At 48.8% G+C, this 56,649-nt stretch carries 57 protein-coding genes and 4 tRNA genes (1 of these 61 running past the window's edge); 36 read left to right on the top strand and 25 right to left on the bottom strand.

Features of this window, described 5'->3' with window-relative positions; translation table 11 throughout:
* The 7 genes in view from nuoL to SFW65_04300 are tightly spaced (at most 21 nt apart) and all read left to right on the top strand, a layout consistent with a single transcriptional unit that may run on beyond the window.
* Positions 1-728 carry the end of an NADH-quinone oxidoreductase subunit L gene (gene nuoL / locus SFW65_04270; protein ID MDX1922327.1) on the top strand. 1,219 nt of this gene lie to the left of the window's left edge, so only the last 728 of its 1,947 coding nucleotides appear in the window; its start codon lies beyond the left edge, outside the window; the stop codon is at positions 726-728.
* 3 nt (positions 729-731) lie between these two features.
* A complete protein-coding gene (locus SFW65_04275; GenBank protein MDX1922328.1) occupies positions 732-2,318 on the top strand; it encodes an NADH-quinone oxidoreductase subunit M in 1,587 nt (528 codons plus the stop codon).
* A gap of 2 nt (positions 2,319-2,320) precedes the next feature.
* On the top strand, positions 2,321-3,757 hold the full coding sequence (nuoN, locus tag SFW65_04280) for an NADH-quinone oxidoreductase subunit NuoN (protein MDX1922329.1): 1,437 nt from the start codon (positions 2,321-2,323) through the stop codon (positions 3,755-3,757).
* Between the two features lie 21 nt (positions 3,758-3,778).
* Entirely contained in the window at positions 3,779-4,564 is a 786-nt protein-coding gene (locus tag SFW65_04285) for a biotin--[acetyl-CoA-carboxylase] ligase (protein MDX1922330.1), read from the top strand.
* Complete coding sequence (locus tag SFW65_04290; GenBank protein ID MDX1922331.1) at positions 4,565-5,344, top strand: type III pantothenate kinase; 780 nt, start codon at positions 4,565-4,567, stop codon at positions 5,342-5,344.
* Entirely contained in the window at positions 5,341-7,029 is a 1,689-nt protein-coding gene (locus SFW65_04295) for a ribonuclease J (GenBank protein ID MDX1922332.1), read from the top strand. The genes SFW65_04290 and SFW65_04295 overlap by 4 nt, the downstream gene beginning before the upstream one ends.
* Positions 7,030-7,031: 2 nt before the next feature.
* Positions 7,032-7,286: a DUF1467 family protein gene (locus SFW65_04300; protein MDX1922333.1), complete on the top strand. Its 255-nt coding sequence runs from the start codon at positions 7,032-7,034 to the stop codon at positions 7,284-7,286.
* Here the strand turns inward: SFW65_04300 and SFW65_04305 are convergent.
* On the bottom strand, positions 7,283-7,576 hold the full coding sequence (locus tag SFW65_04305; protein ID MDX1922334.1) for a hypothetical protein: 294 nt from the start codon (positions 7,574-7,576) through the stop codon (positions 7,283-7,285). The two genes, SFW65_04300 and SFW65_04305, sit on opposite strands and share 4 nt — an antisense overlap.
* 74 nt (positions 7,577-7,650) lie before the next feature.
* Here SFW65_04305 and SFW65_04310 point away from each other — a divergent pair, with 74 nt between their 5' ends.
* The 6 genes from SFW65_04310 to SFW65_04335 all read left to right on the top strand — a co-directional run bounded on the left by SFW65_04310 (position 7,651) and on the right by SFW65_04335 (position 13,194).
* A complete protein-coding gene (locus SFW65_04310) occupies positions 7,651-8,229 on the top strand; it encodes a DNA-3-methyladenine glycosylase I (protein ID MDX1922335.1) in 579 nt (192 codons plus the stop codon).
* 29 nt (positions 8,230-8,258) lie between these two features.
* The gene (locus SFW65_04315; protein MDX1922336.1) at positions 8,259-8,672 is read left to right on the top strand and encodes a hypothetical protein; all 414 of its coding nucleotides are present in this window, start codon (positions 8,259-8,261) and stop codon (positions 8,670-8,672) included.
* Positions 8,673-8,766: 94 nt separating this feature from the next.
* Positions 8,767-10,092, top strand: coding sequence for a proline--tRNA ligase (locus SFW65_04320; GenBank protein MDX1922337.1), 1,326 nt, complete (start codon positions 8,767-8,769; stop codon positions 10,090-10,092).
* Entirely contained in the window at positions 10,092-11,357 is a 1,266-nt protein-coding gene (locus tag SFW65_04325) for a lipoprotein-releasing ABC transporter permease subunit (GenBank protein ID MDX1922338.1), read from the top strand. Before SFW65_04320 ends, SFW65_04325 begins: the two co-directional genes overlap by 1 nt.
* 7 nt (positions 11,358-11,364) lie before the next feature.
* Positions 11,365-12,039, top strand: coding sequence for an ABC transporter ATP-binding protein (locus SFW65_04330; protein ID MDX1922339.1), 675 nt, complete (start codon positions 11,365-11,367; stop codon positions 12,037-12,039).
* A 24-nt stretch (positions 12,040-12,063) separates the two neighbouring features.
* The gene (locus SFW65_04335) at positions 12,064-13,194 is read left to right on the top strand and encodes an NERD domain-containing protein (protein ID MDX1922340.1); all 1,131 of its coding nucleotides are present in this window, start codon (positions 12,064-12,066) and stop codon (positions 13,192-13,194) included.
* Between the two features lie 10 nt (positions 13,195-13,204).
* Here the strand turns inward: SFW65_04335 and SFW65_04340 are convergent, their stop codons facing one another.
* The 4 genes from SFW65_04340 to SFW65_04355 all read right to left on the bottom strand — a co-directional run bounded on the left by SFW65_04340 (position 13,205) and on the right by SFW65_04355 (position 16,405).
* Complete coding sequence (locus SFW65_04340; GenBank protein ID MDX1922341.1) at positions 13,205-14,581, bottom strand: pilus assembly protein TadG-related protein; 1,377 nt, start codon at positions 14,579-14,581, stop codon at positions 13,205-13,207.
* Positions 14,582-14,595: 14 nt separating this feature from the next.
* Positions 14,596-15,165 (bottom strand): TadE/TadG family type IV pilus assembly protein, encoded by a 570-nt coding sequence (locus SFW65_04345; protein MDX1922342.1) that lies wholly within the window; start codon positions 15,163-15,165, stop codon positions 14,596-14,598.
* Between the two features lie 5 nt (positions 15,166-15,170).
* A complete protein-coding gene (locus SFW65_04350; protein MDX1922343.1) occupies positions 15,171-15,749 on the bottom strand; it encodes a TadE family protein in 579 nt (192 codons plus the stop codon).
* Positions 15,750-15,958: 209 nt separating this feature from the next.
* Positions 15,959-16,405, bottom strand: coding sequence for a winged helix DNA-binding protein (locus SFW65_04355; protein ID MDX1922344.1), 447 nt, complete (start codon positions 16,403-16,405; stop codon positions 15,959-15,961).
* A 253-nt stretch (positions 16,406-16,658) separates the two neighbouring features.
* Between SFW65_04355 and SFW65_04360 the strand changes: the two genes are divergently transcribed.
* The 3 genes from SFW65_04360 to SFW65_04370 all read left to right on the top strand — a co-directional run bounded on the left by SFW65_04360 (position 16,659) and on the right by SFW65_04370 (position 18,693).
* A tRNA-Thr gene (locus SFW65_04360) sits at positions 16,659-16,733 on the top strand.
* A 38-nt stretch (positions 16,734-16,771) separates the two neighbouring features.
* Complete coding sequence (gene pyk, locus SFW65_04365; protein ID MDX1922345.1) at positions 16,772-18,208, top strand: pyruvate kinase; 1,437 nt, start codon at positions 16,772-16,774, stop codon at positions 18,206-18,208.
* Between the two features lie 68 nt (positions 18,209-18,276).
* Positions 18,277-18,693, top strand: a complete 417-nt coding sequence (locus SFW65_04370; protein ID MDX1922346.1) for a hypothetical protein — start codon at positions 18,277-18,279, stop codon at positions 18,691-18,693.
* Here SFW65_04370 and SFW65_04375 read toward each other — a convergent pair.
* Positions 18,690-19,850 (bottom strand): ATP-grasp domain-containing protein, encoded by a 1,161-nt coding sequence (locus tag SFW65_04375; protein MDX1922347.1) that lies wholly within the window; start codon positions 19,848-19,850, stop codon positions 18,690-18,692. The genes SFW65_04370 and SFW65_04375 overlap by 4 nt on opposite strands.
* Before the next feature lie 68 nt (positions 19,851-19,918).
* Positions 19,919-21,043, bottom strand: a complete 1,125-nt coding sequence (locus tag SFW65_04380; protein ID MDX1922348.1) for a DUF2336 domain-containing protein — start codon at positions 21,041-21,043, stop codon at positions 19,919-19,921.
* A 396-nt stretch (positions 21,044-21,439) separates the two neighbouring features.
* On the opposite strand from SFW65_04380, the gene hemC reads away from it, so the two are divergent.
* Genes hemC through SFW65_04400 form a run of 4 tightly spaced genes read left to right on the top strand, consistent with a single transcriptional unit; the run spans position 21,440 to position 25,574 of the window.
* Positions 21,440-22,387: a hydroxymethylbilane synthase gene (gene hemC, locus SFW65_04385; protein MDX1922349.1), complete on the top strand. Its 948-nt coding sequence runs from the start codon at positions 21,440-21,442 to the stop codon at positions 22,385-22,387.
* Between the two features lie 14 nt (positions 22,388-22,401).
* Positions 22,402-23,130, top strand: a complete 729-nt coding sequence (locus SFW65_04390) for a uroporphyrinogen-III synthase (GenBank protein ID MDX1922350.1) — start codon at positions 22,402-22,404, stop codon at positions 23,128-23,130.
* Between the two features lie 42 nt (positions 23,131-23,172).
* Positions 23,173-24,285 carry a hypothetical protein gene (locus SFW65_04395; protein ID MDX1922351.1) on the top strand — a complete coding sequence of 371 codons (1,113 nt, stop codon included), beginning with the start codon at positions 23,173-23,175 and terminating at the stop codon, positions 24,283-24,285.
* Positions 24,282-25,574, top strand: coding sequence for a heme biosynthesis HemY N-terminal domain-containing protein (locus SFW65_04400; GenBank protein MDX1922352.1), 1,293 nt, complete (start codon positions 24,282-24,284; stop codon positions 25,572-25,574). Before SFW65_04395 ends, SFW65_04400 begins: the two co-directional genes overlap by 4 nt.
* Here SFW65_04400 and SFW65_04405 read toward each other — a convergent pair.
* The 3 genes from SFW65_04405 to SFW65_04415 form a co-directional block, all read right to left on the bottom strand.
* Positions 25,571-25,957, bottom strand: a complete 387-nt coding sequence (locus SFW65_04405) for a hypothetical protein (GenBank protein ID MDX1922353.1) — start codon at positions 25,955-25,957, stop codon at positions 25,571-25,573. The two genes, SFW65_04400 and SFW65_04405, sit on opposite strands and share 4 nt — an antisense overlap.
* A gap of 123 nt (positions 25,958-26,080) precedes the next feature.
* Complete coding sequence (locus tag SFW65_04410) at positions 26,081-26,818, bottom strand: Bax inhibitor-1/YccA family protein (GenBank protein MDX1922354.1); 738 nt, start codon at positions 26,816-26,818, stop codon at positions 26,081-26,083.
* A gap of 118 nt (positions 26,819-26,936) precedes the next feature.
* Positions 26,937-28,193, bottom strand: coding sequence for a UbiH/UbiF/VisC/COQ6 family ubiquinone biosynthesis hydroxylase (locus SFW65_04415; GenBank protein MDX1922355.1), 1,257 nt, complete (start codon positions 28,191-28,193; stop codon positions 26,937-26,939).
* Between the two features lie 97 nt (positions 28,194-28,290).
* Between SFW65_04415 and SFW65_04420 the strand changes: the two genes are divergently transcribed.
* A complete protein-coding gene (locus SFW65_04420; protein MDX1922356.1) occupies positions 28,291-28,629 on the top strand; it encodes a P-II family nitrogen regulator in 339 nt (112 codons plus the stop codon).
* 19 nt (positions 28,630-28,648) lie between these two features.
* Positions 28,649-30,892: a mechanosensitive ion channel gene (locus tag SFW65_04425; protein MDX1922357.1), complete on the top strand. Its 2,244-nt coding sequence runs from the start codon at positions 28,649-28,651 to the stop codon at positions 30,890-30,892.
* On the opposite strand, the gene SFW65_04430 is transcribed toward SFW65_04425, so the two are convergent.
* Positions 30,889-31,626: an arginyltransferase gene (locus SFW65_04430; protein MDX1922358.1), complete on the bottom strand. Its 738-nt coding sequence runs from the start codon at positions 31,624-31,626 to the stop codon at positions 30,889-30,891. The two genes, SFW65_04425 and SFW65_04430, sit on opposite strands and share 4 nt — an antisense overlap.
* 108 nt (positions 31,627-31,734) lie before the next feature.
* Here SFW65_04430 and SFW65_04435 point away from each other — a divergent pair, with 108 nt between their 5' ends.
* Entirely contained in the window at positions 31,735-32,301 is a 567-nt protein-coding gene (locus tag SFW65_04435; GenBank protein ID MDX1922359.1) for a hypothetical protein, read from the top strand.
* Here SFW65_04435 and SFW65_04440 read toward each other — a convergent pair.
* Entirely contained in the window at positions 32,298-33,473 is a 1,176-nt protein-coding gene (locus SFW65_04440; protein MDX1922360.1) for a flagellar motor protein MotB, read from the bottom strand. The two genes, SFW65_04435 and SFW65_04440, sit on opposite strands and share 4 nt — an antisense overlap.
* An 18-nt stretch (positions 33,474-33,491) precedes the next feature.
* Positions 33,492-34,355 (bottom strand): flagellar motor stator protein MotA, encoded by an 864-nt coding sequence (gene motA / locus SFW65_04445; GenBank protein ID MDX1922361.1) that lies wholly within the window; start codon positions 34,353-34,355, stop codon positions 33,492-33,494.
* A gap of 201 nt (positions 34,356-34,556) precedes the next feature.
* Between motA and SFW65_04450 the strand changes: the two genes are divergently transcribed.
* Positions 34,557-34,793, top strand: coding sequence for a hypothetical protein (locus tag SFW65_04450; protein MDX1922362.1), 237 nt, complete (start codon positions 34,557-34,559; stop codon positions 34,791-34,793).
* Here the strand turns inward: SFW65_04450 and SFW65_04455 are convergent.
* From SFW65_04455 to SFW65_04465, 3 genes are read right to left on the bottom strand one after another with little or no spacing between them, the layout of a single operon-like run.
* Complete coding sequence (locus SFW65_04455; GenBank protein ID MDX1922363.1) at positions 34,790-35,209, bottom strand: MAPEG family protein; 420 nt, start codon at positions 35,207-35,209, stop codon at positions 34,790-34,792. The genes SFW65_04450 and SFW65_04455 overlap by 4 nt on opposite strands.
* 35 nt (positions 35,210-35,244) lie before the next feature.
* Complete coding sequence (thiE, locus tag SFW65_04460; GenBank protein ID MDX1922364.1) at positions 35,245-35,913, bottom strand: thiamine phosphate synthase; 669 nt, start codon at positions 35,911-35,913, stop codon at positions 35,245-35,247.
* Positions 35,883-36,812, bottom strand: coding sequence for a class I fructose-bisphosphate aldolase (locus SFW65_04465; GenBank protein ID MDX1922365.1), 930 nt, complete (start codon positions 36,810-36,812; stop codon positions 35,883-35,885). Before SFW65_04465 ends, thiE begins: the two co-directional genes overlap by 31 nt.
* A 225-nt stretch (positions 36,813-37,037) precedes the next feature.
* Here SFW65_04465 and gyrA point away from each other — a divergent pair, with 225 nt between their 5' ends.
* Together gyrA and coaD are read left to right on the top strand one after the other, a co-directional pair.
* The gene (gene gyrA, locus SFW65_04470; protein MDX1922366.1) at positions 37,038-39,785 is read left to right on the top strand and encodes a DNA gyrase subunit A; all 2,748 of its coding nucleotides are present in this window, start codon (positions 37,038-37,040) and stop codon (positions 39,783-39,785) included.
* 51 nt (positions 39,786-39,836) lie between these two features.
* On the top strand, positions 39,837-40,349 hold the full coding sequence (gene coaD, locus SFW65_04475) for a pantetheine-phosphate adenylyltransferase (GenBank protein ID MDX1922367.1): 513 nt from the start codon (positions 39,837-39,839) through the stop codon (positions 40,347-40,349).
* A 1-nt stretch (position 40,350) separates the two neighbouring features.
* Here the strand turns inward: coaD and SFW65_04480 are convergent, their stop codons facing one another.
* The 3 genes from SFW65_04480 to SFW65_04490 all read right to left on the bottom strand — a co-directional run bounded on the left by SFW65_04480 (position 40,351) and on the right by SFW65_04490 (position 42,837).
* Positions 40,351-41,409: a hypothetical protein gene (locus tag SFW65_04480; GenBank protein ID MDX1922368.1), complete on the bottom strand. Its 1,059-nt coding sequence runs from the start codon at positions 41,407-41,409 to the stop codon at positions 40,351-40,353.
* A 149-nt stretch (positions 41,410-41,558) separates the two neighbouring features.
* Positions 41,559-42,185, bottom strand: coding sequence for a hypothetical protein (locus tag SFW65_04485; protein MDX1922369.1), 627 nt, complete (start codon positions 42,183-42,185; stop codon positions 41,559-41,561).
* Positions 42,186-42,192: 7 nt separating this feature from the next.
* Positions 42,193-42,837, bottom strand: a complete 645-nt coding sequence (locus SFW65_04490) for a hypothetical protein (GenBank protein MDX1922370.1) — start codon at positions 42,835-42,837, stop codon at positions 42,193-42,195.
* A 176-nt stretch (positions 42,838-43,013) separates the two neighbouring features.
* Here SFW65_04490 and SFW65_04495 point away from each other — a divergent pair.
* A tRNA-Lys gene (locus tag SFW65_04495) sits at positions 43,014-43,089 on the top strand.
* A gap of 145 nt (positions 43,090-43,234) precedes the next feature.
* Here SFW65_04495 and SFW65_04500 read toward each other — a convergent pair.
* On the bottom strand, positions 43,235-43,615 hold the full coding sequence (locus tag SFW65_04500; GenBank protein ID MDX1922371.1) for a hypothetical protein: 381 nt from the start codon (positions 43,613-43,615) through the stop codon (positions 43,235-43,237).
* A gap of 198 nt (positions 43,616-43,813) precedes the next feature.
* On the opposite strand from SFW65_04500, the gene SFW65_04505 reads away from it, so the two are divergent.
* Together SFW65_04505 and SFW65_04510 are read left to right on the top strand one after the other, a co-directional pair.
* Complete coding sequence (locus SFW65_04505; protein ID MDX1922372.1) at positions 43,814-44,797, top strand: magnesium transporter CorA family protein; 984 nt, start codon at positions 43,814-43,816, stop codon at positions 44,795-44,797.
* A 61-nt stretch (positions 44,798-44,858) separates the two neighbouring features.
* Positions 44,859-45,650 (top strand): hypothetical protein, encoded by a 792-nt coding sequence (locus SFW65_04510; GenBank protein ID MDX1922373.1) that lies wholly within the window; start codon positions 44,859-44,861, stop codon positions 45,648-45,650.
* Here SFW65_04510 and rssA read toward each other — a convergent pair.
* Complete coding sequence (rssA, locus tag SFW65_04515) at positions 45,647-46,651, bottom strand: patatin-like phospholipase RssA (GenBank protein ID MDX1922374.1); 1,005 nt, start codon at positions 46,649-46,651, stop codon at positions 45,647-45,649. The genes SFW65_04510 and rssA overlap by 4 nt on opposite strands.
* Before the next feature lie 185 nt (positions 46,652-46,836).
* On the opposite strand from rssA, the gene SFW65_04520 reads away from it, so the two are divergent.
* A complete protein-coding gene (locus tag SFW65_04520; GenBank protein ID MDX1922375.1) occupies positions 46,837-48,597 on the top strand; it encodes an ABC transporter ATP-binding protein in 1,761 nt (586 codons plus the stop codon).
* Between the two features lies 1 nt (position 48,598).
* On the opposite strand, the gene SFW65_04525 is transcribed toward SFW65_04520, so the two are convergent.
* A complete protein-coding gene (locus SFW65_04525) occupies positions 48,599-49,345 on the bottom strand; it encodes a tyrosine-protein phosphatase (protein MDX1922376.1) in 747 nt (248 codons plus the stop codon).
* Between the two features lie 102 nt (positions 49,346-49,447).
* On the opposite strand from SFW65_04525, the gene SFW65_04530 reads away from it, so the two are divergent.
* Positions 49,448-50,443, top strand: a complete 996-nt coding sequence (locus tag SFW65_04530; GenBank protein ID MDX1922377.1) for an alpha/beta hydrolase — start codon at positions 49,448-49,450, stop codon at positions 50,441-50,443.
* Positions 50,444-50,450: 7 nt separating this feature from the next.
* On the opposite strand, the gene SFW65_04535 is transcribed toward SFW65_04530, so the two are convergent.
* Positions 50,451-51,218, bottom strand: a complete 768-nt coding sequence (locus tag SFW65_04535) for a hypothetical protein (protein MDX1922378.1) — start codon at positions 51,216-51,218, stop codon at positions 50,451-50,453.
* Between the two features lie 116 nt (positions 51,219-51,334).
* Between SFW65_04535 and SFW65_04540 the strand changes: the two genes are divergently transcribed.
* The 4 genes from SFW65_04540 to SFW65_04555 all read left to right on the top strand — a co-directional run bounded on the left by SFW65_04540 (position 51,335) and on the right by SFW65_04555 (position 52,514).
* Positions 51,335-51,847, top strand: a complete 513-nt coding sequence (locus SFW65_04540) for a DUF192 domain-containing protein (GenBank protein ID MDX1922379.1) — start codon at positions 51,335-51,337, stop codon at positions 51,845-51,847.
* A gap of 54 nt (positions 51,848-51,901) precedes the next feature.
* Positions 51,902-51,979 (top strand) — tRNA-Pro (locus tag SFW65_04545).
* 21 nt (positions 51,980-52,000) lie between these two features.
* Entirely contained in the window at positions 52,001-52,312 is a 312-nt protein-coding gene (locus tag SFW65_04550; protein ID MDX1922380.1) for an ETC complex I subunit, read from the top strand.
* A gap of 125 nt (positions 52,313-52,437) precedes the next feature.
* A tRNA-Arg gene (locus tag SFW65_04555) sits at positions 52,438-52,514 on the top strand.
* A gap of 5 nt (positions 52,515-52,519) precedes the next feature.
* On the opposite strand, the gene putA is transcribed toward SFW65_04555, so the two are convergent.
* Positions 52,520-55,645, bottom strand: coding sequence for a bifunctional proline dehydrogenase/L-glutamate gamma-semialdehyde dehydrogenase PutA (gene putA, locus SFW65_04560; protein MDX1922381.1), 3,126 nt, complete (start codon positions 55,643-55,645; stop codon positions 52,520-52,522).
* 101 nt (positions 55,646-55,746) lie between these two features.
* Between putA and SFW65_04565 the strand changes: the two genes are divergently transcribed.
* Positions 55,747-56,430: a class I SAM-dependent methyltransferase gene (locus tag SFW65_04565; protein MDX1922382.1), complete on the top strand. Its 684-nt coding sequence runs from the start codon at positions 55,747-55,749 to the stop codon at positions 56,428-56,430.
* Between the two features lie 6 nt (positions 56,431-56,436).
* Here the strand turns inward: SFW65_04565 and SFW65_04570 are convergent, their stop codons facing one another.
* Positions 56,437-56,616, bottom strand: coding sequence for a hypothetical protein (locus SFW65_04570; protein ID MDX1922383.1), 180 nt, complete (start codon positions 56,614-56,616; stop codon positions 56,437-56,439).
* Positions 56,617-56,649: the final 33 nt, after the last annotated feature.

Here is a 56,649-nt window from a genome sequence, read left to right on the forward strand (position 1 = left end):
ATTCCAAAGACGCCATTTTGGAAGCAGCCTTTGCCGCGCATAGCGGAGTGGGCGAGTTCGCGTATTGGATGGGTATTCTGGCCGCGTTTATGACTGCATTCTATTCATGGCGTTTGATTATGATGACCTTCCACGGCAAGCATCAAGGTGATCACCATGTGCTTGATCATGCACATGAAAGCCCGCCAGTTATGCTTATCCCCTTATTCGTGTTGGCGACTGGCGCATTGGTTGCCGGTATATTGTTCTTTGATATGTTCACAGAAAAAGAAGCAATGGAACATTTCTGGGGCGAAGCATTGCTTGTTTTAAAAGAACATCCCGCAATGGAAAACATGCATCATGTGCCGGAATGGGTGAAGCTTGCGCCGCTGGGTGCTGCGGTTAGCGGAATTGTTCTGGCAATTCTGTTCTATGGCCCTTGGAAAGGTGTTCCGGCTGCCATTACACGGGTGTTTGGCCCGCTCTACACGCTGGTCTATAACAAATACTACTTCGATGAGATCTATAACTTTATCTTTGTCAAAGGCGCAAATGCACTTGGCCGTTTCTTCTTCCAGTTTGGTGATAACAAAGTGATTGATGGCCTTGGCCCAGATGGAGTTTCGGCCCTGTCTAAAACCGCCGCCGCGCAGGTCAGCAAATTACAGACAGGTTATATCTATCACTATGCATTTGCAGTGGTCATTGGGCTTGTCGCCTTTCTTATCTGGATGGGCAGGGGTTAAACCATGGAACAGCTTTTACAACTTCCATTACTGACTATTGTGAACTTCCTGCCGCTGGTTGGCGTTGCAGTGCTGATGATGTTGCCGGGACACGGTGCGGGCACCGATAATACGGCCAAGCACATTGCATTCTGGACCAGTATTGCAACCTTTGTTGTCAGTGCATTCATTCTGTTCCATTTCAATGGTAATTCAGCCGGTCTGCAATTCGTTGAGGAAGCAGATTGGATGACGCTGGGCACGGTAAAGGTCCTTTATAAAAAAGGTATAGACGGATTGTCGGTATGGTTTGTGGTCGCATCTGCATTCTTGATGCCGCTGTGTTTCCTTGCCGCATGGGATAGCGTGAAAGAACGTGTGCGCGAATTCCTGATCGCCCTTTTGGTTCTTGAAACGATGATGATCGGCATGTTCACTGCCCTCGACTTCATCTTATTCTACGTGTTCTTTGAAGGCGTATTGCTCCCTATGTTCCTCATTGTGGGCGTATGGGGCGGTTCTGGCCGCGTACATGCCGCATATAAGTTCTTTATCTATACGCTGCTGGGTTCGGTGCTGATGCTGGTTGCGGTGATGGCGATGTGCATCCATATGCACACAACCGACATGACCGCCATGTTCAATGCCCATTTTCCAAAAGAATGGCAGACATGGCTATGGTTCGCGTTCTTCGCATCCTTTGCGGTTAAAACACCAATGTGGCCGGTTCATACATGGTTGCCTTATGCCCACGTGGAAGCGCCAACAACAGGTTCGGTTATTCTGGCGGGTATTTTGTTGAAAATGGGTGGCTATGGCTTCATCCGTGTCTCGATGCAAATGCTGCCTGCGGCAAGTCATGAATTTACGAATTTCATGTTTATTCTGTCCGGTATGGCGATTGTTTATACATCACTCGTTGCGCTGGTGCAGGGTGATTTGAAAAAACTGATTGCCTATTCATCTGTCGCGCATATGGGGTATGTAACCATGGGTGCCTTCACCGGCACCCAGCAAGGCATGGAAGGCAGTGTAATGGTGATGCTATCCCACACCATTGTGTCGTCGGCATTATTCCTGTGCGTGGGTGTGCTCTATGACCGTTTGCATACGCGCGAAATCGCGCGCTATGGCGGCGTTGTAAATAACATGCCGCATTTTGCGTTGTTTGCCATGCTGTTCACCATGGCATCCATCGGTTTTCCGGCAACCAGCGGCTTTGTTGGCGAATTGCTGGCGATGCAGGGCGCTTTCCTTGTGAATACATGGATGGCGGCTGTGGCTGGCCTTGGCGTCATTCTTGGCGCGGCCTACATGCTGTGGTTATACCGCCGCGTGTTCTTTGGCCCATTGAACAAGCCTGATGTAGCAGAGATGAAGGATTTAACATGGAAAGAATATGCGGTGTTTACCCCGCTTGCCATTCTAACCTTGTGGATGGGAATTCAACCCGGCGTATTTAAAGATATCACCGCGCCGGCTTTGAAAGCGATTGTGGTCAGTTACCAGCAACACGCACCCGTAACATCGCAGGCTTTGCCAGTCGAGGAACCTTCGCCGCTGCCAACCAAAAAACCCGCCAAACGTCCCGCCACTCAGGATGAGCATTAATCATGGAATTGACCGATTTATATCCTGTTGCCGCTGAAATCTTTCTGGCCTGCGTTGGAATGCTATTGCTGTTATGGGGCGCGATGGCGGGGGATAAGTCAACTGGCGCGATAACCGTCGCAACAGGTATTGCATTCATCATCGCCATATTCACTTCGTTGCATCACGAAGCTGCCAAAGTAATCGTAATGGGCGGGCATGTGGGGTCGAATGCTTATGTGCTGTTTGTTAAAGTGCTGCTGTTACTTTCTGCGCTTGCATCGCTGGTTCTTAGCCAGCATTTCCTGAAATCATCGAAGCTCAGCCGTCCAGAATATCCGGTGCTGGTTCTGTTTGCCACGCTTGGCATGATGCTGATGGTTTCTGCCGAAAGCTTGCTTGGGCTTTACATGGGCCTCGAACTCCAAAGCTTGACACTCTATGTGCTCGCAGCATTCCGCCGTGATAATGCCAAATCATCTGAAAGTGGTTTGAAGTATTTCGTGCTGGGCGCACTGGCTTCCGGTTTGCTGCTCTATGGTATTTCACTGATTTATGGTGGTTCGGGTACAATTTTATTTGGCCAGTTGCGCGAAGTGATAACCGCAGACAAGCCGCCCGTTGAACTCGTGCTGGGTTTTGTATTTATTCTGGCGGCCATGGCGTTCAAAATCTCTGCTGTGCCATTCCATATGTGGACACCCGATGTGTATGAAGGCGCCCCGACACCGGTGACCGCTTTCTTTGCGGCAGCACCAAAACTTGCAGGCATCGCGCTGCTCATCAAACTGCTTTACGTGCCGTTCCACGGCCTGCTAGCCCAGAGCACGCCTATCATTCTGGTGCTCTCGGTTGCATCGATGGCGCTTGGCGCATTTGCCGCTATTGCCCAAAGCAATATCAAACGCATGATGGCGTATTCTTCGATCGGCCATGTGGGGTTTGCATTGGTTGGCCTTGTGGCTGGCGGTTTGGAAGGCGTGCAGGCAACACTGCTTTATTTGCTCATCTATTTGCCGATGACACTTGGCGCATTTGGCATCATCCTCTCCCTGCGCCGTGATGACGTGTATCTGGAGCAAATCAGTGATTTGGCGGGGTTGTCCAAAACGCGTCCTGCGCTGGCGGCCATCATGACCGTTTTCATGTTCTCCATGATGGGTATCCCACCGCTTGCTGGCTTCTTTAGTAAATTCTATGTATTCCTTGCCGCTGTGCAGTCGGGGTATGTCTGGCTTGCGGTATTGGGCGTGTGCCTAAGTGTGGTTGGCGCCTATTATTATCTCCGCATCATCAAAATCATGTATTTTGATAAGCAGATGGAAACTTTCCAGCGCGTTCCTGGTTGGGGTGTTGCAACCTTGCTTGGCGTAACGGTGCTGTTTATACTGGCGCTGGCTGTAAGGCCTGAATGGGCACTTACCCTTACGCATGATGCGGCACAGGCCCTGATAAACTAAACCGTTTGGCTAATTTGAATTATGGACCTGCCACCAGGTTACACCTATATCCCGCTTGAAAAAGTCGGAAGTACCAACCAAGAGGCTGCGCGCTTTTTAAATGAAGGTGCTGCCTTTGATCGCAGCGTAATTACCGCTAAAGAACAAGGTGCAGGGCGCGGGCGCGGCAGTCGCGTTTGGGATTCCCCGCTGGGTAATTTGTATGCCACGCTGGTATTGAAACCCGACCGCCCTCAAATCGAATGGGGGCAGTTGTGTTTTGTATTGTCGTTGGCGATTGCCGAAGCGCTTAAAAGCATTCTTTCCAACAAAAGCCAAGTGCAGGTCAAATGGCCTAATGATGTGCTGGTGAATGCCAAAAAGATTTCTGGAATTTTACTGGAAGCCCATCAAACCCCATCAGGTCAAAACGTGATGCTGGTGGGCTTTGGCGTGAATTGCCGCACCCACCCCGAAGGCGCACTTTTTCCGGCAACTGACCTCATTCTTGAAGGCGCCAAGCAGCAGGATGCAACCCCTGAAAGTGTTCTAGCCCTTATTTTGCAGCAATTTGAGCCGCTTTATCAAAATTGGCTGGCTTTGGGGCTTAAAAACATTCGCCCTGAATGGCTAAATCTTGCTAAAAACTTGGATGAAACCATTTCTATCCGTGTGTCGGAGTTTTTGCCGGATGGCGGTAAAATTACCGGCACATTTATAGGCGTGGATGAAGAAAGCGGCGCGTTGCTGCTGAAGGAAAATGATGGCCTTGTCCATCGCATCACCCATGGCGATGTGTTTTTTCCTGAAAAAAGTAAGAGTGAATAAATGCTACTGTGTATCGATGCTGGAAATACCAATGTTGTGTTTGCTGCCTTTGACGGGCAAACGCTTAAAGGCGCGTGGCGCAGCGCAACCGACGGGAAGCGCACCAAGGATGAATACAGCGCATTCTTATCCCATTGGCTAAAAGAAGCAGGCATTAAGCCATCTGATTTCAAAGCCGCCATTATCGCATCGGTTGTCCCGGATTTGGATTTCACACTCAAAACCCTGTGCCGCCAGTTCTTTAACTGCGAACCATTAATTATCGGCCAGAGTACGATGGATTTGGGGATTAAGGCATTGTTGCCGCGCCCACAGGAAGTTGGCGCTGACCGCTTGGTAAATGCGGTCGCGGCCTGCCATGTTTATGGCCCACCACTTATTATCATCGATTTTGGCACAGCGACGACGTTTGATGTGGTCGATAGCGAAGGGTACAGAGGCGGCGCAATCGCTCCCGGCATCAATTTATCGCTGCAAGCGTTGCATATGGCGGCTGCCAAGCTGCCGCGCGTGAATGTGGACAGGCCACAGCATGTCATCGGCACAACCACAATTGATGCGATGCAGTCCGGCGTTTACTGGGGGTATATCGGCCTCATAGAAGGCATGGTTGCGCGGCTACGCAGCGAATATGAAAAGATAAATAAAACCGCAATGACCGTGATTGCTACTGGCGGGCTTTCACCGTTGTTCCAGACAGGGACAGCCATCATCCAACACGTGGATATGGATTTAACGCTAACGGGCCTGCGCCTGATTTATGAAAAGAATAAGAAATGAGTAAACCGAATAAAGACCTTTATCGTCCAGGCGATGATGCCTTGTATTTTTTACCATTGGGCGGTGCTGGCGAAATTGGCATGAACCTTTCGCTGTATGGTACGCAAGGCAAATGGCTGATGGTCGATTTAGGTGTGACCTTTGCCGATGAAACCATGCCCGGCATAGACGTCATTATGCCTGACCCTACCTTTATTGCCGAGCGCAAGAATGATTTGGTGGGTTTGGTGCTTACCCATGGGCATGAAGACCATCTGGGTGCGATTGAATATCTTTGGCCGCAGCTGGAATGTCCCGTTTATGCAACGCCATTCACGGCGGCATTGCTGCGCGCAAAGCTGAAGGAACGCGACTTACAGCATAAAATCAGAATTATCGAAGTGCCGTTATCGGGCACGGTAAAGCTTGGCCCGTTTGAAATGCAATGGGTCAATATTACGCATTCCATTCCTGAATCCAACTGCATCATCATCAAAACCAAACATGGGAATGTGTTGCATACGGGTGATTGGAAGTTTGATCCAACACCGCTTGTCGGTAACCCAACTGATGTTGAAACGCTAAAAGGGCTTGGCAGCAAAAATACACTGGCGATTGTGATGGATTCAACCAACGCTATGGTGCCGGGGCATTCGGGTTCGGAAAAAGATGTGCGTGAAGAATTCCGCAAGATCTTTAAGAATTATCATAACCGTATCGTGGTGACGTGCTTTTCAAGTAATGTGGCGCGGCTGTTGTCGGTGTTTTATGCGGCGCGTGAAAATGGCCGTGAAACCGCGCTGGTTGGACGTTCCCTATGGCGCATGGAACAGGCCGCGCGCGATACCGGTTATATTCCAAATGAAGTGCGTTTCCTGAATGAAGAAGAAGCGGGCTATGTACCGCGTGATAAGGTTGTTTACATCTGTACCGGAAGCCAAGGTGAATTCCGCGCCGCGCTGACCAAGCTTGCGACCGATAGCCATCAGGAACTAACGCTGGAGGAGGGCGATGTGGTCATGTATTCCTCACGCGAAATTCCTGGTAATGAAAAAGCAATTGCCAAGGTGCAAAACGCATTGGCGCGCCAAGGCATACAGGTGGTCACAGATAAAGATTACCCCATCCATGTGTCGGGTCATCCGTGTCAGGATGAATTGACGCAAATGTACCAATGGGTACGCCCGCACATCGCATTGCCGGTGCATGGCGAAATGCGCCACCAGATGGAAAATGCGCGTATTGCCAAATTATGCCAGGTGCCGCATACGCTCATTCCTGCTAACGGCCAGATTATCCGGCTATCCGCAGCGGATGCGCCAGAAAAAGTGGGGGAGGTGCAATCGGGCCGCTGGGTGCTCGATGGTATCAAGGTTCGTCCACTATCCGACAGCGCGTTCAAAGATCGCACCAAGATGATGTGGAATGGCATGGCCGTTGTCACGCTGGTGGTCGATGAAAAAGGAAAATTGCTGGTTGATCCGCAGATTACCATTAAAGGATTTGGCGTGGATGATAGTGCGCGTAGCGAACAGGATAAAAATATTGCGCGAGCCAGCGTGATCGAAGCGTTCGAAACCATGCCCAAATCACAACGCATCGATGATGTTGCAGTTCAACATGCGGTTAAGCATGCCGTACGCCGCGCTATGAATGAACGCTATGGCAAAAAGCCGGTTACCGAAGTGCATGTGATGCGGGTGTAGATATGACCATAACCAGCGGTATTGTTCTGTTCGTGATTATCTGGTGGGTTGCTATTTTTGCGGTGCTGCCATGGGGTGTAAAGCATCCAACTGTTCAGGAAAAAGGGATGATGCCCGGCACGCCAGTGCAGCCGGATATGAAAAAGGTTGTGTTGCGCACCACCATACTGACCTGCATTTTATGGCTTTTCGTCTATGCGTTGGTGCAGTCGGATATCATTTCCTTCTCGCGCATGGCCAAAGAATGGGCCGATTAAACCGGCGATACTTCGAATTTGGTAACTTCAATCACTCTGCCGCTACTGGTGCGCGTGGGTTCGCTTGTTACCTTTAGCGTGCGCCCAATCATTTGGGTGACTTCACGAATAGCTGTTTCAAATTGTGATTGGCTGAGCTTTTTTCCTTCGCCCATATATTTAACCAGTTCCTCGCTGGCTGGGCCAATGCCTATTGCAATTCCTTTATCTACAATACGAACTTCGATTGGTGCTTTGGGATATTTTGCAAGGTAGTTTTTTGCGCGGGCTGTGATAGGATCTTGGCTCATGTGATATGTAAAAAATTATGCACTCGTGTTACGAGTATTATTTACATAAAATCGCTTGAGGCAAAAGGATAAAAATGAGCGGCTATTGCATCAAAGCGCCATACCACGAAGTTCATGCGCATTACCATAACGAGCAATACGGCTTCCCCTTAACCGCTGAGCATGAATTATTCGAACGTCTTTGTCTTGAAATTTTTCAGGCCGGGTTGTCGTGGGAAATCGTTCTTAAAAAGCGCCCACAGATGGTAAAGGCGTTTGACAAGTTCAATGTAAATAAGGTTGCAGCATATAAAGCGGCGGATATAAAGCGCCTGCTGGCGGATGAAGGCATTATCCGTAACCGTTTAAAAGTGGAAGCTATTATTGAAAACGCTAAACGTCTGATTGCCCTGCGCGATATATACAAAGATCCGCCGCTAAAGGGTTTTTCCGCGTTTTTAAGCTATCATCACCCACTGACCAAACCAGAATGGGTCAAGCTGTTTAAGAAGCATTTCAAATTTACGGGCGGTGAAATTACTGGCGAATTTTTAATGAGCATCGGGTATTTACCCGGTTCCCACGCAGAAAACTGCCCCGTTTATAAACGTCTTAAAAAAGATTATGATGTGCCATGGCTAAACGCGCAAAAGAAAGGCTTTAAATACAAATGATAAAATTGTTTGTTTTGCTTTTTTTGCTGATGCCTGCGCCAGTTTTTGCGCAAGAGAATACTCAAACCATTCGCGTCGATGCATCGGCATGCCGTTATGTAACCAAGCATGTGCCCGATGCCGATGTTGCGTATAAACCCGGTGTCAATGTGCATGGCAAAAAAGTTGTGCCAGCGGATGTTGCGCCGCCAACTGATTATCATGTTGAAGATAGTCTCTACCTTCGCCTTACGCTCGATGCGGCCAAGGCTTTTGGGTTGAAAGTACCAAAAATCCCAACCGTTACGCCTGGCAACAATCCGAATGTGCCAGCGGTAACGGGTGAAACGGTTGCCGGCTATATCACCTTTAAACACGGCAAGGCTTATCTGAACAACCAGCCGCTGGATCACGCGGGTGAGCGCCAGCTGGCGGTTTTGTGCAGTAATCAAAAGCCGCAATAACGCCCAAATCAGGTGATAACTGGGGTGACATTGCTCCGGTTTTTGATTAGCTTCATCTCCTCGCCCAGCCTTATCCAAAGAAGATTAAAATCCCATGCGTTTATCCCAGTATTTCCTGCCTACGCTTAAAGAAAACCCGACCGAAGCGCAGATTGTCTCGCACCGTTTGATGCTGCGCGCAGGACTTGTGCGCCAAACCAGTGCAGGCATTTATGCATGGCTTCCCATGGGCTACCGCGTTTTGCGTAAGATCGAACAGATTGTGCGCGAAGGCCAAGACGAAGCAGGCGCGCAAGAAGTATTGATGCCCACCATTCAACCCGCAGAACTCTGGCAGCAATCAGGTCGCTATGAAGCTTATGGCAAGGAAATGCTACGCATCAAAGACCGCCATGAACGCGAAATGCTGTATGGGCCAACCAACGAAGAAATGATTACCGATATTTTCCGCGCATCGGTTAAAACCTACCGCGATGTGCCGAAGAATTTGTACCACATGCAATGGAAGTTCCGCGATGAAGTGCGCCCGCGTTTTGGCGTGATGCGTGGCCGCGAATTCCTGATGAAAGATGCCTATTCATTTGATCTGGATAAGGCAGGCGCGCGTATTGCGTATCAAAAAATGTTCCTATCATACTTACGTATCTTTGCGCGCATGGGCTTGCAGGCCATTCCAATGCAGGCCGATACGGGCCCGATTGGCGGCGATATGAGCCATGAGTTTATTATTCTCGCTGAAACCGGCGAAAGCGGCGTCTTCTGCCATCCTGATTGGGTAAAGACCGACCCGCTCAAAGAAGCCGTAGGATATAATGATGACTTAAATCCATTCTTTGATAAATACACCAAGCTTTACGCCGCAACCGATGAAAAGCACAAACCTGGCGCAGCTGGCTTGCCAGACAGCGAATTATTGCAAGCACGCGGGATTGAAGTTGGGCACATCTTCTACTTCGGAACCAAATATTCCGAACCCATGGGCGCAAAGGTAACGGGGCCGAATGGCGACCTCATCACCTTGGAAATGGGTTCTTATGGTATTGGCGTATCACGCCTTGTGGGCGCGATTATCGAGGCATGCCACGATGATGCCGGTATCATCTGGCCCGAAGCGGTTGCACCGTACAAGGTTGGCCTTTTGAATTTGAAGGCGAATGACGCGGCGGCGACCAAGATTTGCGATGATATTTACGCCAAACTGCAGCAAGCAGGCGTAGAAGTGCTGTATGATGACCGCGACGAACGCGCAGGCACAAAATTCGCGGATTGCGATTTGATTGGTCTGCCATGGCAAATCATCGGTGGGCGCGGTTTAGATAAAGGTCTTGTGGAGCTTAAGAACCGTAAATCAGGTGAACGTGCCGAAGTAACCATTGAAGACGCGCTCAAGAAAGTGTGCGGCCAGAAAGACAATAAGTAATGTTCAGTACCTTCGAGCGCACAGTTGCATGGCGGTATTTGCGCGCAAAACGCCGCGAAGGCTTTATTTCCGTGATCAGCTGGTTCTCGCTGCTTGGTATTGCGCTGGGCGTTGCAACGCTGATTATTGTCATGGCGGTGATGAACGGCTTTCGCGCCGAACTCTTCTCCCGCATTCTTGGGCTGAATGGCCATTTGAATATTTATGCTCAACGTGGCTTTCTGTATCCTGAGCCAATGTTTACTGATGCGCTGGCAAAAATCCCCGGCGTAAAGGGCATCACCCCCTTGGTGGAGGGGCAAGTACTGACCTCCAGCAAGGAAGCTGCAACCGGCGCAGTTGTGCGCGGCATTAAGCCAGCAGACATCAAGGTGAAGCCCGTGCTTTCCAAAAAAGTGGTGCAGGGCAGTCTGGATGCGTTCCAAGGAGATGGTGTTGCCATCGGCGTTCGTATGGCCCAGCGCTTGGGAGTAAAGGTAGGCGGCAAAATCACGCTAGTCTCTCCGCGTGGTATGCAAACGGCATTTGGCACCGTTCCGCGTATTCAGGCATTCCCGATTGCCGCGATTTACGATGTAGGCATGTTTGAATTTGATAATAACTTTGTCTTCATGCCCATTGAAACCGCGCAGAATTTCTTTGGCATGGGCCAAGGTAATACAGCGGGGATTACCATGCTGGAAATGATGGTCGCTGACCCAAATAAAATGAATGATGTTTATGATGCCGTGATTAAAACTGCGGATGACACATCTAAACAGCCGCTGCGTTTGCTAAGTTGGCGCGATGTGCATGCCAGCTTCGTGAATGCATTACAGGTAGAGCGAAATGTGATGTTCCTAATTCTCACGCTCATCATTTTGGTCGCAGCCTTTAATATCATTTCCGGCATGATTATGCTGGTGAAGGATAAGGGGCGCGACATCGCCATTCTGCGCACCATGGGTGCAACACGCGGTTCAGTGATGCGTATATTCTTTCTTTCCGGCGCATCAATTGGCGTGGTTGGCACGTTGGCGGGCGTTGCGCTTGGTGTTGGGTTTAGCCTGAATATTGAAAACATCCGCCAAGCGCTGCAAAGCCTGACCGGAACGGAACTTTTCTCACCTGAAATCTACTTCCTTTCCCAGCTTCCTGCCAAATTGGATATGGGCGAGGTGGTGCAGGTGGTCATTATGGCGCTGGGACTTTCATTCCTTGCCACGCTATACCCCTCATGGCGCGCTGCGCGTCTCGATCCGGTGGAGGCGTTACGTTATGAGTAATGGGGTTATGAATAATGAAGTGCTTATCACCCGCGATTTGCGCAAAAGCTTCCGCAGCGGTGAAAACCGGCTGGATGTCTTGCGCGGTGTAAGCGTAACGCTCAAACCCGGTGAAATGGTTGCGCTGGTGGGGCCTTCGGGGTCTGGGAAATCAACTTTGTTGCAAATCATCGGTCTGCTGGATAAAGCAGATTCAGGAGAGCTGATTATTGCTAGTGAAAAGGTTATTGCGAATAGTGATGAGCAACGCACGGCGCTTCGTTCCAAACGCATAGGTTTTGTCTATCAATTCCACCATCTGTTGCCAGAATTCTCGGCGCTTGAAAATGTATCCTTGCCGCAGATGATTGCAGGCCGTTCCCCAACGGTTGCCGCCGAACGGTCAAAAGAATTATTAACAAAAGTAGGGCTGGAGCACCGACTCAGCCACCGCCCCGCAGAGCTATCCGGCGGCGAGCAGCAACGCGTTGCGATTGCGCGTGCACTTGCGAATAAGCCGCGATTGCTGATTGCCGATGAACCAACTGGCAATCTCGATGCCGCTAATGCGACTATGGTTTTTAACGTATTAAGGGAAGTATGCGTTAACGAACAGGTCGCGATTCTGATGGCGACACACAATCTTGAATTGGCGCAACTATTAAACCGTGTTATTGAAATGAAAGACGGCATAGCCGTTTAGATTCTCAACACGGCGTAGTAACATATGGTTTCAGGCGTACAGGCCCTTGCACCCAACCTATCCCGCGATGAGCAACTTCGCGGGCGGCAGAATGTTCGCACTGCGCTGCGCAATTTCACCAGCGAATTATTGGTCTTTTATAATCCCAAAGTAAATTTGGAGGAGATGGACGACTTATACGATCGTCCGCTCGACATCGTGCTGCTGCACCGTTCCAAAGGCTTGATGGGTATCAGCATCAAAAGCGGCGAAATTGTCGAGGAAAGCGGCGACCTTGTAAGTCAGTATCAGCCGAATAAAGAATATTACAAAATCATCGATCCGATTAAGCAGGCGCAAAAGGCCATGATGGCATTACTGGATGCGTGCGACCCGGCGTTAAAAGAATTTGTGCCAATTAGTGTGATCGTAATTTACCCTGATACGCATAAATCCGAATTTATGCATGCGAACCCCTTATTCCTTTTTGAAGAAGATTTGAAATCTGACCAGTTGCAGCAGCAGTTGCTGGATTTGTATCTGGAAAACTGGGATACAGAAAAAGCGCTGAAATATGCGGCGAATGCAACGCGTATCAAGGAATTCCTAAAGACCCATAGCGATAATAATATCGAACGGGTGGAGCGTAAGGAAACGCTCAGCAAGCTTGGTGTACGCGAAGAAAAGAAAGCCTATGTGCTGCCAAGTAAGACTGCGCCGGGTGCGATTGGTGCCCAAGCTGCCAAGGCAGCCAGCGTGCCGCCGCGCCTTGCACAACAACCTGCGCCGCGGGCTGTATCACTTCCGCCGCAAGCGGCTCAACAACAATCTGTACAGCAACGTACCCAACCTCAACGTAGCCAACAAAAATCTGCGCCAAACCAGCGCGTACAGCAAAAGCCATCTCCACAAAAAGTGGCCCCGCCCAACAGGGCGATGCGTGTGGCGGTTCCGCCGATTAAGACCGCCCCCCGAAAACGTGTTGATCTTTCGATTGAACCGCAAAAAAATCCACTCGTTAGCTTTTTTCAGGATATGGAAGAGCGCTGGCGTTATGAAGAGCGCGTCGCGCTTAGCGGCAAACAGTGGGGCATGGTTGTGGCCTGCGCTGCGATTTTCGTATGCGTTGCCTATTTCATTGGCCGCAACGCCGGTATCATCATGCGCATGCACTGAGCGTGTTTAGCTATTTGCTGATATGCAAGTTCGACAGTGAATCCCCAATCGTCTGGAATGCGCTATGCAACGTGTCATAGGTCGGCGAATTGAAGAAATAATCCGGCTTTGATGCGCAATTTGAATACAAATTAGCAATCGTCGAATTATTCAAATCATATAGCAGGGTATAGACAATGATGCCTTTGGCTTTCATCGCATTGCAAACCTCTAGCGTGCGTCTATCCAATTCGGCTACAGCATTGCTGCTATTGGTTGTGCCCAACTTGCCATCCGACAAATACCAATAGGATGTGCGGGTGCTGTTGCTCATTGTATTTTGGCCGTCGGTAAGAATGATGGCAACTTTGGTCATTTTTTCTGTACCGTAATCGAGTGGCAGGTTATTCGCATTCATCGTGCCACCCCATAAGCCGCGCCATTTGGGTGACAGCATGCGCCATCCCCACACCGCGCCAAGGTTCACATGCGTATTCCCATTTGCGGTCATGGCGTTAATGCCTTCCAGAATGGCAGCCTTCTGGTTGGTCATAGGCGTCACTTCTTTCGAGCAATACGCATTTGGCCCGCGTGTAGAAGTGATGGTTGAGTATGTAACCCTGCCTCTTCTGCTAACGGTGCGCCATGTGTTATTGCTATCGCTTGGCCAGTAATAGGCGCGCAATTTGTCGGCTGTAGTGGTTGGTGGATCATCGGATTGGTCTTTGCCGCCATCCTGCGCATCGACGCAGCCGCCCCATGATGTTGGCCCCCAATCAAACGTGGTACCATCCAGCCAGCTGGTATGGCTATTGCCGATATTCACGCTTTGCGCAAATGGCACAAGCCCGATCCATAAATCATCCTTGGTGGCATTATTACCAAATAGAATGTTCACAAGGTCGGTCGCTGATGCTTTCAGCTCAGTCAATTTCTGGCCAGCCATGGAGCCTGTGTTATCCATAACGAGCACCAGTTCAAGACCGCTTGATGCTCTCGCAATTTCGGTATGTGCATTAACCGTCATGGTGTTAATGCCGACGATACCCATGAAAATGGTGGGGATAGTTGCGCTAGCAGTAATAATAGGCGGATTGCCTTCGGTGTTATTGACGAATTGGAGTGGTGATATGGTCGCATCCATATAGCCTTGTGGAAAATTGACGTTGAAATAGTTATTAGCCATCGTTTCAACCTGTGTTGGTTGCGCATTAACAATCGAACCAGCGGCAAGGGCTGCTGCATCCAGCGTGTCGGATAATTTGGCCTGCGCCATCTGTGCGCGCGCATAGTCAATAGATGCACCAACGGATGAAATAATCGCTGTGAAAGCCAGCGCAATAATTGGTGCTGCCACGCCGCGCTGATCTTTTAGCCCGCGCAGGAAGCTTTGCATTAACGGTGCCATGATGGTCTCCTTCCTTACTGGGTAGAAATGACGTTAAGCGCGCCTAGGCGTGGCTTATAAAACGCATATTTATAAAGCTGAGGGTTGCTGCCGTTGAACATATTGGTCACCAGATTTTCGTGATTATAAAACACTTCAGCGATAATCACGGTTTCTCGTTCATTTAATACGAAGCCTTCCGGAAGTGGGCTGGCAAATCCAGCGCCGCCGAAATTACTATGGGTATTTGTCAAGGTGCCGCCACCTTCATATTGCCATGCAACTTTTGGCGTATCGTTTACTTCACGATGAACCGATGTGATGATGACATGTCCAAGGCTTGAGAACGGGAACGGTTTCATGATTTCGCTGCTAGCGGATAATATATTTTCCAGCTCTGCGGTTGTTATTGCCTCGCCTTGTGATACCACGTCGGCAATGGTATGAGCCATTTTTTCGGTACGTTCATTCACCAGAACGAAATTAGAAATTTCAACCACGCCCAAAAATAGTGTCATCAACATCGGCAACACAACCGCCAGTTCAATCGCTGCGACACCGCTATTGTCTCTTATCAACTGCATCAAGCGTGTTTGCTGTTTCATACTACTCAACCGTAGGGTTCGTTGCGCACCACAATGTGCGAGGTCAAATTAATAAGCCCGTTATTTGCCAATATCTGCGAAAGAAATGGCGTCATGACCTGCCATGGGTAGGATATTTCATAGACAACAATTTCTCCGGCAACGCCAAGGCCTGTTGTGCCCATATCGGCATCCCACTGGCCGTTGGAATTAACATCGGTATAGGTTTCTCCGGCATCATATACACCATTTGTATTGCGATCGACGAAGGGTTCGGGTCTGCCAATATCGCCAAACGCTTTATATACCCGTGTAACGATTGTAATTTTTGCTGGGTCTAAAAAGCCAGACAAGCGTTGGTTGATGCTATTGCGAATGGTTTGTTCGCGCGAAATGTTTTCTTCCTGATAGCCTGTTTTGCCGGTGCGTGTACCTGTATTGGCTGCATTTTCCAAGACGTTTGCAGCCATAAACACCATCGAGAATTCCAGAATACCGAAAATGAAAAATAGCAAAACAGGCAGCACAAATGCAAATTCAACAGCGGTAATACCACTGTTGTCGCGTGAAAAACGGGACAGGATGTTGCGTTTTCTAATGCTCATTTTACACATAACGGTGTTCGCGAATGAGGTTAGAATAGCGCTATCGCGCTTAAGGTTTGTTTAGGAAACCAGTGGATTTTTTGTAGATTTTACAGGGTTTTACTTCCAAAATCGAAGCAATAACGCCATCCATCAATGGGATAGCCGCAAGGATATGCTTAAAGCAAATTAAGGGTATTAAATATACATCAACAAAGGGACAAAACTTGCTAGTACTTCATCAAGGAAGTCCAGAAGCGCTCCAGTTTACGTAGCATATCGTTGAGTGGAGTAAGGTCGGCATCTGCCAGAGTCGCAGGGCTAAGCGATGCGATTTGACGGTCAAATTGTTCTTTCAGCATCTTGTGAAGCACAAGGCCTTTTTCCGAAAGCTTTACGCGAATAGAGCGTTTATCGTGCGGTGATTTTTCCTGAATGATGTAATTATTTTCGGTCATCTTCTTGACGTTGTAAGATACGTTTGAACCGAGGTAGTAGCCGCGCACGGTCAATTCACCTACGGTCATTTCATCTTCGCCAATATTGAACAAAATAAGCGCCTGCACGTTGTTAATGTCCTGAATATTGCGGCGATCAAGATCGATTTTCACTACTTCAAGATAGTAGCGGTGAAGGCGTTCGATAAGGAGAACGGTGTCGAGATATGCGTGGCGCAAGGCGATACTCCTGAAAAAGGCTTGGTCGGCAGAGGTTTGGGCGGGTTATTAAACAGGCGGATTGATAAAAGATGAACCTAATCAAGAGTATTAGAATCGTCCTTACCAATTCGTTAATAATATCAGGACAAAATAAACAAACAAGATGTCAGAAATGATGATTGCAAAGGCCAAATATCACCACTAAAAACGTGCGTTACGTAGGAACAATGAAATGCTCGATAGGCACAGTTTCGTTTATTCAGCATCAATTGCCGGTTTAGCTCAGCGGTAGAGCAGCGGTTTTGTAAACCGAAGGTCGGGAGTTCAATCCTCTCAACCGGCACCATTTCCTTCAAAGGCGCGCTCAACAGGAGCGAATACCCAATGCCCCCGATTAAACGTACGCGCCGCCCCAGTCATACTAAAATTGTTGCAACGCTTGGTCCCGCAAGTTCAAGCGCAGAAAAAATCAAAGCACTATTCGATGCTGGCGCTGATGTGTTCCGTTTGAATTTCAGTCATGGCACGCATGATGATCATCGTGCGCGCTATAATCTTATCCGCGCACTCGAAAAAGAATTTGCGCATCCCATTTCCATTCTGGCTGATTTGCAAGGCCCAAAGCTGCGCGTAGGCACATTTAAAAACGGCAAGATTGAATTGAAAGCAGGCCAGTCGTTCCGACTGGATATGTCGCCCGATGCCGGTGATGAAACGCGTGTGCAACTGCCGCATCCTGAAATTTTTGCAGCGATAGGTAATGATGCAGATGTGCTGCTCGATGACGGCAAGGTGCGCTTGCGCGTGACCAAATCAGGCAAGGATTTTGCAGAAACAACCGTGATTGCTGGGGCCACATTATCAGATCGTAAAGGCGTGAATGTCCCAAGTGTGATGTTGCCATTATCGGCGATGACTGAAAAGGACCGTAAGGATTTAGCAGTAGCATTAGAAATGGGGGTAGATTGGATTGCGCTTTCGTTTGTGCAACGTGCCGAAGATGTGGAAGAAGCGAAAAAGATTATTGCTGGGCGGGCGGGGTTGATCGCCAAGATTGAAAAACCATCTGCTGTACACCAGCTTAAAAAAATTATCGAAGCAGCAGATGGCCTTATGGTTGCGCGCGGCGATTTGGGCGTTGAGCTGCCGCTTGAAGACGTGCCAAGTATTCAAAAGCGTTTAATCGCCAAGGCCCGCAGTGCTGGCAAACCCGTCATTGTCGCAACACAGATGTTGGAATCCATGATTAACTCGCCAACGCCAACAAGGGCCGAAACATCGGATGTTGCCACGGCGGTTTATGATGGCGCAGACGCAGTGATGCTATCTGCTGAAACTGCCAGTGGTGCATATCCGGTTGAAGCAGTGGTGATGATGGACCGTATTATTTCGCGCGTAGAGGTAGATACGTATTATCGTACGCAAATTGCCGGTTATCATCCGCCCTTACAGCAAAACACATCCGATGCGATTACCGCAGCTGCGCGGCAGGTTGCAGAAACGGTGGGCGCGGTGGGTATTGTGACTTACACAACATCGGGTTCGACTACACTGCGCGCTGCGCGTGAGCGCCCGCAGGTGCCCATCATTTGCATTACCAAGGAAATCAGAACTGCACGTCGTTTGGTTTTATCGTACGGGGTATATCCTATCCCCGGTTTTGATCCGAAAACCTTCAACGAAATTGTGTTATTCGCGTGCCAGATTACGCAGGAACATAACCTGACAAGAAAGGGTGATAAACTGGTGATTACTGCTGGGGTACCGTTTGGCGTTCCTGGCAGTACCAACATTCTGCGGATCGCTGAAATTGCCGAATAATCGGTTGATGCCTGATTTTTGCCAAGATAATGTTATTTAATACTCGAACCAACCAAAAGGGGCCTTTGATGAACAAGCTATTAGGAACGATCGTGTTATCCATGCTGCTAATGAGCGGAACGGTTCATGCGGCGGAACCAGTGGCTGCGCCAGCAAGCGAAACACCAAAGGCAACGCCAAAAGCCCCAGAGGCGGGCCGCGAACAGCAAGCTGAACCAACCAAAACACAGCACCAAGAAAAAGAAAAAGCGGTCGATGCCTGTGGCGGTGCAGCCAATTACATTGGCCTTCGCATTCTTGCAAAAGGCGAAACCCTGGCCCCAGGTAGCCGTAAGGTGGATGTTTCCAAATTACCCCAAGGTACACGGGTATATGATGCCAAAGAGGCGCACCCACAACCAAATAGTTCAGATGCATCAAATCCCAAGCGTTTGAATTTGATTATTGATTATCGGAATGTGATTGCGGAAGCATTCTGCGGCTAGCGCTTAAAACCCAACAGTTTCCCAAGCTTGTTCAGCGCCCGTTGCGCTAGGTCTTTAATAACTAGCCAGAAGGTAAAAAACAACAAGCGTGGGTCGTGTAACGGCAGACAATCCCAACGATTATCCTCGTTAATAACCCATGCAAGCAGCGCCTTAATATTACCTTTGCGGATATTATAAAGAACATCGCGTTCAAAGTTGCGCGCAAGCTTGTTATTATCGGGCGAAAGAAAATTGTGGACATCAAAATCAGGTTGCTGATACGCCAGTATCGCTTGCGCAAAATCATTGTCGAACCGCTTAATCTGATTGGCATAGCCATTGGGCCTGCAATCCATTTCAAATATATGGAATTCTTTTCCATTGTCTTCGTGCAGCACGCCGATATTCATCATGCCGTGCAGGTTTAGTGTGGCCCCCAGTTTTTTTAAAAACTCCACATAGGGTAAGGCAGAGACAACGCCGCGCGCGGTTGAAACCCCTAAATCGCCATGCATCATCCCCAACATCAAGCTGGCATTACAGGCAACCAGTTGGCCGTTAAAGAATAGCGGGTCAATACGCACCTGTTTTCCGACGATGAATTTCTCAACGATATGAGCACCTTCGCGGCATTTCTTGACACAGGCTGCAACATCATCCTGCGTTCTGCAAATGGTTACGCCCTCGCTGCCAAGGCTATGGTCAGGTTTTACAATGGCAGGAAGCCCAATTTCGGCAATGGCCTGTTGAATATCGGCAACCCGTTCGCATACCCTAAAAGGGGCAACATTAAAACCCAGTGATGACAATGTCTGGCTGGCGCCACATTTGCCTTCCATCAGTTTAAAATAGTTGGAATTGCCTAGCGGGCCAATCCGCGCTTTCAATTCATCACTAATTGAACTGGTGGCAATAGCGCGCACAAGGTTGTCATCACCTAAAATGATCCAGTCAAAAGCCTTTGGATTATCGCTGACGAGTTTTGCAATCTGGATGATAACAAGATCGGGATTATCCGATGAATCAATCCAGTGCGAAACATCGCGCCCACCATAAGGTTTGTATTTGGGGTGGGCGATAACTGTCGTTGTCAGGTTGGCGCGCTTGAATAGAGCCGGATACTCCCCGCTCAAGCCACGGCTGTTATGCGTTGATGCAATAAGTACATTCTTCATGACTAATGCTAGAGCAAATTATGGTGGCGTGGAAAGCTAGATAAACGTGAGAATTAGGACGAAAAGGCTTAGTGAATGGCCTGTTTCAGGCGGCTGAGCAGATAGCTTGGATCTTTCTTCCAAGTATCAATAAGGGTCTTGGCAGTTGCGGTTTCCAGCTTATCGAAGGCGGCAAGTGCTGAAGACAATTCTTTTGGATTGACGATTTGTTCGCCGGGGCGTGCGCCGCGGCTTAACAAGAAAATGGATACAAAGCTTGGCTTATCGACGCCAATCGCTTTACATAAAACGGATACTGAACGTCCGCCGTCTTCTGAAACCATCATATCAATGATTGATACATCAAGGCCGGTTTTCATTGCCAGCATGATGTCGAATAACTTAAAGAAACCCATGCGCAGCGCTTGAATCATTGCGCGCGGTGTAACGGCTTCGCGTTCCGCAAACCATTCAGCCACTTTTTGCATGGCTAAATCATCGTTGCGGTCGGTTTCCATGCTGGTCAGCAAATCATTCACTGAATTTTCCAGTGCTTGGTCAACTTGGCCAGCGGTTATACCAAAACGGGAAACGATAGAACGGCGAAGTTCTGCGCCCACCCACCAATACAGCTGTTTGCCCATATCTGCGGTAAGTTCGGGACGGTTCGTCAGTGGTTCATGGAGCTTTTTGCCAAAGCGTGCAGCTTCAATCATTACATGGAGTGTGCGCTGTGAAAGTTTCGCGCCAAGATTGGAAGCAACTACGGCCATTACGTCCACATCGCCGGTCGCTACCATCGCATCGACAACGGCTTCGCTGATGGTTGTGCGTTCAGCAATTGAAAGTGCATGGTCAGTGCCGCGTGCTTCAATCACGAAAATCAAATCTTCGTCTTTCAGGCGTGCGCTATTGATAAGAATTGGTTTTGCAACTTCCGGATGTGAATCGCATGCAAGGTTCAGCAACACACGGTGTGGAACATTCGCCGAGAAGGACAGGCGCTGCGATAACATTTGTTTGACTTGCGGTGTTGTATTACCAACCAGCTCGTCAATAATTTCGTTGATCAGAATTTGTTCGCGATCACTTAATGCATTATCGGAAAGGAAGATATCGGCAAGTATGCCTGCCAGCTTGACGCGGCTTGGCTCGGAACGCTCTCTGGCGAGATTGAAAATCTCTGGTAATTTTTCGCCGATTGTTACGTTCATGTTATAATACTTTGTTTTCCTATTTCGTACGGAAGTGATTCAAAATTCCGCCTAAAATCTTAATAGCCATATCAGTAAACACTGTAATCGTTAAAAAACTCTTCATTTACATATCGGTTTCAATAATTTCAGGCGATTTTATGGTTAAATTCAATTAATTGCACGGCGAAAATCATGGAAAATTGTCTTAAATTTTATGGGATATTTGCTGAAAATTAGCAAATATTAACGTCATTTTGTCGCAGCGCAGCGCGACGCCAATAGAAACCAAGGAAATCAGCCATTTTGCAGATGAAGATTCAGGTGACGCTTTAACTAAACTATGTTTTATCTGCCCCACGAAAATTTTTTTCGTAAATTGGCTGTCGCCGTATTTTTTTCAAAAGTTTCCTTGAAATGCAGAATCGATTTTCAAAAGTTTTACGCCTCGGCACGCGCGGAAGTCCATTGGCATTGGCTCAAACGCAAACCGTATTGGCCCAGCTGCGCACGCATTATCCTGAATTGAATGATGCTACTGCGGTTGAAATTGTGGTTTTGAAGGCCTCTGGCGATCATATTCTGGGCAGCAAGGACGAGCGTCTGGTCGATGTAGGTGGCAAGGGGCTGTTCACAAAGGAACTGGAAGAAGCTCTTTTTGAAAACCGTATCGATATTGCGGTTCATTCAATGAAGGATGTACCGACATGGCTACCCCAAGGGCTTGAAATTGTTGCAAGCCTGACGCGTGAAGACCCGCGCGATGTGCTGATTACCAATGGCATTGATAGCCTTGATGGCTTGCCCAAAGGCGCGGTTGTGGGTACGTCCAGCCTTCGCCGTCAGGCGCAGCTTTTGAATAAACGCCCGGACTTAAAAGTGGTGCCTTTGCGCGGCAATATCGACACGCGCATAAAAAAGCTCGAAGCGGGGCAGGTAGATGCTACATTACTTGCTTATGCTGGCTTAAAACGGATTGGCCTAACATCACGTGCCAATGGAATTTTGGATACCAGCACTATATTACCTGCGGTGGCGCAGGGAATTATCGGTCTTGAAATTCGCGCGGGCGATGACGGTATTCGCAGTGCGCTCGGTGTAATTAACTGTGCCAAAACCATGTCATCCATGGTGGCAGAACGCGCCATGTTGGAAGTGTTGGATGGTTCATGCAATACACCTATTGCAGGACTTGCCGTACATAATTCCGGTGGATTATTCCTGCAAGGGCTTGTCGCGGATTCCCAAGGCAAAGGTATCTGGCAAGCGGAGCAAACTGCCGCTGCCAGTGATGCGGTAAGTCTGGGCCGCGAAGTGGGCCGCGCGTTACGCAAGCAAGTTCCTGCAGGTATCTTACCGGAATAATAGAAGTTCATGATATGAAACCAGTCATCCTCATCACCCGTGCAATTGAACACGCTACTGCGACGCAAAAGGATGTGGAGGCGCTTGGAGCGGATACGCTGCTAGCCCCGCTGATGGATATTCAGCCTGTAAAGGGTGTCGAGCCGATTTCCGCAACAACATCAGCGCTAATTATCACCAGCCGTAATGCGTTGGCGGGTATAAAAAACCTCGCCAATATTGAAACAATCCCGATGTTTATTGTGGGTAAAGAAACGGCAACCTTGTTCAAAGATGCAGGCTTTAAACATATAGTGGCTACTGCCGAGCAATCGGCCGATTTACCGCGCCTTATCAAGGCGTCGGTACAACCCCATGCTGGCGCGCTGCTGCATATTACTTCAGAACATGCGCATACCGAATTTTATGAACCATTGCTGGATGCGGGCTTTGGGATTGACCAGCGCCTTGTCTATACAGCTGACGCGATAAAGCAGTTTGACGAGGCAACGCAAGCGGCAATACAGCACAATAAACTGTCAGGGGTACTGTTTTATTCGGCCCGAACGGCGGATATTTTCAATGGCCTGATTACAGCCGCCGGGTTACAGGCAAGCACCAAACAGTTAAGCGCATTTTGCTTGAGCAATGCGGTTGCGGCCGCACTGGATAAAGCAGGATGGAAATCGCTTTTCGTTGCAAAATCACCCACTCATCAGGCGATGATGGATTGTTTAAGGGATTGTCTTGCAAAAGGCCTTTGAAAGCCACATTCTACTGATAGTTCAATTGATTGGTGGTTTAGCATGACTAATGAAAATTCCTCCAGCTCCTCGCTGATGAAATCCAATTCAACGATTAATCCAAAGTCGCCGCACATTCCCGGCACAACGCGCGCAACGATTGCATTTATTTTCTCGCTGCTTGCACTGGGCATTTCGGGTTATCAGTTATGGTCAACTGCCGATGTGCGTGAAGGCAAGGTGGTATCGCCGTTAATGACCGAAAAGTCATCAAGCGATATGGAAAGCCGTTTAAAAGCGCAAGAAAATACCCTGACGGTGATGAATGACACGTTCAAAAAGCAATTCGATACCTTGCAGCAAAAGCTTGCTGAAATACCCGCACCTTCAAAAGACACAGCGGAGCTTTCAGGCACTGCCGCTGCTGTAAATATCAAAATGGCAGATTGGGAAAAGCAAAACGCCGAATTGCGCCAACAAATTAAAGCGGAACTATTGGCTAAATCAAAAAACATAGCAGCTCTTGCAGTGTTGGAACACATCACGCGCAAGGCGCAGTTGGGGCTATCGTTCCAGAATGATGTAAAGGAACTGGAAGCAACCATCATTCCCAATGAAACATCGGCTCATGCCTATAATTTGTTGAAAGGGTTTGATAAGCCGCTAACGTCTGACACGGCTTTATTAAACGGGCTTCATGCGCTCACGCCTGATTTTCTTGCGCGTGAAAAACTGGATAAGGCCGATGGGCTGATGGATAAAATTGGCATTCAGCTGCAAAAGCTGGTGGTCGTGCGCAAGAAAAACGGGCAGGTGGATGATGGTACCCCCATCGGCAAATCGCTGGATGAATTGCAGACCGCAATTGTTACGGGCGATTGGCCCAAAGCAACCAGCATCGCTTCCACGTTTGCTGAGAAAAACACGGTGCAATTACCCAAGGGATTTGCTGAGTGGCAGGAAAAGCTGCGTGACCGCGCCTTGACGGAAGAAGCGGTAAATGCGCTTCAGCATCTTGTTTTGAATGATTTGAAGGATGTCAGCATTCCTGTTGCCGAACCAACAATGTCGGCATCACCAGTGGCTGCGCCTGTAGAAAAGCCGCTAATTAAAAAGGTTCCCGAAAAAGTACAGGAAAAAGTACAAGAAAATACACCTGAGGAACCCGTCAATTGATTAAATTACTCGTATTCCTTTTAAAGATAATTTTGGTCGTCTTTGTTGCCGTTTGGGTGGCAGAGCGTGCTGGCCGAATTACCTTTGAATGGAAGGATAGTGTTATTGAAACATCGGCTGCGCTAGCGCTAGGTGTTGTGGTTTTACTCATTATAATTTCATACAAAACCGCGAAAACCGTTGCGGCTATTCGTAATACGCCGCGCCTTTATCGTATGCACACGCACTTGCGCCAGCAACGCTTGGGACAAAAAATGTTGACCGATGCGATTGGCGCATTTTCCGAACAGAAAAAAGTCAAGGGTGCGAAGTTCCTGCGTAAGGCTGAAAAGCTGCTTGGCCCATCGCAGATTGTCGATCTGGTAAAATCCCATGTGGGGCAATCTGTTATTGAACCCACGACCAGCACGGTTGCCGAAGCAAGCTCACCCTATGCCTGGAAACAAATCATTGAACAACATCTCCGTGATAACAAGCAGGGGGAGGCGTTGCAGGCAGCCACCAGTTTTGCCGATAAGCATCCCCAATTGCCGCTAGCAAAAAAATTATTGTTTGATGTATTGGTGCGCCAGCGCAGCTGGGAAAAAGCAATGCAAACGCTGGAACAGCTTCGTGCCAATCACAGCATGCCCCGCAAGGAATGGCGCGACACCAAGGCCGCTTTGCTTACTGAACGTGCCAGAGAAGCGCTGGAACACAATCACGCAAGCCAGGCATTTGAAATGACCTTGCAGGCTGACCGTATGCACCCCAACTGGGTGCCAACAGTACTGACATCAGCACGCGCGCTTGCCAAGCAAGATAAGGCAAAGGAAGCAGCGGCGCTCATTGAACGTGCGTGGCCCAATTGCGCGCATGAACAATTGGGTGATTTGTATTTAAGTTTAAAAACCGGCCGCAGTGATTTGCAAAAAGCTCAAGCTGCAGAAAAACTTGCCAAAAGCAATATGGGTAATGCGGATTCAAAATTACTCGTTGCGCGCGCACTGACCAAAGCAGGCCTTTGGGGCCAAGCGCGCAGTTATGCTAAAGCGCTGGCCGATAGCCATCCGCGCCGCGATTATTATGATTTGCTCGCGCATATCGAAGATATTCAAACGAATGATAAAGCTGCCGTGGCACGATGGAAAAATCTGGCAGTTTCCGCGCCGCCAGATGAAGCATGGGTGTGCATATCCTGCAAACAACCCCACGGCGAATGGCAGGGCATTTGTGCATCCTGTAACGGCTTCAATACATTGCAATGGTCAACACCACTGCACAAACAATCCATTGGGAATAAGGCTTAAGGTATAAGCCGTGCAAGCAGGTTTAGTGCACGGGTCCATAATGGCGTTGGCTGCGCGTAGCGATCTGCCGCAGGAACCATTCTGTAGTAGTTAGCCGCCCAAATATCATTCACGGTTGTTTCAGTCGTAACACGATATTGCAATTCTTTGCCATAAAGCAGCGTAACTATTTCATCGCTATGCGTTGCTGCAATTGAAATTGCTTCGGGCGCAACCTCTTTGATGGGACGATGTGGGCAATTACCGACAGGTTCTATCAACATGCCGTGAACGGGCGAGCGCCAGACATTAAAAGAACCAATCACTTCATCCGCGGGTCTAGCCGTGATTGCTATTAGTTCTTGTGCAGATATTTTGGTGTCAGGACGAATAGGGGACATCATATCTCCAACAGAAAAATTTATGAAATATATGAAAGGATTACTGCATTTATCGGTAAGTGTTCAAGCCATAAAAAAAACCGCCTGATTTTCATCAGGCGGTTTTAATAGGTTATGTAGCAGCGCTTAATTTCTGCGGCTGCCCATGAATTGCAGCATGTACTGGAACAGATTCACAAAGTTCAAGTACAGATGCAATGCCGATAATATGGCCAGCTTGTCATTGCTTTCGGCGCCATAGCTTTCGGAATAAGTGTCCTTGATGCGCTGGGTGTCATAAGCGGTTAAGCCCACAAATACCAGCACACCAATGCCGGAGATGATGAAGTGCATCATCGTGGAATGAAGGAATATATTCACGATGGATGCGATGATAAGACCAATCACCGCCATCATCAGGAAGCTGCCGAATTTGGTCAAATCGGCTTTAGTTGTATATCCCCATAGCGATGTTGCAGCAAACATACCCGCCGTTACAAAGAAGGTGTTCGCAATGCTTGCGCCAGTAAAGATGATAAAGACGCTAAACATCGAAACGCCCATCAATGCGCAGAATAGCCAGAACATGCCTTGCAAGGTCGATGCTGAAGAACGCTGTGATACAGCGCCCATGAACAGCATGAATACCAATGGGGCAAACATGGCAACATAGCCAAGGATGGAAATTTGGCGGGTTGCTTCGTTAAAGAAGGGTGCGTAGAGCGCTGGATTTTCACCAATCAGCCAGGCAACAAGCCCGGTGATGGCAACACCTAATCCCATGTAATTATAGATACGTAGCATGTGGGCACGAAGGCCAGCATCCATACCTAGGCGCTCAATGGTTACACTGTCGGCACCGCGATTGAATGGGTTGTTCGTCATTTTTTTCTCCTGTTAAACGCGAGGGTGGTTATTCGCGTACAGCCTATATAGTAACAGATTGTGACGATTCAATGTTATTTGAAAATAACGATATAATTTCAAGGTGTTACTTGACCGGTCATTTACCTTGGGAAAGCAGGCCCATGGCCATACGGGAAAAGAATTTTTTTGCAGGCGGAATCTTTTCAATCAGTGCCAACCCAAACCGGCGAACAAGACGTAATGGCAATACATTATTTGAGAACAGTTTTACCAATATGTCGGTCGCGGTCATAAACGTGAAGTGATCAAGCTGGCGACCTGCATCATAGCGTTGCAGCAATTCATCGGCGCCCACTTCGTCTCCTGCTTTGAAACGCATCTCCACCAAATCACCCAATACGCCAATATCGCGAACGCTTAAATTAAATCCCTGTCCTGCAACGGGGTGCATGCTATGTGCAGCTTCGCCAATCAAGGCAAGGCGGGTGCTGTGCAGACAATCAGCCAGCATAAAGCGCAGCGGGTATTGCTGGCGCGGAGTTACAAGGCTTATCTCGCCAAGTGTGTCGCAGCCGCGCGCTTTCAATAAACCGATAAATTCACTTTCCGGCATGGTGCTTAGTGCTTGGGCTGTATCGGGGCGTTCAGTCCATACGATGCTGGAGCGGTTATCACTCATGGGCAATACAGCAAATGGTCCGCCGGGGTAAAAATATTCCAACGCCAGATTACCATGCGGTTTGGTGTGCTTAATGGTAACCACCAGCGCAGTTTCATTATACGACCAATGCCTTGCTTTAATGCCCGCATGCTCTCGGCAGAATGATTTTTTACCATCCGCGGCAATCAGCAGCTTCGCGCACGGCATCGACCCATCATCCAACGCCAGTGTTACCCCGTCTTCTTCATAATGAATATCCTGAATGGTGACAGGGCAGGCGAGACGTACATTTTTCAATTCAGCAAGGCGTTCGAATAGTGCGGTGCGGAAGACCGTGTTTTCCACAATATAGCCAAATGCGGTGTCACCTGAAGCAGGGCCGGTTGCGCCACTTAGCGCAGAGGCATCGCGTACAAAAACATCCTTGCTTTCAAAATCAAGCGTCAGGGCGCTGCGCTGATCGGCAACGCGAATATCATCAATAGGGCAGGTACTGTCTTTTATTTTTTGCCACACGCCGCAGGCATCCAGAATTTTGGTGGAGCCATAAGCGATTGCGGTGGTGCGGCCATCAAACGCTGTGCTGGTCATTTTGGCTTGCGCTTCGCGCTCAACAACCAATACATCCATCCCGGCGCTGCCAATCCGCGCAGCCATGGTAAGCCCTGCAAGGCCGCCGCCAGCGATGATGACATCATACTGCTTTTTTGAATTTATGGATGTTTTACGCATAATTGACCATGGGTAATGATTGCTATAATTTAGGCCAAATCATCAAATACGCAATACTCTATACAATGCGCATTTTGTCACTTCTTGGAGCCCTTATATGAAAATGATTATTGCTGTCATCAAACCCTTTAAACTGGCCGAAGTGCGTGAAGCACTGAACGACATGGGTGTGCATGGCATGACAGTAACAGATGTGCGTGGGTATGGACGCCAAAAAGGTAACTCGGAAATGTATGTTGGCGCAGAAGCGGCAACCAGTTTTGTTAACAAAGTAAAATTTGACATTGCGGTGGAGGATAACCAAGTCGATGCCGTTGTGGACACGATTTTGAAATCCGCCGGCAGCGGCAAAGTGGGCGATGGCAAAATCTTTGTTTACAATATCGAACAGGTTGTGCGCATCAGCACCCATGAACGTGGCGCAGCAGCCATCTAACCATATTTTACGTGTACCCATGCGGTTTTTTTCATTTGTCTTTCTACTGGTTCTATCATGTGCCGTACCTGCGTTTGCGCAGGTAGCAGCCCCAGTAGCGGCAAAAGTCGAAGAAGTTTTAAATAAGAATGAAACCAAGCTGACCGATGAACAAATGACAACGGTCATCCAGTTGCTGGAAAGCCAGCCGGAACGGGATGCGTTCCTTAACAAGCTTAAAGCGTTAAAAGCGGCAACAGCTTCAACCGATCCTGCCAAGAAAGAACCGGTTGTCCCCAGTGTGCAGGCGCTGGATGCCATTACCAATTCCATGACGGCGGCAAGCTCGACCTTCACCATGATTGTGCGAAGTTTTGCCGATTTGCCGCAAGTATCCAAATGGCTACAAAAGCAGTTTGACAGTGAACAAGCGCGTGCCGCATGGCTGAATTTCTTTGCGCAGGCAGCAGCAGCCATCGTTGCTGGTCTTGTTGCCAAATATATTGTGAAGCTGTTTTTGCGCCGCCCGCGTCGTATGCTTGCGGAATTAAAATTCGATAATCTACCATCTAAACTTGGCGCGTTTTTCGGGTATCATTTATTATCATTGTTGCCTGTCATTGGCTTTACCGCTGCCGCGTTATTCACTCTTGGCGTATTCGAACTTGAACCAAAACCTGCAAAGGCCATGGTTGCGTTTCTTGATGCGTTTATTGTGCAGCATGTGATTACATGGGTATTGCAAATGGTTTTCGCGGAACGCGCCTCGCGGTTGCGCTTCCTGCCGCTTGCGGATGAAAGCGCAGCGTATCTGTTTGTGTGGTGTACCAGATTGTCGGCATTTATCGTATTCGGCTTTTTTCTGTCACAAGCGGCCCTTTATCTTGATGTGCCAAAAGGCTCTGTTCACGCATTCTCGTCTTTCATGGGGCTGATGATAACACTTATGGTGGTGATTATCGTTCTGCAAAACCGTGTGCAGGTTTCAAGCTGGCTTCGCGGAAAAAATAAAGGGGAACAAACTACCTTTGTTCAATCCACACGCGAACGCGTTGCTGATGTATGGCATGTGCTGGCAATTGTATATCTGGTGATCGGGTACGTGATTGCGGCACTGGATATCGAACAGGGCTTTACAACGCTTATCAAAGCAACGCTGGTCACGGTAGTAACTTTTATTCTCTTCCGTTTTATTATTTCCAGCATCGACCATCTGGTTGAAAAAGGCTTTGCGCTGCCCGATGAATTGAAACGTCAATTCCCGTTCCTTGAACAACGCACCAATTCCTATCTTCCTATACTGGAACGGGTGGTAAAAGCCTTTGCCTGGATTATTGGTACGCTGATTATTTTAAGCGCATGGGGCTTTGATACGGCGGCATGGTTTGCCTCACCCATCGGTAAAAAAATGCTCTCGGCGGCGGTTTCAATTACCATAACCTTGTTCATCGTTGTTGTGGCTTGGGAATTTGTCAGTAACGGTGTTGACCGTTACCTGCAAGGCGAAGATGCGCATGGTCGACGAATAGAACGCAGCGCACGCATGCGCACATTATTGCCGCTTATCCGCTATGCGTCGCATACAACGCTGATTATTATTGCAACCTTTATCATCCTTTCCGAATTCGGGCTTGATATCACGCCGCTTCTGGCGGGTGCCGGTATCATCGGTTTGGCTGTGGGGTTTGGTGCGCAAACATTGGTGAAAGATTTTATCACCGGCCTTTTCATCTTGCTTGAAGACACGATTTCGGTTGGTGATGTGGTAAAGGTCGGTGACCATTCCGGCGTAGTTGAAACATTCACCATCCGCACCCTGCGTCTTCGTGATCTGGAAGGGCGCGTACATTCCATTCCGTTCAGTGAAGTCACAAGCATTATCAATCAGACCAAAAATTTTGCTTATGTACTTATTGAAGTGGGTGTCGCATACGATGCGAACCTGAAGCAAGTCATGCAAATTATGAAAGACGTGGCTGATGGCATGCGCAAGGATCCGGCTTATGCGCGCTATATATACGAAGCGATCGAGGTTTTAGGAATTGAACGCTTTGATGCATCATCCATCGCCATGCGCGCGCGCATGAAGACCGATGGTCAAAAGCAATGGGCAATTAAACGTGAATACTTTATGCGTTTGAAAATGGCCTTTGATCAAGCAAACATCGAAATTCCATATCCGATTACAACCAATATTCACACCGCACGTAAGCCTGAAGATTTAGCATTGGTTACGCAGGAAATGAATCAGGCAACGCCTGTTGATGCCAAGGTCACACCTTAACCATCAGATGCAAAATCTTCCCAACCCGTCGCCGTGAGGCGTTGTAACGCAGGAAACCGCGCTTTGTATGCCATTTTGCGGGATTGTTTTATCCAATACCCCAGATAGACAAATTCCTGCCCCTGTTTTTTTGTTTCTTCAACAAGGCGCAGGATGAGTTCTGTTCCAAGGCTGCGCTTATCAAGCAAAGGGTCAAAAAAGCTGTAAACTGCTGATGTGCCACTTGCCAATTTATCAATCAGCATCGCGCCAACGGTAATATCCGCTTTATCTTTCAGACATAGTAATGCGCCGTTTTCACTGCCTTCGTTCATCATCGCGATAAAATCGGGCAATTGCATTTGCGCCATGTCGCTCTGGTTATGCCGTGCCTGTTGGTAGGTACTGAATAGTCCGTATAACGGTTCCGCTTCGCGGGTTGAAATCACATGCGTCGTCAGGTCACGGTTTTTACTGTGAATTCGTTTTAAATTTCGGGTAAGCGCAAATTCATTTGCCTTGATGCGCACAGGAACGCAGGCCATACAGGTCGGGCAGGCGGGCCTGTATATAATCGTCTGGCTGCGGCGAAAGCCAAAGGGTGTTAACTGACTGGTAAGAAGATAATCGGATGACTCATTACCCGAAAGGCGGGTAAAAATCTTCTGTTCCACCTGCCCATCCAGATAGGGGCAAGGGCTAGGCCGCGTTAGATAAAAGGGCAGTTCTTTCAGCTCTTCGCCAATAAACGACATAAACGAAGCCTATACCTAAAATTTGAAGCAATTCTTAAGCAGAATTCAGAGTTGGTTAAGCCGAATAAACTATATTTCTCTTATTCAATTTTTGAAAAGGGATTTTTTATGGGCGGTTTAAACGATTTGTTTGCGCAGGTTACTGAGCCATCATCTGGCCGTGCGCTTACTCAAACTGTGCCAAATGCGTTTGCAATCAGAAAGCATTTTGCCGATATGCGCATAGCAATGGCAATGGATGGTCAAAGAACTCCTGGCCATGACTGGTTTGAAAACCGCGCAGGCGGCATGGAAAACTTCAACCGATTGCAACAGCACGTGCTTGACCCGAATTTTGCGGGTAATGACCAATTTCCCAAAGATATGGTAGATGGATTGCGCAGAACCATGAGCGCGACCAATTATAATGCAGCAATGGTTGAAGCGATGGTCAAATCGATTGTTATAAAAGCTTCAATTCCAACAACTTCAAATATTCCAGCAGCTGACCGCGATGCATTACAGGCGATTATCAATGGTGCGGTAACCGCTTCACCAACGCCTGCTGCGCCATTAATTACCCCAAGCGAAGCTCCACGTTCTACCCCGTCCAGTGGGCCGACGGTTACCCCTTCCGCCAGTCCATCAGATGCTGCGCGAGGAACGCCATCACGCGCACCTGTTGCGCCGAATTAATGAATAGGCGATGGCGGCGTTAAGCGCGGCATATTGCCCGGCGTAAGCGCAGGCGCTGCCGGTGTTTCCGGCATCTTGTTGGTAAAATCAGCAGCAGGGTGAATGGCAGGGCCTTCTGGTGCTGTCTGTGCATCTGGTTTTTTTGCAGCATCTGGCGGCGTTTCCTGCTTTTCATTCCCATAGCGACGCAGCAAAACGATGCTGATGCGGCGGTTTTGTGGGTTCTTCGTATCATCTTTCATTAATGGTTCACGGTCAGCCTTGCCGCGAATATCTGTTACACGGTCTTCGGTAAACCCGCCTGCAATCAATGCCATCATACTTGAATAAGCGCGGCCTGCAGATAACTCCCAATTGTTACTGCGCGATATGCCGCGATAAGGGGTGCTATCTGTGTTACCTGCCACTGTGATTTTGTTGGGAAGACGCGAGATAACCTTGCCAACCGTCATCACCAAATCGCGGCCACGTCCAACCAGATTGGCATTTCCCGTAGAAAACAGCGAATACCCGTTTTTATCAACGATCTGAATGCGCAAACCTTCCGGTGTACTATCGATTAGTAGATTTTCTTCAAGTGAAGCCATTTCAGGCGATTGTTTGATTGCTTCACGCAGGGCATCTTCGGCCTTTTTGAAACTTTCTTCTTCGCGTTTCTTGGCTTCTTCCAAGGCTGCTTCGTTCATTTTATCTGGCGCGACTTCTTCGGGCACATTATTCGCAACCAGTTTTTGCAGCTGGGAAACCGCAGCCGCATCGCCGCTGGTCAGCTTGTCATTCAAGTTTTTGTCAGTGCCCGCAGGGTTGCCATAAGCCGGGTCTTCATGATGGTCTTCATCGGTTTCATTTTGTTCAGGCACCGCTTTGCTTACACCCGGCGGTGACGTTTCATTGATTTGTGCGCCTTCAGTTGTAACGGTCTTCCCGCCAAATACGCCGCCCGCACCGGATTCAGATTTGGAGATAGAGGCGGGAGAGAAGTAATCCGCGATACCCTTGCGTTCAACGTCTGTAGTTACATTGAGCAACCATAGCAGCAGGAAGAAGGCCATCATCGCCGTTACAAAGTCGGCATAGGCAACTTTCCATGCGCCACCATGATGACCATGGCCACCTTTTTTGATGCGCTTGATAATAATGGTGGTGCCGCCGCTATCGTTACCTTTGGCCATGCGTTCTGTCCTGTAAGGTTAACCTGGTGCAGGCAATGCGGATGTTGCTTCTTCCATTTCCAGAAAGGTCGGGCGCATATCATTGGGGATGGATTTACGCGCATATTCAATGGAGATGGATGGCGCATAACCGCTTAAATGTGCAAGCAATCCAACCTTGATAACCTGATAATATTTACCGTTCAGTGCGAATTGCGCATTCAATGCATTGGCCAAAGGTGCCAGATAACCATACGAAACCCACACGCCGAAAAATGTTCCAACAAGCGCGCCGCCAATCATGTGGCCCAGAACTTCGGGTGGTTCGGTAATCGACCCCATGGTTTTAATAACGCCAAGCACCGCTGCTACAATACCAAGTGCGGGCATACCGTCAGCCATACTTTGAATGGCGCCGGAAACTTCGTGCTCTTCTTGATGGTGCACTTCGATTTCCTGATCCATTAATGTTTCAAGTTCATATGGCTTATCAGCGCCCAAGGTAACAAGACGCAGATAATCGCAGAAAAATTCAACAGCATGGTGATCGGCCAAAAAGGTCGGGAAGGGTTGAAATAGCGTGCTTTCATCTGGCTTTTCAACATGGGCTTCCAGCGCCAACATGCCTTTGGTTTTAGCAAGCTTGAAGGTTTGATATAAAACGCTCAGCAGTTCGATGTAGCTTTGCTTGCTGTGCGCGGGTTTTTTAAATGCGGTGGGCAGTAATTTTCCAACACGCTTGAGTGTTGCGGGAGTGTTCGATGTAATAAAAGCGCCAATCCCTGATCCAAGAATAATGATAAATTCAAAGGGCATCCACAGCACAGCAAGATTGCCGTGGTCAAAGGCATAGCCGCCCATGGTGCAGAAGATCACAACCAAGATACCGATAATTGCGTTCATGTTTGTATTTTCAGGCCGTTTTGAAAAAAAAGGTTTCGGTAAATCGGTGAGTTACGTAGACAGCGCTACGCTTTGTTAAGTATTGACCAGTGAGTGTTAAAGAGAATTTAACGAAGTTGAACAAATGATAGAACCAATATATCGTAAAAGACGTTACGAGATTGGTATGACTTATGGATAACTTGGGGGGGAGGAACAATCATGGCAATTATGGACTGGGCAGCATGGTGCGTGATAGCGGGACTATCATTTCTTTCCATTGGCGGTTTGCTCATCTGGGCGTATGGCGATTCGATGAACCCCAAGAAAGTTGAAGCAGGGTTGGCTGGCATGACCAGCAAGCGCCCAAGCTTTATGGGCGTGATTGTATATGGCATTGCTTTAATGGTGGTGGGGCTTGGTTGCCTTGTTCAGGGCACGCTGTTCTTGATGAACTAGCCTATTTTGCTCACCAGTGTGGGCAAGAGTGCATAATAAATTGCCGCAAGACTGCTAATCATCAAGGTAAGGTACGTGGTTTGCGTACCGATAATGCGCATGACATTCGCAGCGCTATCCTTACCAACGCCATACGCATGAAGAATACGCGCCGCAAGTAACATGATGCCAAGGCAATGTAGTACAGGCGTGGGCGCTCCATGCACTTCAATCAGGAACATCAGGATTAAACACATCGGTACAAATTCAACAAAACTGTGCTGGGCACGTTCTGCCCTGCGCCATAATTCCTCGTTACGTGATACGGCGTTAATTGCCACGCGGATATATTCGCGGAAAATATTCAGCGAAAGCACAAGCAGTAATAACCCGAAAATTCCTGCATATAAAATGGTGACGGAAGGGGTGTTGACCATGAAAACCTCGCAGCAAAAAAACGAACACCAAAACCTTAAGCTGTTTTTTTATGTTGGTCGATTGCTTTTTGCAGTTCCTTTGCGCCTGTTACTGCGCCGTCTGCGTGATTCCACACTTGCCCAATAACGGCAACGAATTCGACGCCGATCTGAACCAACGGCACGCAATTTTGCGCGGTTATCCCGCCAATGGCTACGCACGGGGTTTTTACCGCTATCACCCAATCTTCGAACACGCTCATGGGAACCAGCGGTGCGGTTTCTTTAGTGGAGGAGGGGAATGCCGCGCCAAACGCCACATAATCCGCGCCTGCTTCGGCTGCATCCATGGCGGCATCTTTGCTGGCATAGCAGCTCACACCTATGATTTTATCTTTGCCCAAAATGCTGCGCGCCATCGTATAGGTCATATCGTCTTTGCCGATATGCGCGCCATCCGCGTTAAATCGTTTTGCTAAATCCACGCGGTCATTCAAAATGAATGCAATATCGCGTGACCAGCAAATGGGCATCAACGTATCAATCGCGCGTTCCCAATCTTGGGTGGTTTTATTCTTGATGCGAAGTTGCACGCATGCGATATCCGCCGCATCAAGCACCGCCGGAAGCTGCTGCGCAAGTGTTTGCAACTCGAATTCCGGCGGGGTGATGAGGTAGATGCGCGTCAGGTTTATTACGCCTTGCCTTGGTAGATCTTCACCAATTCATCCAGCAGCTTCAATGCATCTTCGCGTGGGCGTTGGAAAGAGTTGCGACCGATGATGGAACCATTGCCGCCGCCATCACGAATGGCGCGTGCATCATCGAACACGCTGCTTTCGCCCTTGGTTGCGCCGCCGCTGAACACCACAATACGGCGACCGTTAAAGCAGCATTGCATGATGTGCTTCACGCGCTCGGCTTGGGTTGCGCGTGCGATGTTCTTCGCTTCATACACTTTCTTGGCTTCGCCTTGTTCCAGGAAATCAGTTGGCAATTTTACCTTAATGATATGTGCGCCAAGAAGTGTTGCCATGTGCGCAGCATAAGTAATGACATCAAACGCAGTTTCGCCATCTTTTGAAAGATTTCCGCCACGTGCGTATGACCACAACACCACAGCCAAGCCGTTTTCTTTTGCTTGGCGTGACAGGTCACGGAATTCTTCATACTGGTCATACATGACGTCTGACCCAGGATAAATTGTGAAACCGATTGCAGAGCAGCCGAGACGCAGCGCGTCTTTCACGCTGGCGGTTACGGCTTGGTCTGGCGCTTCCTTTTGGCGGGAAAGGCTGTTTGCGCTGTTCATTTTCAAAATGGTTGGAATGGTTCCGGCAAATGTGCTTGCGCCAGCTTCGAGCATACCTAGCGGAGCAGCATAGGCGTTCAGTCCCGCATCGATTGCCAATTGGTAATGGTAATGCGGGTCATACGCATCGGGGTTTGGTGCAAAGCTACGTGCGGGGCCGTGTTCAAATCCTTGATCTACTGGAAGGATGATCATCTTGCCGGTGCCGCCCAAACGTCCTGCCATCAACATGCGGGCAAGATTGCCTTTGGTGCCGGGGCAATCGCTATCATAATTATCAAGAATTTCGCGTACTTTACGGGTGAGTTTCATCTGGGAGCCTTCAACTAAACGGGATTGAGATTTGAAGCTTTTTAACTAGTGGAAGTGGGGCAGAATGGCAAATCTTCTTTCTAAACTCTAATATCAAAAATCCCCTTAAAATCACCCTGTAACACATTGATTAACAAGCGTTATTTAGACTTATAAATGCTTGCTTTTCTTCGCGCCATGCCTACACTCACGGCATTAGAATCATAAATCTATTAGGAAAAACACGTGAGCAGTAATCAAAACACCTTGCCACCACAATCACCATCGGGGCAACCACCTTCAAACAGCAATACGCTTCCCATCACGATTGAAGATGAGATGAAAAAATCCTACCTCGATTACGCAATGAGCGTAATCGTGAGCCGCGCTCTGCCAGATGTGCGCGACGGATTGAAACCGGTTCACCGCAGAATTTTATACGCCATGAAAGATGGCGGCTATGACAGCTCCAAGCCTTACAAAAAATCCGCCCGCATCGTCGGTGACGTGATGGGTAAATATCACCCGCACGGTGATAGCGCGATCTATGATGCAATGGTTCGTATGGCGCAGGATTTTTCCATGCGTCTGCCGCTCATTGACGGGCAAGGTAACTTTGGTTCGATGGATGGCGATCCGCCAGCCGCGATGCGTTATACCGAAGCGCGTTTGGGCAAAACCGCCGAAACCTTGCTGGAGGATATTGATAAAGAAACCGTAGCATTCCAGCCCAATTACGATGAATCCGTCTTTGAACCAACGGTGCTTCCTGCACGCTTTCCAAACCTGCTTATCAATGGCGCAGGCGGTATTGCGGTGGGTATGGCCACCAATATTCCAACGCATAATCTTGGCGAAGTGATTGACGCATGCTGCATGCTGATCGATAACCCTGAAGCGTCGATAGAAGATCTGATGGAAGTGATGCCTGCGCCCGATTTTCCAACGGGCGGTATTATTTTGGGTCGTAATGGCATTCGCTCCGCATTCCATACGGGCCGTGGTTCCATCATCATTCGTGCGCGCACGCAAATTGAAGAAGTGCGCAAGGATAAGATGGCGATTATCGTCAACGAAATCCCATATCAGGTCAACAAACTTCGCCTGATCGAAATCATCGCATCCCAAGTGAACGATAAGGTTATCGAAGGCATTTCCGATTTGCGTGATGAATCCGACCGCGATGGCGTTCGTATTGTGATCGAGCTTAAACGCGAAGCGATGCCGGAAATCGTGCTCAATCAGCTGTATAAGCATACCCCGCTGCAAACATCGTTCGGCGTGAACATGCTCGCATTGCGCGATGGCCGCCCTGAGTTGCTCAATATCAAGCAGGTGATGGAAGCGTTCCTAACCTTCCGCGAGCAGACCATTAACAAGCGAACGGAATACGAATTATCACAAGCCCGTGACCGCGCGCATATCTTGGTTGGCTTGGCGATTGCCGTTGCAAATATTGATGAAGTGATCAAAATCATTCGCGGCGCTTCAGATCCTGCGATTGCAAAGGCTGAATTGCTTGCCCGTGAATGGTCAGCAGATGCGATTGCACCATTACTAATGCTTGTGGAAGGTAGCGAAGATAAATCACGCAAGACCTACCGCCTTGATGAAATTCAGGCGAAGGCCATTCTGGATTTGCGTTTGCATCGCTTAACGGGCCTTGAACGCGAAAAAATTTCCAACGATTTGAAGGAAATTGCCGCGCGTATTGCCGATTACATCGACATTCTTTCCAACCGCCCGCGCGTACTTGCCATCATGCGTGATGAAATGGCAGCGATTAAATTGCAATTTAATACGCCGCGCCGTACTACGGTTGAGGATCTGGAATTTGAAAGCGATATCGAAGATTTAATCCAGCGCGAAGACATGGTGGTGACTGTTTCGCAGTCCGGTTATGTCAAACGTGTCCCGCTTTCAACCTATCGCGCGCAGCGCCGCGGCGGTAAGGGCCGCACCGGTATGACCACGAAGGAAGAAGACGTAGTGGTAGATGTGTTTGTGGCGAATACCCATACGCCGATGCTGTTCTTCTCATCGCGCGGCATGGTCTATGAAATGAAGGTCTATAAGCTGCCGCTGGGCAACCCCGCATCGCGCGGCAAGGCATTGGTGAACCTGTTGCCATTGCAGCAGGGTGAAACCATCACCGCCGTGATGCGCATGCCGGAAGAAGAATCCCGTTGGGAATACCTCTACGCCATGTTTGCTACCTCGGCTGGCACTGTGCGTCGTAACAAGCTGTCCGACTTCACCAGCATCCGCCAATCCGGTTTGATTGCCATGAAGCTGGAGGAGGGCGAAAAGCTCATCTCCGTTCATACCTGTGAAGAAACCGACGATGTGCTCTTGGCTTCCAAACTGGGCAAGGCTATTCGTTTCCCGGTTGATGACATTCGCGTATTTGCGGGCCGTAACTCCATGGGTGTGCGCGGTATTAAACTGGCCGATGGCGATGAACTTATTTCTATGTCCATCATCAAGCATACCGAAGCAACAGCCGAAGAACGCATTGCTTATTTGCGTGCGGCTGCCGCGCTTCGCCGCGCGGAAAGCGGTGTGGAAGAAACGGTGGAATCGGATGAAGAAGGCAGCGTTGCCAACATCACGCTTTCACCCGAACGAATGAAGCAATTGGCTGATGCTGAGCAGTTCATTCTCACTGTTTCAACATCTGGTTTTGGCAAACGCACATCATCTTATGAATACCGCATCTCTGGCCGCGGTGGTTCGGGAATCTGGGTTATGAATATGGGTGCAAAAAACAACGCAATCGTTGCTTCTCTGCCTGTGGAGCTGAGCCAGGATCTGATGCTGGTATCCAATGGCGGACAAATTATCCGTATGCCTGTAAAAGACATTCGTGTGGCTGGCCGTGCAACGCAGGGTGTAACGCTATTCCGTGTTTCGGAAGGGGAACAAGTGGTTTCCGCTGCGCTCATCCAGCAGGAAGAAGAAAATGCAGCTGAAGAAAGCAATACAACCGAATGACCAGCAGCCAAATGATCCGTCACGGCATCAAGCCAGGAACACCTAACTAACATGGCAAAAAAAACATCCGCAGATGATCAGTTGGTTGGCCTTTATCCCGGCACCTTTGACCCGATTACCTTGGGGCATACCGACATTATTCTGCGCGGCGCAAAGGTCGTGAACAAGTTGGTGGTCGGCGTTGCCGATAATGCGGGCAAAGGGCCGTTATTCAGTCTGAAAGACCGCATCAAAATGGTCGAAGCCGAAGTTGCCAAGCTTGACACAAAAACCGAGATTATCGTTCGCCCATTCAAAAACCTGCTGATCGATTTTGCAGGGCAGGTGGGTGCGCGGGTGATTATTCGCGGGCTTCGTGCCGTGTCCGATTTTGAATATGAATTTCAAATGGCGGCGATGAACCGCAAGATCGCACCGGAACTTGAAACCATGTTCTTGATGTCATCGGATAAGTACCAGTTCATTTCTTCCCGTTTTGTTAAGGAAATCGCGCGCCTCGGCGGCGAGGTCAGCCCGTTCGTGAGCGACCGCGTGCTTAAACACATCAAACAAAAACTGAAATAATTTAAACAGACCGTACAAGGCTGATAAGACCGCGCTTACGTGGACGCGGCAGCAGCGGCATGGCGTTTCCTTGCGCGGTCAATAATTCCACAGCGCGCTGGCCATCGGCGTTCAATTCGTCGCCCACCATATACGGTGTGTAATTTTTCCGGAAGCCAAGGAACATACCATAGATATCATGCTTGCCTTGCAGCTCGATGATTTGGGCATTTGTTTCCGGATCAATAATCGGTTCACCGGTTTTTGGATTTACCTGTGGCACATATTTGCATAAATGCTCGATAACCGCTTCTTCACGCACAACGCCGCCATGCTTTGCTGCATCAGCATCAACCTTTGCAACGTCTTCGATAATTTCGCCTATTTTATCAAAGAAGGTGGCAATGCCCGCGCTCTTGCGAATGTTAAATCCGTTATTATATCCAACGATCATGTTGCGGTCTTCGCCAATATGCCCTGTAACAACACGGCCAGTGCCAGGCAATGATTTGTACACATGCGTGCGGCCAGTGGGCACGTAATCGCCTTTATATCCTGCACCTCTGGTTTGTTTTGCATGGAAACGTATCGCTTCCACGGTCCAGATGCCGATGGCGCTAACCACGCATTTAACCAACTGCCCTGAATTCAACGCATCGCACACGCCTTTGTGGGTGATGGCTTGCCCGTACAAGCGGAAGATTTTTTCCATCACTTCGCCAGCTTCATCGGGATCGGGGAAATAATCCATATCCATGACAACTACGCGATCGGGGCGCAATATTGCTTCCGACATTTCACGGGTACTGTTGTCTTGTAATGTTTCGCCTTCTAGCCGCGGAATATCGAAAGCTAGAACTTCCGCATGTTTGTGCTCCAAACGTCCATTCATGATCAGGTTTTTTACCAGATCATAATATTCCAATGCCGACATCTTCGGCAGGTTGTCATTCACGCTTTGATCAGCGCCGGAAATGACCGAAAAAGTAACCAGTGGGCGCTTCGAACGCATTAGGCGTGAATAGAGTGTAGGGGCTTGGATGATCTCATGAATGATGGGATCGCCTGCTGTAATGGCCATGACTATAACTCCAGAAAAATCACTTTTATTGTTTAATGGCCGCATTTTTAACAACTAAACTACGAAAGTAAAGCGGGAGATTTTTGAGGCAAAACTTGGATTTCAATGCGTTAAACGCGTGGCAATACACCAGTAAAAAGTTAATCTAATTAACGCCGCCAACTGGGTGCCAAAAACGACGGCCCTTTCATGTGCGCGGGGCGGCGATAAATACCCATCGACATATCGGCAGCGTTTAACCCTGCAACCCGTATGCGCCCAACCGTATCAAAACCATAAGCAGTGGGTTTTAATAGGCTGTCCAGATCATATTCGCCTTGTCTGGTATTCCCGGTTGCATAAGCAATACGGAAATGCGGTGTTTGCCGTAATTCATCCAGAGCATACAGAACCAGATCATTCGCAGTTTCTTTATTGCCAATAAAAGGCACACGAAAGAAATTGAACAACGCAACCGGTTCATTTGCGCGATGCGTAATATTCAATCTCTTGCCTTCAACAGGCGAATACGCAGCATAACCCATAAGTACACCATCACAGCGGGCGGTAAATACACCGCCATGCGCATGACATTGTTGAAACGTGGATATAACTTGTCCGAAAATTGGTGGCAACCAGGAACGACTACGTAAAGAAGGCAGCACATCGTGATCGGTAATCGTCGCTAGTACTCTTTGCATAGCGACAGGTTGTACTGCGCGGAAGTGAAACCCCATCACCTCATTCAATTGTGCGGCATCATCAGGTGGGATGGAAGCACAGATGATCTCGCTCATATTATCCCTATGGTGTTAAAATGGCGGGGCGGGCCGGGCCAATGCGCGGTGTTTTCATGCCCTTATATGCCTCATTGATGCCCGCGACAACAAGACATGTGTTATCTGGTGCACCCGAATAGCGATGGGATAAAAACGATTGTTTTTCAGGTCCCATCAACGCATCTATGGATAAAAGGCTTGGATCTTCATCAATCGATTTTCCATAGGCAATACGGCGAATTCCACGCTGTGAAATTAGATCCAGCGCCGCGATAACCAATGATTTTCCTGTTTCGACATCGCCTTTAAAATCATGCAGTTTGAAAAAATTGATGAGCCCAACATAGTCATCGCGCGCAGTGTCAATACCAAGAACTTGCGCTTTGTAAGGCATGTAGGATGCAACGCCAATGGTTTTTCCGGCTGCGTTCTTTGCAACAATCACATGGCCTGCAAACAAGCATTGCTGGAATTGCTGGATACTGGCTTTGACAAAAAGATCGCCGTCTTTCTTGCTGCGTGCCGCAAATTGAATGACCCCTATATCATCCAATGCGGGGTCAACCATAATATTGCCAACACCTAAATTCGCTTTCCAATAGCATGCGAGGGCGGCCTGAAAGCCAGCGACATCTTGGGAATCGAGCTTGGAAATGGTGGCGGCTGGCATCAAAAAATCCTTTAAAATATATGCCAATCTAACAACGCATTTTGAAAGTAATATGGACTTTTTGCGGGATGGCGGTACAGAAGCGCTAAAACAGCCTATAATCGCTTAAAATAATCAAAATCAATGAGTTGACCTACAGGGCGCGAAAGGCTATTAAACCACATCTTTGAAATAAAGACCCTGTAGCTCAGCTGGTAGAGCACGCGACTTTTAATCGAGTGGTCATGGGTTCAAATCCCATCGGGGTCACCATTTCTTGGAGTTCTTTTGAACCCATGTTTTTGTCGCGCTTCGCGCGCGGTTCAAATCCCAACGGGGGTCACCATTTCTTATGTGCACGGCAATCGATGCACTATAATCAACGCAAACTATGTGCATCTAAAACTCAATAAAATGGTTATGGAGCAAGGCCTTTTTTAGGCCTGAGATAGTTATCCATGATTTGTGCTCTGGAAATATCAGCCGCTGCGGCGATTGCACCCTGATTATCCGGATAACTTCTGCTGAGGTATTGATTTTTAAAATAATCAGCACCTAAAACTTCATGCATATCCCGAGCAAATGTTTGCGGTAAAACTCCGTTGGGAGTTGTCAAATGTGTGCCACGACCGTCAAACGTCATTGTTCCGCCGTTCCCATTTGCATTAGGGTATTCCAGTCTTACAGAAAGTCTGTTGGTAGATGGATCGGGAATTCCAAGTGCTCTTGCCTGTCTACCATCAGCAAATGTAATGTTGACATATCCTTGATGGTCTGGCGCGCTGTATGTTGTGCCCATTATGAATTCCTCTTGCAGCCACTAATTGCCAGATAATTATCGTTTTGAAATGATAAAAAAATGCTAATTGGCAGATTTATGTATCAACATACTGATAGCAAAAGGTTTTTTTGATGACTATAGTTTGATCTGACTATTGGGTGCTTCAAACAACACAAAATCTCGGCTTTAAAAAACAACTGCAGGATAATCCCAAGAATGATTCAATATTATTCCAATCAAAATGGCGTTGTAACTGTTTCCGAAACCAAGTCCGCAGATACGCCAAATATCTTCTGGTACGACATTATAAATCCGACCAAGGAAGATGAAGCGCAGATTGAAAGCCTGCTGGGCATTGATTTGCCCACGCGCGAAGAAATGCAGGAACTGGAAGTATCCGCGCGCCTTTACAAAGATGATCAGCAATTATTTGCCATCGCATCCTTCCCGGTGGAACAATCCGAAGATGATTATGCGAATGTCAATATAACCTTTGTGGTGTCGAAGGATTATATCGTCACCATGCGTTATATGCTTACCCGCGTTATCACGCCGTTCGCCACAAAACTGCTGCGCAAACCCGCGCCCAATGCTCAGGAATTGTTATTGAGCATGATGGAAGCATTCGTTGCTGCCTTTGCCGATATGCTGGAGAAGAAAACCGCGCGGCTTGATGGTATTGGTCGTACTATTTTTACTGAACCCCATGCGGCTAAAACCAAATCACTTAATAGCTTTTCGGTACGTAACTGGCGCAGCATGCTTCAAAACATCGGTATGATCGGGCAGAAACTGGCCGTCATCCGTGAAGGGCTTGTCTCGTTTTCGCGTATGGCTACATTTTTGCATGGGCAAACTAACCATGCGTGCTTTGATAAAGAAGCATCAGCGCGGCTTGCAACCATTGAACGCGACAGCACGCATTTATCCGAACACGCCGATTATCTATCCGACAAGGTCAGCTTTCTACTTGAAGCAACGCTGGGTTTGTTGAACGTCGAGCAGAACCAGATTATCAAGCTGTTCTCGGTCGTGTCCGTGGTATTGATGCCGCCCACGCTGGTAGCCAGCATTTACGGCATGAATTTCGAATGGATGCCAGAATTGAAGTGGCATTTTGGCTATCCGGCGACGATCACGCTGATGGTGCTTAGCGCCATATTGCCATTTGTGTACTTCAAGTTCAAAAAATGGCTGTAATTCGTTAACGAAAGTAATGCTGGTGTAGTGGGGCGGCCATGCATTTGGCTACAACTATGTCATGGCGATTAGCTTAAATACTCAACCTGCGCATGAATTCGGTGATGATTTCTTTGAAATCACCAATGTTGCCCCGCGCCAGGAACAGCGCGATGCACTGGCATTTCTTACGCATATCGGATTGAAAATGCCCATATTGTTTGGCGGTTCCATGCGCGATGTGGTGTATGGCCTGCCATTTAAAGATGTCGATGTGCTGGGTTCATACCGCGATATTGGCGATAAAACACTGCCGGAAATTGCCCAGGAAATCGAAGCGCGCCTTAGTGCGCAAAGTGATGTTAGCGCTATTTTTACACGTATCAAATTCAACTATCACACCGGTGGCCAGCAGTTGATCGTGCAATTCTTGCATAAGGGCGTCGCCGTTGACGTAACGCTGGAAGATACGCAGCTTAGTATTAGTCAAGCGCAGGCACGTGAAAACGTGACTTTGTCGGGTGCTTATATGAACAGCGATGGCCGGATAATTGTTCATAAAAGCTTTCTTGATGCGGTAAATGGCGCCACGTTTAAAGTAGTCAAATATCGCTCTGCCAAGCAGTTCCTGATTGCTATTGAACGCTATATTCGCTTGCGTAAGCGCGACGCATACCGTGATTATAAGTTTCGCGTGGATATTCGTGCCTGTTTCCGCAATCGTGGCACCACGTTGCCCGAACCGTGGCCCAGCATGGCTGGCTTTTTTAAGCATGCAAAACGGCTGCTCGGACGTGCAAAATTGCACGAACCAGTTCACCCTATCAATCCAAGAAAATCAGAACCAAAGCCTGACGAACCTGCGCAGAATTAATCTTCGCGTTCGTCTTCATCGACTTCTTTTTCATCGATGTCTTTTTCTTCGCTAACCACGGTTTGCGCCAAAACCGATAATGCATCGGCAATTTCAGGACGCACGCGGCTTACTGCCAATTCGCCTTCGGCAATCGCATCCTCGGCGCGGTCAAATTCCAACAATCCCACATTCCCCAAACGCGGTGCAATCATTACGTCGGGTGGTTCGCCTGCCATACGCGAGCGTGTGATACGGTCCTGCATGATGTTGAGTGTTGCAACCATCACCCCAAACAGGCTCGGCCCGTCGCTCTCACGCCTAAATACGCGGCGCGACAGACTATCCATCGTGGGCGAACCTTCATCCCCCGTCTGGTCAATCATCTTGAGCAAATCAAAGCCAGCAGCGGTCGGTATGGATGATCCCTGCTTGCGGGATTTGCCAATAATATCCGAATTGAGGTTTACAGCGATGACCATATCTGCGCCAAGTGCGCGGCATGCAGCAACCGGAACAGGGTTTACCAAAGCGCCATCCAATAGCCAGCGGCCTTGCATTTTCACAGGGGTAAAGACACCGGGCATAGCAAACGATGCGCGCATCGCATCCACAATGCTGCCTTTTTGCAACCAGACTTCATGGCCCGTGACAAGGTCGGTAGCCACGGCAGTGAAAGGGTGACCCAAATCTTCGATTTTTGTTTCGCCAACATAGCTGCGGATTTCATCGGTGACTTTTTCGCCGCCAATTAATCCGCCGGTGCGAATACGCAAATCCAGAAAATTGATAATTTTTTTCTTATTCAGTTGCAATGCCCATTGCTCTAGCTCATCCAGCTTATTGGCAAGGTATAACCCGCCCACCACAGCGCCGATGGATGCGCCTGCAATAATGTCCGGTTCCAGACCTAAACGCTTCAATCCACGAATAACGCCGATATGTGCCCAACCACGTGCCAATCCGCTGCCAAGGGCTAAGCCAATTTTGCGTCGGGAAGGGTTTGCAGTACGTTCGTTCATGGATACAAAATCAAGGGTAGGGGTTGATCACGCAAGTTCAAACCTTAGTATAGAAGACTAGTTCTAAAGACTTTATTGCCGTAACGCCCCTATAACACATACAAACTGCATTGCCATTGCTCATTTTTTTTGCTGTTGTGCAACATAAGCCACATTTTGCGGCGCAAACCCTGCTATAAAGCCTCATGCTGAACCCCGTGCTACAACCAATTGATAACCGTACTGCCACGCTTGTTTCTCGCTTGTGGCGTCTCTGGATAAAGCCTTACCGCACCCAAATTATCGGCGTGTTCGCGCTGATGATACTCGCTGCCGTAACGACCACGGCCTATCCGCTGGTCATTCAATGGACCTTCAAGCTGATAGATCAAAAAGATACACAAACAATTTACCTTATTCCTATTTTGATTATTGCGGTCACATCGTGCCGTGCCGCAACGCTTTATTTTCAGGCGATTTCAACCAGCGCCATGGTCAATCAAATTGTGCTTGATATTCAAAATGCACTTTACCGTCATTTACTTGGTTCCGATCTGGCGCGTCTGCAACGCGATGCTGCGGGCACGCTTACATCGCGCTTCACGGCTGATGTGGAAGCGCTGCGTATGGCCATCAACCGCTGTCTTACCGGAATTGTGCGCGATGGGCTGACGGTAGTCGCGCTTCTTGGCACTATTTTGTACATCGATCCATTGCTCACCGTCATTGTGCTGGTTGTTTATCCGGTCATGGGCTATCCCATCATCCAAATCGGAAAACGCATCCGTAAAACCGCAGGTTCATTGCAAGCAGGAATTGGTGATTTAACTGCATTCTTGCAACAAAGCTTTTTGGGCGTTCGTATGATTAAATCATACCGTTTGGAAAGCGATGAAGCACACCGTGCCGATGGCGCATTTAAAACACTTTATACGGCATTGATGAAGGCATCACGCTTGCGTGCCCGCGTTGACCCCCTGTTGGAGGTCGCCAGCGGATTTGCCGTTGCAGGCGTACTTGCATTTGGCACATGGCGCGTGGCGTCAGGCACAGGAACCGTGGGTGATTTCACCGGCTTTGTCACGGCATTGCTAATGGCGGCGCAGCCGGTTCGCTCGCTGGGCAATCTGAATGCCGTGATGCAGGAAGGCCTAGCCGCAGCACAACGTGTGTTTGAAATTATGGATGAGCAACCACAGATTACGCAGCGCCCAAGCGCAATACCGCTTGCGATAAAACAAGGCCGCGTCGAATTGAAATCTGTCGTATTTGCGTATAAACCCGAACGCCCTGTTTTACAGAATTTAAATCTGGTGGCCGAAGCGGGGCAAACCGTTGCGCTGGTCGGGCGCAGTGGTGGCGGTAAATCCACGATCTTTAATATGCTCACGCGTCTATATGATGTGCAGGGCGGGCAGGTGTTGATTGATGGGCAAGATGTGCGCGATGTCACCATCCCCAGTTTGCGGGATGCAGTAACTCTGGTTAGCCAAGATGTAATTGTGTTTAACGAAAGCGCCGCAGCCAATATTGGCTATGGGCGTAAAGGCGCGCCCATGGAAGATATCCAAGCCGCCGCCCAGGCAGCCGAAGCGCATGAATTCATCACGAAACTGCCGATGGGCTATGACACGGTAGTAGGGGAGCAAGGCAGTTCGTTATCCGGCGGACAAAAACAACGCCTCGTATTGGCGCGTGCGTTCCTGCGTAATAGTCCAATTTTATTGCTGGATGAAGCAACCTCTGCATTGGATGCAGCCTCCGAAGAAATGGTGCAGCATGCGATTAAACGTCTGGCACAAGGCCGCACGACCTTCATCATCGCACACCGCTTATCCACCGTGCGTCAGGCTGATGTGATTTATGTGATTGATAAAGGCCAAGTGATTGAACAAGGCAAGCATGATGAATTGCTTGCCAAAAACGGCGCCTATGCCGAGCTATATCGCTTGCAGTTTAAGGCTTAAATCATTCCCGTTTCAGGAAATCGTTATACAGCCATTCGGCCCATCCCGCGATTTTGTGGGATGCAATAACAGCATCGCGGTCATAATGATTCATCGCCCATTCCATGAATGGCATCGGGGTCTTGGCGTTAAAATCGCGGTAGGTTTCAAAGAATTTATCCAAAACGCCCGCTTTAGACTGTTTGACATGTCCGAATTTAAACGACAACTGCTGCAACGCTTTTTCCACAGGCACGTTGTCATGAATGAGCAAATATAATGTGCTCATGATACCCACGCGGTCTGCGCCAGCTTTACAATGCATCAATGCCGGTTTTTTGATTTGCGCGAATAGCGCTTCCAGTTTTTCCAACACTTCACGGGTTGGCGGTTGGCGGGAATTCACCGGAAAATTAATCAGCTCCACGCCGTTTTCTCGGCATGCTTCGGCTTCCAGATAATAGGATGCGCAATCGCGCTCGCCGCGCAAATTCACAATGGTGCGTATGCCTTCTTTTGCCAATGCCGCAATTTGCGTTTGCGTGGGCTGGCTTGATCGCCACAATCCATCCGTCACGCGGTGGCGGTTCGGGTTGATAAGGCTCACAACCGTATGGTCGATGAACAATGATTCAACAATGGCCAATGCGCGCTGCCCTTGGGTTTCCATGGGGCCGCGGGCGGTTTTAAAGTCATGGCTCATACGCGCAAACCACCTGCGAATAGGGTCTTTACGTTTGGTCACAAAGGGGCGTGGTTGGTACTGCATAGCCTTAATTATTAAGCCAAAAATTAATGTGGGGCATTTACATTTATGTGTTCCCTAGTAAGCTCCACCCATATGCTGCGTCAAGCAAAGAAAAGGATTTTTATGCGTTCAACCCTCGAACCGAACTATTTAAGACGCCTTGTGGGGATTTTCGGCACCATATTTGCCATTTATGTTGTGTTTTTGGCCTTTTTGGTGTTGGTTCAGCGCCAGCTGATGTATTTCCCCGATGACATCCGTTTCTCGCCAACGCAAGCGCGTTTGGAAGGATTCACTGAACTAAATTATGTCAGTGCGGATGGCATCAAGCTTCATGGATTTTTTGCGCCCCCAAAACCCAATCGTAAACTGACCATCGTATTCTTTCAGGGCAATGCCCAAAATCTTGGTGTGCGTGTTGAAAAAATCAAGATGTGGCGTGACCAAGGTTATGGCGTGATGCTGGCAACGTATCGCGGGTTTGAAAAAAATGAAGGTAGCCCAAGTGAAACGGGGTTGTATCAAGATGCACGTAGCGCAATTGAAGCTATCCGCCAAAAGGGTGTTCCCATCAGCAATATGATTATATATGGGGAATCCCTTGGAACAGGTATTGCGGTTGAAATGGCCGCTGAAATGGGCAGCGTTGCGCCGCCTGCCGGTGTTGTTTTAGAAGTTCCCTATACATCTATTCCAGAAGTTGGCGCGTATCGCTACCCATTCGTGCCGATTTTCTGGATGCTGTGGGACAGGTATGAATCTGTGACCAAAATGAAAAATATTAAAGCGCCCGTGCTGATTTTGCAGGCCGGGCAGGATAAAGTTATTCCGCCCATATTTGCCAAAAAATTATTCGAAGCAGCACAACCGCCAAAAAGCATGCTGACGAATATCAAGGCAGGGCATATGGAAATTTATTCATCTGCCGATATTGTAAAAAGCATCTTTGCATGGATGGGCGATATCGAGAAAGTAACGCCGCTTCCAGCTGCAACCGCTGCGCCAGTTGCGCCGCCCGCGGCCCAGCCTGTTATCCAGCAATCCGTTGTTCAGCAAGCGCCCGCCCCAGCACAAGCGTCACCCCCAGCGCCTGCAACCAAACACCGCCGCCGGAATTAAGCGCTATTTATCGGTATAGGCACTCGCCTTTGCCATTGCCCAGGTATCTGAATGTCAACGCAATCGAACCGCCATGAGTAGGCGGGCAGCTTACGTTACCAGCGCTGATTTTATAAAATCCGCCTTGATCAATCACGGTGCCGTTAACCGGCTGCTTGATTTTTTTACATGCAAGGGTTGGAAGAACATTCACTTCCGTCAATGGTTGGCTAAAGCGTTGCTGCGCTAATGTTGTCCGACCCATCGATAATATGGAACCGTTTCTTTCGCCCATTGCCAGGACTACCGCGTTTTCAAATGTGCAATTCGCAACAATCTCCTGCGGGCTTAAGCCAAGCTGCTGATAAAGTGCGTTTACTTCTTGCTGACCAATTGAAGCAGGTTGTAATTCAACACTGAAGGTGTTTGCGCCGTTTCCAGGCGGTATGACAACAGGGGGTTGGCTGACGCTAACAATTTGAAGGGTACCATCGGGTTGCGGTGGTACGAATGCGGGTTGTTGTGGTACGGGCTGTGGTGTTGGTCGCGCTTGCTGAGCTGGATTTGGAGCAGGCTGTTGGCCAATGGGTTGTTGCGCGGCTGGTTGTTGCTGCGAAGGGGGCATTGCTTTTTGGGTATTGGTGGGCGCGACAGGCGCGGGCTTTACGGCAATCCCCAAATCAACGGGATGCGCCGCCTGATTATTGGGGCGCACAAACATATCCTGAGCATACGCATTCACGCCCGCACAAAGCATAAAAATCAACAACGCTAAAAACCGATAATATGCCCGCATGGGAAACCCTGCATTACTGTTGGCCTGATTCTAAAACCATTTTGCTGCCTTGAATGCCCAAAAGCAATCGGGGCATAATGGCGGTATCCTGCTAACCCCCAGATATTGAGCGCCAAATGCCTAAACAAATTCTTAAATGGGTTGCATATCTGCTTATCGCCTTAAGCGCCGCAGTTATTTTCAATGGCTTATTTGTTTCGGGCAAGGGTGTCCATGACGCGATGGAAGCCAGCAGTCTCAAATCTGACCAGTTGATGATTGTCACGGCAGACAAGAAACAGCATGTATTTAAGATTGAGCTCGCACTCACGGTGGATGAGCAGCAAAAGGGGTTGATGAATCGCGAAAAAATTGCCGATGACTACGGAATGCTGTTTGTTTATACCCGCGTTCAGGAAACATCGATGTGGATGAAAAACACGCTAATTCCGCTTGATATGCTGTTTATCGACAATAACGGCAAGATTGTCTGGATTGCCGAAAATGCCAAACCCTTTGATGAACGGGCGATTTCGTCCCATTTTCCGGTGCGTGCAACCCTTGAAATCAAGGGCGGGCAGGTGGCGGCGAGGGGCATAAAACTCGGCGATACCGTATTTAACAGCTATTTTGGCAATACAGATAAGTAGCTAATTTTGCTATTGAATTAAGTCGGCTAAACGCCTAGAAAAACCTACTTACTTCGGGGCGTAGCTCAGCCTGGCTAGAGCGCTAGTTTTGGGTACTAGAGGCCCACGGTTCGAATCCGTGCGCCCCGACCATCTTTTCGTTATCATCTCCACATGACCCTTCGCGTTCGCATTTTCCAAGCCGCAAAAAGTACCATGCAGTCTGGCCGCGCCAAGTCCAGTGAGTGGAATATTGAACCAGAATTGCAAACCGCGCGCACGCCAGAACCCATCATGGGCTGGGCCAGCGCAGGCGATACACTGGGCGAGTTGAAATACAGAATGCAGTTTAACGACAAGGCACAGGCTATTGCTTTTGCAGAAAAACAGGGCTGGGAATATTCGGTGGCAGAACCGGCAGTCCGTGTGATTACACCCAAAAATTACCTGGATAATTTCAAGACCACCCGCCCGCAGGATGAATAGCTCTTTGCCGAAGGCAAATGGGCTTACGAGCTCGAAACGGCGCAGTGTTTTGGCGGCATTTTGCCCACTAGTAGCTTTTTAACGCTTAGGTTTTATGCTACGCAGGACTAGTAAACCTGCTGCAAGACCCCGTAGCTCAGCTGGATAGAGCAATTGCCTTCTAAGCAATAGGTCGTACGTTCAAATCGTATCGGGGTCGCCAGTTTTCTAATCCAGCTTCAGCAAATTCACATCGCCGCCGGCGGCTGCAAGGTTTTGCGTAATCACGCGCTCGGTTGCAAAGCGCATCAGGTAATTTGGCCCGCCGGCCTTTGGCCCTGTGCCCGATAATGCATCGCCGCCAAAGGGCTGGCTGCCCACAACTGCGCCGATGATGGAGCGGTTGATATACAAATTTCCAACACGCAGATGTTTTTTGGCAAGTTCAATCGTTGGTTCAATGCGGCTGTGAAGTCCGCCCGTCAGGCCGTAGCCAAGCTTATTGATGGCATCAAAGGTCTGCACCAATTCGCCGGTTTTAAACCGCACCACATGCAATATTGGCCCGAATACTTCTTTATCCAATGCTGAAATGGCGGGGATTTCCCATGCTTGCGGCAACACATAATGCCCCATGTTCACGGCTTCGGTGGCACGTGCGGTGCCGATTAACTTCGCGCTGCCCTTTAATAACCGTTCATGTGCTTCCAGCATTTCTTTGGCGTGCTGGTCAATCACTGGGCCAACATCGGCGCACAGATGCATGGGGTCATCCACGCGCAGTTCTAATAATGCGCCTTTTAGCATGGCAATCACTTCATCAGCGATGCTGTCTTGTAATACCAAAAGCCGCGCAGCCGAACAGCGTTGGCCAGCGCTGCGGAATGCACTTATCATCACATCATCAACAATTTGTTCCGGCAAAGCGGAGCTATCGGCAATCAATGCATTGATGCCGCCTGTTTCAGCGATGAAGGGGATGATAGGCGCATCTTTTTCTGCCAATGCGCGGTTGATGGCGCGCGCGGTGGCAGTGGAGCCGGTGAACGCCACACCCGCTAATAACGGGTGATTGATAATTTGTGCCCCTACATCAGAATAGCCGGGCAGCATAGCGATAACATTCGCGGGAACGCCGCTTTCCAGCATCAAATCAATAAATTTGGCGGCAACCAGCGGTGTTTGCTCGGCGGGTTTTGCTACAACCGTATTACCTGCCAATAATGCGCCAATAATTTGCCCTGCAAAAATCGCCAGCGGAAAATTCCACGGCGCAATGCACGCAAACACACCGCGTCCATGAATGCGCAATTCGTTGCTTTCGCCATTTATACCGCGAAGCGGTGTGGGCGCAGCGAACAATTCACGCGCACGTGCGGCATAATACCGGCAATAATCAACCGTTTCTCGGATTTCGCCAATCGCATCGGCAATGGTTTTTCCGCCTTCATAACACAACAGCGCCATGAGTTGTTCGCGGTGTTCTTCCAGCTTGTGCGCAAGTCGCTCAATAGGAATACAGCGTTCATGTACCGGCTTTGCCGACCATGCAGGGAAAGCAGCATCCAGACTTTGCATCGCGGTATTGACATGCATCGGAATGGCATCGACGCATTCACCAATTTTTTGATAACTATTGGCAGGCGAATTCATTTCCCGCGCCAGATTGTCCTTTTGCTTTTTGCCGTCAATGACCGGAAAAGCCTGCCAAACTTGGGCTTTTGCTGCTTTTAGCATCGCGGTAATTTTGGCAGTCACAGCGCTATCATGCAGATTTATCCCGGCCGAGTTCATGCGCTCTGCGCCAAAAATATGTGCCGGCAAGGGGATGGCGGGGTGGGATTTTACATCCGCATCTTCCCATTTTTGCAACGGGTCTGCGGTCAACGCATCTACATCTAATGTGCCTTGGTGCAATTGATTGACAAAAGATGTGTTGGCGCTGTTTTCCAACAAACGACGCACCAGATAGCTCAACAATTCCTTATGCGGGCCAACGGGGGCATAGACACAACTCGGCACGCCTTCATCGAGCATTTTGGCATGTAAATCTTCGCCCATGCCATGCAGACGCTGGATTTCATAATCCCGTTCATCGCCAGCCATCGCTTTTATAGACAAAACGGTGCGCAAATTATGCGTACCGAATTGCGGGAAAATCACATCGCGCCAGCCCAGCAGTTTTTTGGCGCATGCCAAATACGCAATATCTGTAGCTTCTTTTCGTGTATAAACGGGGTAATTAGCCAGCCCGCGTTCCTGCGCGCGTTTGATTTCCGTATCCCAATAAGCGCCTTTTACCAACCGCACGGTTATCTTCACGCCATGTAATTGCGCTTGCGCATACAGCCAATCCAAAACAGCAGGCGCGCGTTTCTGGTATGCCTGCACCGCAATGCCAAATCCGTTGTAATTTTTCAAGTGCGGGCTTGCCAATACCTGTTCGATAATGGCGAGTGAGAGTTCCAATCGCTCGGCTTCCTCCGCATCAATTGTCAGCCCAATGTTATGGTGTGCGGCAATCTCTACTAAATCCATCAAACGCGGTGTGATTTCGTTTAACACGCGTTCGTGCTGTGCCCATTCATACCGCGGATGCAGCGCGGAAAGCTTAACAGAAATAGACGGTCCATGAACCGCATTGCCGCCAACCTTGTGCATCGCATTGTATCCTGCCAATGCTTCAATCGCGTGTTTATACGCCATGAAATAACGCTCGGCATCGATAGCGGTATGGGCGGCTTCGCCCAGCATGTCGAAGGAATAACGCTCTAAAGCATGTTTCTTCTTATTGCTGTTTTGTATGGCGTTTTCAATTGTGGTGCCTAGCACAAAGTGCTCGCCCAAACGCTTCATACCCATGCGTACGGCTTCGCGTAAACCATGCTGGCTTATCTTGTTAACCCACGAACTTAATGGATTGGATGAACTGACATCCTTGCCCAGCGATAGCCCAAGCCAAGCCATTTTGGAAATCATATCCGGGTAATGTTGCAGATATTCGCGCCAATTTCCTTGCGATAATTTATCTGCAATCAGCGCATCGGCCGTCGGATCATCGGGAATGCGCGGTAGCGCTTCGGCAAGTCCCATCAATGCAACGCCTTCCTTATCGGTCAGGCGGAAACGGTGAATAAGACGTTCAATCGGTTCGGCTTTTTGTGCCGCGTCGCGCAGATAGCTTAGCCACTCTTTTGCCTGCGCGCTTACTTGCCGTTCATCTTGAATGGAAAGGCGACCTAAAGGGGTAAGGGCGCGAATGCAGCTTTCTTCGTCGGCCAGCGTAAGCTGTGTTATCCGGCGGCGAAGTTCTTCAAGATTGGTGTTGTTATTATCCAGTGGCATCCGGCTCATCGGGGATAGCGATTCATAAATTTGAAAACCTCATTAAATATTAATCAAAAATGGTTAATAAAGGTAAACGCACCCATAGTGCAGTAAAATATGAGGATGAAATGACGCACAACAAAGCACCGCTTTTGCAACGAATGAAAGATGCCGGATTTCGCAGCGTGGATTTTCTAATCCTCGCTTTGTTTTTTGGCTATCTCGCATTCATGGTTGCGCAGTTATCGGGTGAGGTAAGCTTTGAAAAAGGAATTTTGCTCGCCATTTTATCCTATTACATGCTTCGCATCTTTTATGAATTCACATTCAATCGCGGTAATATCCCGACCATGGCGACAGGTTTTTTTGAAATCAAAAAAATCGCCGAACTGATAAAAGCTGACTTCAAAGCTAAAAACAAAACCGATTATCATGTGCTCGATTGCGGGTCAGGCAAGGGGCAAATGACCCGCACGATTGCGCGTGCAGTGCCAGCCGCGTATGTGTTGGGGCTTGAAATGGCAACGCTGCCATATCAGCAATCGCAGTTTTTTAAAAAGCTGTTTGGGTTCAAGAATATCGAATACCAGCAAAAGGATTTCTTCGCCCATGATTGCCGGAATGCCGATGCAGTCGTGATTTTCTTAAATGGCCGTATAACAGAGCTTTTGGGCGAAAAGCTCTATGATGAATTGAAAGCCGGCGCTTTGGTCATAACTAATGAATTTGAACTAAAAGGCCGTTGGCCCGCGCCGGAAGCGATAACCATGTACACCCCGTTCAAGGGTAATTTGTTTGTCTATCGCAGATAGATTGAATTAGCGTTTGTTCATGAACGACAGGCACTCCACAACTGATAGCCAGATGGGGGCGGTGTCGTTATCTGATCCATTGCGTGCGTGGGAAACGGCTTGCGGCAAAGCCTGCTCGCCATATTGTGCGCGCATCAAACCGGCGAGTGCCCAGGATTCATGAAGTTGTTGAGTGTTGTTTTGCATCGTACCTAGCCCTTTATAATTCTTCCCGTTCTA

It is taken from the genome of Alphaproteobacteria bacterium (genome assembly GCA_033762625.1).
Taxonomy (GTDB): Bacteria; Pseudomonadota; Alphaproteobacteria; order UBA9219; family RGZA01; genus RGZA01.

Bases quoted from the DNA above. Each gene is read 5' to 3' on its own strand.
- SFW65_04275 (MDX1922328.1), top strand. From the start codon at position 732: ATGGAACAGCTTTTACAACTTCCATTACTGACTATTGTGAACTTCCTG.
- nuoN (MDX1922329.1), top strand. From the start codon at position 2,321: ATGGAATTGACCGATTTATATCCTGTTGCCGCTGAAATCTTTCTGGCC.
- SFW65_04285 (MDX1922330.1), top strand. From the start codon at position 3,779: ATGGACCTGCCACCAGGTTACACCTATATCCCGCTTGAAAAAGTCGGA.
- SFW65_04290 (MDX1922331.1), top strand. From the start codon at position 4,565: ATGCTACTGTGTATCGATGCTGGAAATACCAATGTTGTGTTTGCTGCC.
- SFW65_04295 (MDX1922332.1), top strand. From the start codon at position 5,341: ATGAGTAAACCGAATAAAGACCTTTATCGTCCAGGCGATGATGCCTTG.
- SFW65_04300 (MDX1922333.1), top strand. From the start codon at position 7,032: ATGACCATAACCAGCGGTATTGTTCTGTTCGTGATTATCTGGTGGGTT.
- SFW65_04305 (MDX1922334.1), bottom strand. From the start codon at position 7,576: ATGAGCCAAGATCCTATCACAGCCCGCGCAAAAAACTACCTTGCAAAA.
- SFW65_04310 (MDX1922335.1), top strand. From the start codon at position 7,651: ATGAGCGGCTATTGCATCAAAGCGCCATACCACGAAGTTCATGCGCAT.
- SFW65_04315 (MDX1922336.1), top strand. From the start codon at position 8,259: ATGCCTGCGCCAGTTTTTGCGCAAGAGAATACTCAAACCATTCGCGTC.
- SFW65_04320 (MDX1922337.1), top strand. From the start codon at position 8,767: ATGCGTTTATCCCAGTATTTCCTGCCTACGCTTAAAGAAAACCCGACC.
- SFW65_04325 (MDX1922338.1), top strand. From the start codon at position 10,092: ATGTTCAGTACCTTCGAGCGCACAGTTGCATGGCGGTATTTGCGCGCA.
- SFW65_04330 (MDX1922339.1), top strand. From the start codon at position 11,365: ATGAATAATGAAGTGCTTATCACCCGCGATTTGCGCAAAAGCTTCCGC.
- SFW65_04335 (MDX1922340.1), top strand. From the start codon at position 12,064: ATGGTTTCAGGCGTACAGGCCCTTGCACCCAACCTATCCCGCGATGAG.
- SFW65_04340 (MDX1922341.1), bottom strand. From the start codon at position 14,581: ATGGCACCGTTAATGCAAAGCTTCCTGCGCGGGCTAAAAGATCAGCGC.
- SFW65_04345 (MDX1922342.1), bottom strand. From the start codon at position 15,165: ATGAAACAGCAAACACGCTTGATGCAGTTGATAAGAGACAATAGCGGT.
- SFW65_04350 (MDX1922343.1), bottom strand. From the start codon at position 15,749: ATGAGCATTAGAAAACGCAACATCCTGTCCCGTTTTTCACGCGACAAC.
- pyk (MDX1922345.1), top strand. From the start codon at position 16,772: ATGCCCCCGATTAAACGTACGCGCCGCCCCAGTCATACTAAAATTGTT.
- SFW65_04370 (MDX1922346.1), top strand. From the start codon at position 18,277: ATGAACAAGCTATTAGGAACGATCGTGTTATCCATGCTGCTAATGAGC.
- SFW65_04375 (MDX1922347.1), bottom strand. From the start codon at position 19,850: ATGAAGAATGTACTTATTGCATCAACGCATAACAGCCGTGGCTTGAGC.
- SFW65_04380 (MDX1922348.1), bottom strand. From the start codon at position 21,043: ATGAACGTAACAATCGGCGAAAAATTACCAGAGATTTTCAATCTCGCC.
- hemC (MDX1922349.1), top strand. From the start codon at position 21,440: ATGCAGAATCGATTTTCAAAAGTTTTACGCCTCGGCACGCGCGGAAGT.
- SFW65_04390 (MDX1922350.1), top strand. From the start codon at position 22,402: ATGAAACCAGTCATCCTCATCACCCGTGCAATTGAACACGCTACTGCG.
- SFW65_04395 (MDX1922351.1), top strand. From the start codon at position 23,173: ATGACTAATGAAAATTCCTCCAGCTCCTCGCTGATGAAATCCAATTCA.
- SFW65_04405 (MDX1922353.1), bottom strand. From the start codon at position 25,957: ATGATGTCCCCTATTCGTCCTGACACCAAAATATCTGCACAAGAACTA.
- SFW65_04410 (MDX1922354.1), bottom strand. From the start codon at position 26,818: ATGACGAACAACCCATTCAATCGCGGTGCCGACAGTGTAACCATTGAG.
- SFW65_04415 (MDX1922355.1), bottom strand. From the start codon at position 28,193: ATGCGTAAAACATCCATAAATTCAAAAAAGCAGTATGATGTCATCATC.
- SFW65_04420 (MDX1922356.1), top strand. From the start codon at position 28,291: ATGAAAATGATTATTGCTGTCATCAAACCCTTTAAACTGGCCGAAGTG.
- SFW65_04425 (MDX1922357.1), top strand. From the start codon at position 28,649: ATGCGGTTTTTTTCATTTGTCTTTCTACTGGTTCTATCATGTGCCGTA.
- SFW65_04430 (MDX1922358.1), bottom strand. From the start codon at position 31,626: ATGTCGTTTATTGGCGAAGAGCTGAAAGAACTGCCCTTTTATCTAACG.
- SFW65_04435 (MDX1922359.1), top strand. From the start codon at position 31,735: ATGGGCGGTTTAAACGATTTGTTTGCGCAGGTTACTGAGCCATCATCT.
- SFW65_04440 (MDX1922360.1), bottom strand. From the start codon at position 33,473: ATGGCCAAAGGTAACGATAGCGGCGGCACCACCATTATTATCAAGCGC.
- motA (MDX1922361.1), bottom strand. From the start codon at position 34,355: ATGAACGCAATTATCGGTATCTTGGTTGTGATCTTCTGCACCATGGGC.
- SFW65_04450 (MDX1922362.1), top strand. From the start codon at position 34,557: ATGGCAATTATGGACTGGGCAGCATGGTGCGTGATAGCGGGACTATCA.
- SFW65_04455 (MDX1922363.1), bottom strand. From the start codon at position 35,209: ATGGTCAACACCCCTTCCGTCACCATTTTATATGCAGGAATTTTCGGG.
- SFW65_04465 (MDX1922365.1), bottom strand. From the start codon at position 36,812: ATGAAACTCACCCGTAAAGTACGCGAAATTCTTGATAATTATGATAGC.
- coaD (MDX1922367.1), top strand. From the start codon at position 39,837: ATGGCAAAAAAAACATCCGCAGATGATCAGTTGGTTGGCCTTTATCCC.
- SFW65_04480 (MDX1922368.1), bottom strand. From the start codon at position 41,409: ATGGCCATTACAGCAGGCGATCCCATCATTCATGAGATCATCCAAGCC.
- SFW65_04485 (MDX1922369.1), bottom strand. From the start codon at position 42,185: ATGAGCGAGATCATCTGTGCTTCCATCCCACCTGATGATGCCGCACAA.
- SFW65_04490 (MDX1922370.1), bottom strand. From the start codon at position 42,837: ATGCCAGCCGCCACCATTTCCAAGCTCGATTCCCAAGATGTCGCTGGC.
- SFW65_04500 (MDX1922371.1), bottom strand. From the start codon at position 43,615: ATGGGCACAACATACAGCGCGCCAGACCATCAAGGATATGTCAACATT.
- SFW65_04505 (MDX1922372.1), top strand. From the start codon at position 43,814: ATGATTCAATATTATTCCAATCAAAATGGCGTTGTAACTGTTTCCGAA.
- SFW65_04510 (MDX1922373.1), top strand. From the start codon at position 44,859: ATGGCGATTAGCTTAAATACTCAACCTGCGCATGAATTCGGTGATGAT.
- rssA (MDX1922374.1), bottom strand. From the start codon at position 46,651: ATGAACGAACGTACTGCAAACCCTTCCCGACGCAAAATTGGCTTAGCC.
- SFW65_04520 (MDX1922375.1), top strand. From the start codon at position 46,837: ATGCTGAACCCCGTGCTACAACCAATTGATAACCGTACTGCCACGCTT.
- SFW65_04525 (MDX1922376.1), bottom strand. From the start codon at position 49,345: ATGCAGTACCAACCACGCCCCTTTGTGACCAAACGTAAAGACCCTATT.
- SFW65_04530 (MDX1922377.1), top strand. From the start codon at position 49,448: ATGCGTTCAACCCTCGAACCGAACTATTTAAGACGCCTTGTGGGGATT.
- SFW65_04535 (MDX1922378.1), bottom strand. From the start codon at position 51,218: ATGCGGGCATATTATCGGTTTTTAGCGTTGTTGATTTTTATGCTTTGT.
- SFW65_04540 (MDX1922379.1), top strand. From the start codon at position 51,335: ATGCCTAAACAAATTCTTAAATGGGTTGCATATCTGCTTATCGCCTTA.
- SFW65_04550 (MDX1922380.1), top strand. From the start codon at position 52,001: ATGACCCTTCGCGTTCGCATTTTCCAAGCCGCAAAAAGTACCATGCAG.
- putA (MDX1922381.1), bottom strand. From the start codon at position 55,645: ATGAGCCGGATGCCACTGGATAATAACAACACCAATCTTGAAGAACTT.
- SFW65_04565 (MDX1922382.1), top strand. From the start codon at position 55,747: ATGACGCACAACAAAGCACCGCTTTTGCAACGAATGAAAGATGCCGGA.
- SFW65_04570 (MDX1922383.1), bottom strand. From the start codon at position 56,616: ATGCAAAACAACACTCAACAACTTCATGAATCCTGGGCACTCGCCGGT.